General features: G+C 66.1%; 58 protein-coding genes and 3 tRNA genes (2 of these 61 running past the window's edge). 35 read left to right on the top strand and 26 right to left on the bottom strand.

The window, feature by feature from the left end:
• Positions 1–919, bottom strand: the 5' portion of a protein-coding gene (locus VEA80_RS01445) for an extracellular solute-binding protein (RefSeq protein WP_325058904.1). The gene continues 92 nt to the left of window position 1, outside the view; the window shows 919 of its 1,011 coding nt (coding positions 1–919); its start codon is at positions 917–919; the stop codon falls past the left edge of the window.
• A gap of 166 nt (positions 920–1,085) precedes the next feature.
• Here VEA80_RS01445 and VEA80_RS01450 point away from each other — a divergent pair.
• The 6 genes from VEA80_RS01450 to VEA80_RS01475 all read left to right on the top strand — a co-directional run bounded on the left by VEA80_RS01450 (position 1,086) and on the right by VEA80_RS01475 (position 5,356).
• Positions 1,086–1,160 (top strand) — tRNA-Val (locus tag VEA80_RS01450).
• Positions 1,161–1,284: 124 nt separating this feature from the next.
• Entirely contained in the window at positions 1,285–1,800 is a 516-nt protein-coding gene (locus VEA80_RS01455) for a sigma-70 family RNA polymerase sigma factor (RefSeq protein ID WP_325058905.1), read from the top strand.
• Positions 1,797–2,801, top strand: a complete 1,005-nt coding sequence (locus VEA80_RS01460) for a FecR family protein (RefSeq protein WP_325058906.1) — start codon at positions 1,797–1,799, stop codon at positions 2,799–2,801. The genes VEA80_RS01455 and VEA80_RS01460 overlap by 4 nt, the downstream gene beginning before the upstream one ends.
• A gap of 55 nt (positions 2,802–2,856) precedes the next feature.
• Entirely contained in the window at positions 2,857–4,056 is a 1,200-nt protein-coding gene (locus VEA80_RS01465; protein ID WP_325058907.1) for an STN domain-containing protein, read from the top strand.
• On the top strand, positions 4,053–5,009 hold the full coding sequence (locus VEA80_RS01470; RefSeq protein ID WP_325058908.1) for a hypothetical protein: 957 nt from the start codon (positions 4,053–4,055) through the stop codon (positions 5,007–5,009). Before VEA80_RS01465 ends, VEA80_RS01470 begins: the two co-directional genes overlap by 4 nt.
• 20 nt (positions 5,010–5,029) lie before the next feature.
• The gene (locus VEA80_RS01475) at positions 5,030–5,356 is read left to right on the top strand and encodes a hypothetical protein (RefSeq protein WP_325058909.1); all 327 of its coding nucleotides are present in this window, start codon (positions 5,030–5,032) and stop codon (positions 5,354–5,356) included.
• A 128-nt stretch (positions 5,357–5,484) separates the two neighbouring features.
• Here the strand turns inward: VEA80_RS01475 and VEA80_RS01480 are convergent, their stop codons facing one another.
• The 4 genes from VEA80_RS01480 to VEA80_RS01495 form a co-directional block, all read right to left on the bottom strand.
• Entirely contained in the window at positions 5,485–6,165 is a 681-nt protein-coding gene (locus VEA80_RS01480) for an XRE family transcriptional regulator (RefSeq protein WP_325058910.1), read from the bottom strand.
• Between the two features lie 39 nt (positions 6,166–6,204).
• Positions 6,205–8,382, bottom strand: coding sequence for a TonB-dependent receptor (locus VEA80_RS01485; RefSeq protein ID WP_325058911.1), 2,178 nt, complete (start codon positions 8,380–8,382; stop codon positions 6,205–6,207).
• Positions 8,383–8,738: 356 nt separating this feature from the next.
• On the bottom strand, positions 8,739–9,431 hold the full coding sequence (locus tag VEA80_RS01490) for an XRE family transcriptional regulator (protein WP_325058912.1): 693 nt from the start codon (positions 9,429–9,431) through the stop codon (positions 8,739–8,741).
• Positions 9,432–9,435: 4 nt separating this feature from the next.
• Positions 9,436–10,425 (bottom strand): dipeptide epimerase, encoded by a 990-nt coding sequence (locus VEA80_RS01495; protein WP_325058913.1) that lies wholly within the window; start codon positions 10,423–10,425, stop codon positions 9,436–9,438.
• 214 nt (positions 10,426–10,639) lie between these two features.
• Between VEA80_RS01495 and VEA80_RS01500 the strand changes: the two genes are divergently transcribed.
• Genes VEA80_RS01500 through VEA80_RS01515 form a run of 4 tightly spaced genes read left to right on the top strand, consistent with a single transcriptional unit; the run spans position 10,640 to position 16,724 of the window.
• Positions 10,640–12,670 (top strand): serine hydrolase domain-containing protein, encoded by a 2,031-nt coding sequence (locus VEA80_RS01500; protein ID WP_325058914.1) that lies wholly within the window; start codon positions 10,640–10,642, stop codon positions 12,668–12,670.
• Between the two features lie 11 nt (positions 12,671–12,681).
• Positions 12,682–13,980, top strand: coding sequence for a peptide MFS transporter (locus tag VEA80_RS01505; RefSeq protein WP_325058915.1), 1,299 nt, complete (start codon positions 12,682–12,684; stop codon positions 13,978–13,980).
• A 10-nt stretch (positions 13,981–13,990) separates the two neighbouring features.
• The gene (locus VEA80_RS01510; protein ID WP_325058916.1) at positions 13,991–15,112 is read left to right on the top strand and encodes a hypothetical protein; all 1,122 of its coding nucleotides are present in this window, start codon (positions 13,991–13,993) and stop codon (positions 15,110–15,112) included.
• A 22-nt stretch (positions 15,113–15,134) separates the two neighbouring features.
• Positions 15,135–16,724, top strand: coding sequence for a serine hydrolase (locus tag VEA80_RS01515; RefSeq protein WP_325058917.1), 1,590 nt, complete (start codon positions 15,135–15,137; stop codon positions 16,722–16,724).
• A gap of 131 nt (positions 16,725–16,855) precedes the next feature.
• Here the strand turns inward: VEA80_RS01515 and VEA80_RS01520 are convergent, their stop codons facing one another.
• The gene (locus VEA80_RS01520; RefSeq protein WP_325058918.1) at positions 16,856–18,991 is read right to left on the bottom strand and encodes a TonB-dependent receptor; all 2,136 of its coding nucleotides are present in this window, start codon (positions 18,989–18,991) and stop codon (positions 16,856–16,858) included.
• A gap of 167 nt (positions 18,992–19,158) precedes the next feature.
• On the opposite strand from VEA80_RS01520, the gene VEA80_RS01525 reads away from it, so the two are divergent.
• From VEA80_RS01525 to VEA80_RS01540, 4 genes are all read left to right on the top strand, one after another.
• The gene (locus VEA80_RS01525) at positions 19,159–19,839 is read left to right on the top strand and encodes an XRE family transcriptional regulator (protein ID WP_325058919.1); all 681 of its coding nucleotides are present in this window, start codon (positions 19,159–19,161) and stop codon (positions 19,837–19,839) included.
• Positions 19,840–19,842: 3 nt separating this feature from the next.
• Positions 19,843–20,880, top strand: a complete 1,038-nt coding sequence (locus tag VEA80_RS01530; RefSeq protein WP_325058920.1) for a DUF1611 domain-containing protein — start codon at positions 19,843–19,845, stop codon at positions 20,878–20,880.
• Positions 20,877–22,106 (top strand): dipeptidase, encoded by a 1,230-nt coding sequence (locus VEA80_RS01535; protein ID WP_325058921.1) that lies wholly within the window; start codon positions 20,877–20,879, stop codon positions 22,104–22,106. The genes VEA80_RS01530 and VEA80_RS01535 overlap by 4 nt, the downstream gene beginning before the upstream one ends.
• Positions 22,107–22,524: 418 nt before the next feature.
• On the top strand, positions 22,525–22,773 hold the full coding sequence (locus VEA80_RS01540; RefSeq protein ID WP_325058922.1) for a hypothetical protein: 249 nt from the start codon (positions 22,525–22,527) through the stop codon (positions 22,771–22,773).
• A gap of 3 nt (positions 22,774–22,776) precedes the next feature.
• Here the strand turns inward: VEA80_RS01540 and gph are convergent, their stop codons facing one another.
• Positions 22,777–23,469: a phosphoglycolate phosphatase gene (gene gph / locus VEA80_RS01545; protein WP_325058923.1), complete on the bottom strand. Its 693-nt coding sequence runs from the start codon at positions 23,467–23,469 to the stop codon at positions 22,777–22,779.
• A 67-nt stretch (positions 23,470–23,536) separates the two neighbouring features.
• On the opposite strand from gph, the gene glmU reads away from it, so the two are divergent.
• Genes glmU through rpiA form a run of 3 tightly spaced genes read left to right on the top strand, consistent with a single transcriptional unit; the run spans position 23,537 to position 26,114 of the window.
• On the top strand, positions 23,537–24,886 hold the full coding sequence (glmU, locus tag VEA80_RS01550; protein WP_325058924.1) for a bifunctional UDP-N-acetylglucosamine diphosphorylase/glucosamine-1-phosphate N-acetyltransferase GlmU: 1,350 nt from the start codon (positions 23,537–23,539) through the stop codon (positions 24,884–24,886).
• Positions 24,883–25,419, top strand: coding sequence for a YcxB family protein (locus tag VEA80_RS01555; protein WP_325058925.1), 537 nt, complete (start codon positions 24,883–24,885; stop codon positions 25,417–25,419). The genes glmU and VEA80_RS01555 overlap by 4 nt, the downstream gene beginning before the upstream one ends.
• Positions 25,416–26,114: a ribose-5-phosphate isomerase RpiA gene (rpiA, locus tag VEA80_RS01560; protein WP_325058926.1), complete on the top strand. Its 699-nt coding sequence runs from the start codon at positions 25,416–25,418 to the stop codon at positions 26,112–26,114. Before VEA80_RS01555 ends, rpiA begins: the two co-directional genes overlap by 4 nt.
• 146 nt (positions 26,115–26,260) lie before the next feature.
• Here rpiA and VEA80_RS01565 read toward each other — a convergent pair whose 3' ends face one another.
• Both VEA80_RS01565 and VEA80_RS01570 read right to left on the bottom strand, forming a co-directional pair.
• Entirely contained in the window at positions 26,261–26,788 is a 528-nt protein-coding gene (locus VEA80_RS01565) for an SET domain-containing protein (protein ID WP_325058927.1), read from the bottom strand.
• A 177-nt stretch (positions 26,789–26,965) separates the two neighbouring features.
• Positions 26,966–27,040 (bottom strand) — tRNA-Gln (locus VEA80_RS01570).
• Between the two features lie 138 nt (positions 27,041–27,178).
• Here VEA80_RS01570 and VEA80_RS01575 point away from each other — a divergent pair.
• From VEA80_RS01575 to VEA80_RS01585, 3 genes are all read left to right on the top strand, one after another.
• Positions 27,179–27,255, top strand: a tRNA-Pro gene (locus VEA80_RS01575).
• A gap of 20 nt (positions 27,256–27,275) precedes the next feature.
• Positions 27,276–27,653 carry a putative quinol monooxygenase gene (locus tag VEA80_RS01580; protein WP_325058928.1) on the top strand — a complete coding sequence of 126 codons (378 nt, stop codon included), beginning with the start codon at positions 27,276–27,278 and terminating at the stop codon, positions 27,651–27,653.
• The gene (locus tag VEA80_RS01585; RefSeq protein WP_325058929.1) at positions 27,650–28,642 is read left to right on the top strand and encodes a glycosyltransferase; all 993 of its coding nucleotides are present in this window, start codon (positions 27,650–27,652) and stop codon (positions 28,640–28,642) included. The genes VEA80_RS01580 and VEA80_RS01585 overlap by 4 nt, the downstream gene beginning before the upstream one ends.
• On the opposite strand, the gene VEA80_RS01590 is transcribed toward VEA80_RS01585, so the two are convergent.
• Together VEA80_RS01590 and VEA80_RS01595 are read right to left on the bottom strand one after the other, a co-directional pair.
• On the bottom strand, positions 28,608–30,092 hold the full coding sequence (locus tag VEA80_RS01590; RefSeq protein ID WP_325058930.1) for a glycosyltransferase family 39 protein: 1,485 nt from the start codon (positions 30,090–30,092) through the stop codon (positions 28,608–28,610). The genes VEA80_RS01585 and VEA80_RS01590 overlap by 35 nt on opposite strands.
• Positions 30,093–30,109: 17 nt before the next feature.
• Positions 30,110–30,529: a hypothetical protein gene (locus VEA80_RS01595; protein ID WP_325058931.1), complete on the bottom strand. Its 420-nt coding sequence runs from the start codon at positions 30,527–30,529 to the stop codon at positions 30,110–30,112.
• 211 nt (positions 30,530–30,740) lie between these two features.
• On the opposite strand from VEA80_RS01595, the gene sppA reads away from it, so the two are divergent.
• The gene (sppA, locus tag VEA80_RS01600; RefSeq protein ID WP_325058932.1) at positions 30,741–32,495 is read left to right on the top strand and encodes a signal peptide peptidase SppA; all 1,755 of its coding nucleotides are present in this window, start codon (positions 30,741–30,743) and stop codon (positions 32,493–32,495) included.
• A 75-nt stretch (positions 32,496–32,570) separates the two neighbouring features.
• Here sppA and VEA80_RS01605 read toward each other — a convergent pair whose 3' ends face one another.
• Both VEA80_RS01605 and purQ read right to left on the bottom strand, forming a co-directional pair.
• Positions 32,571–32,978, bottom strand: a complete 408-nt coding sequence (locus VEA80_RS01605; protein ID WP_325058933.1) for a hypothetical protein — start codon at positions 32,976–32,978, stop codon at positions 32,571–32,573.
• On the bottom strand, positions 32,975–33,637 hold the full coding sequence (gene purQ / locus VEA80_RS01610) for a phosphoribosylformylglycinamidine synthase subunit PurQ (RefSeq protein ID WP_325058934.1): 663 nt from the start codon (positions 33,635–33,637) through the stop codon (positions 32,975–32,977). The genes VEA80_RS01605 and purQ overlap by 4 nt, the downstream gene beginning before the upstream one ends.
• A gap of 114 nt (positions 33,638–33,751) precedes the next feature.
• Here purQ and VEA80_RS01615 point away from each other — a divergent pair, with 114 nt between their 5' ends.
• Positions 33,752–33,898 carry a hypothetical protein gene (locus VEA80_RS01615; RefSeq protein WP_325058935.1) on the top strand — a complete coding sequence of 49 codons (147 nt, stop codon included), beginning with the start codon at positions 33,752–33,754 and terminating at the stop codon, positions 33,896–33,898.
• A 64-nt stretch (positions 33,899–33,962) separates the two neighbouring features.
• On the top strand, positions 33,963–34,982 hold the full coding sequence (locus VEA80_RS01620; protein ID WP_325058936.1) for a PstS family phosphate ABC transporter substrate-binding protein: 1,020 nt from the start codon (positions 33,963–33,965) through the stop codon (positions 34,980–34,982).
• Positions 34,983–34,988: 6 nt separating this feature from the next.
• Here the strand turns inward: VEA80_RS01620 and VEA80_RS01625 are convergent, their stop codons facing one another.
• Entirely contained in the window at positions 34,989–35,507 is a 519-nt protein-coding gene (locus VEA80_RS01625; RefSeq protein ID WP_325058937.1) for a hypothetical protein, read from the bottom strand.
• A gap of 77 nt (positions 35,508–35,584) precedes the next feature.
• Between VEA80_RS01625 and VEA80_RS01630 the strand changes: the two genes are divergently transcribed.
• Positions 35,585–35,755: a hypothetical protein gene (locus VEA80_RS01630; protein WP_325058938.1), complete on the top strand. Its 171-nt coding sequence runs from the start codon at positions 35,585–35,587 to the stop codon at positions 35,753–35,755.
• A gap of 105 nt (positions 35,756–35,860) precedes the next feature.
• Here VEA80_RS01630 and VEA80_RS01635 read toward each other — a convergent pair whose 3' ends face one another.
• From VEA80_RS01635 to purC, 3 genes are all read right to left on the bottom strand, one after another.
• On the bottom strand, positions 35,861–36,268 hold the full coding sequence (locus tag VEA80_RS01635) for a hypothetical protein (RefSeq protein ID WP_325058939.1): 408 nt from the start codon (positions 36,266–36,268) through the stop codon (positions 35,861–35,863).
• Positions 36,268–36,513, bottom strand: a complete 246-nt coding sequence (gene purS, locus VEA80_RS01640; RefSeq protein WP_325058940.1) for a phosphoribosylformylglycinamidine synthase subunit PurS — start codon at positions 36,511–36,513, stop codon at positions 36,268–36,270. Before purS ends, VEA80_RS01635 begins: the two co-directional genes overlap by 1 nt.
• A gap of 111 nt (positions 36,514–36,624) precedes the next feature.
• A complete protein-coding gene (gene purC / locus VEA80_RS01645) occupies positions 36,625–37,371 on the bottom strand; it encodes a phosphoribosylaminoimidazolesuccinocarboxamide synthase (RefSeq protein WP_325058941.1) in 747 nt (248 codons plus the stop codon).
• 195 nt (positions 37,372–37,566) lie between these two features.
• Here purC and VEA80_RS01650 point away from each other — a divergent pair, with 195 nt between their 5' ends.
• Together VEA80_RS01650 and VEA80_RS01655 are read left to right on the top strand one after the other, a co-directional pair.
• On the top strand, positions 37,567–37,887 hold the full coding sequence (locus VEA80_RS01650) for a DUF1476 domain-containing protein (protein ID WP_325058942.1): 321 nt from the start codon (positions 37,567–37,569) through the stop codon (positions 37,885–37,887).
• Complete coding sequence (locus VEA80_RS01655) at positions 37,884–38,249, top strand: DUF983 domain-containing protein (protein WP_325058943.1); 366 nt, start codon at positions 37,884–37,886, stop codon at positions 38,247–38,249. Before VEA80_RS01650 ends, VEA80_RS01655 begins: the two co-directional genes overlap by 4 nt.
• A 29-nt stretch (positions 38,250–38,278) precedes the next feature.
• Here VEA80_RS01655 and VEA80_RS01660 read toward each other — a convergent pair whose 3' ends face one another.
• Positions 38,279–38,815 (bottom strand): hypothetical protein, encoded by a 537-nt coding sequence (locus VEA80_RS01660; RefSeq protein ID WP_325058944.1) that lies wholly within the window; start codon positions 38,813–38,815, stop codon positions 38,279–38,281.
• Between the two features lie 209 nt (positions 38,816–39,024).
• On the opposite strand from VEA80_RS01660, the gene VEA80_RS01665 reads away from it, so the two are divergent.
• Positions 39,025–39,627 carry a hypothetical protein gene (locus VEA80_RS01665; RefSeq protein WP_325058945.1) on the top strand — a complete coding sequence of 201 codons (603 nt, stop codon included), beginning with the start codon at positions 39,025–39,027 and terminating at the stop codon, positions 39,625–39,627.
• Here VEA80_RS01665 and purB read toward each other — a convergent pair.
• The 3 genes from purB to VEA80_RS01680 all read right to left on the bottom strand — a co-directional run bounded on the left by purB (position 39,624) and on the right by VEA80_RS01680 (position 43,090).
• A complete protein-coding gene (gene purB, locus VEA80_RS01670; RefSeq protein WP_325058946.1) occupies positions 39,624–40,931 on the bottom strand; it encodes an adenylosuccinate lyase in 1,308 nt (435 codons plus the stop codon). The genes VEA80_RS01665 and purB overlap by 4 nt on opposite strands.
• Positions 40,932–40,962: 31 nt before the next feature.
• Positions 40,963–42,306 (bottom strand): MFS transporter, encoded by a 1,344-nt coding sequence (locus tag VEA80_RS01675; protein ID WP_325058947.1) that lies wholly within the window; start codon positions 42,304–42,306, stop codon positions 40,963–40,965.
• Between the two features lie 154 nt (positions 42,307–42,460).
• Positions 42,461–43,090, bottom strand: coding sequence for a hypothetical protein (locus VEA80_RS01680; protein ID WP_325058948.1), 630 nt, complete (start codon positions 43,088–43,090; stop codon positions 42,461–42,463).
• A gap of 231 nt (positions 43,091–43,321) precedes the next feature.
• On the opposite strand from VEA80_RS01680, the gene VEA80_RS01685 reads away from it, so the two are divergent.
• A complete protein-coding gene (locus VEA80_RS01685; protein WP_325058949.1) occupies positions 43,322–44,905 on the top strand; it encodes an ABC-F family ATP-binding cassette domain-containing protein in 1,584 nt (527 codons plus the stop codon).
• A 15-nt stretch (positions 44,906–44,920) separates the two neighbouring features.
• On the opposite strand, the gene radC is transcribed toward VEA80_RS01685, so the two are convergent.
• The 3 genes from radC to VEA80_RS01700 all read right to left on the bottom strand — a co-directional run bounded on the left by radC (position 44,921) and on the right by VEA80_RS01700 (position 47,199).
• Positions 44,921–45,739, bottom strand: coding sequence for a RadC family protein (gene radC, locus VEA80_RS01690; protein WP_325058950.1), 819 nt, complete (start codon positions 45,737–45,739; stop codon positions 44,921–44,923).
• A 10-nt stretch (positions 45,740–45,749) separates the two neighbouring features.
• Complete coding sequence (map, locus tag VEA80_RS01695) at positions 45,750–46,580, bottom strand: type I methionyl aminopeptidase (protein WP_325058951.1); 831 nt, start codon at positions 46,578–46,580, stop codon at positions 45,750–45,752.
• A gap of 88 nt (positions 46,581–46,668) precedes the next feature.
• Positions 46,669–47,199 carry a hypothetical protein gene (locus tag VEA80_RS01700; protein WP_325058952.1) on the bottom strand — a complete coding sequence of 177 codons (531 nt, stop codon included), beginning with the start codon at positions 47,197–47,199 and terminating at the stop codon, positions 46,669–46,671.
• Positions 47,200–47,339: 140 nt separating this feature from the next.
• Here VEA80_RS01700 and VEA80_RS01705 point away from each other — a divergent pair, with 140 nt between their 5' ends.
• A complete protein-coding gene (locus VEA80_RS01705; protein ID WP_325058953.1) occupies positions 47,340–48,125 on the top strand; it encodes a ZIP family metal transporter in 786 nt (261 codons plus the stop codon).
• A gap of 6 nt (positions 48,126–48,131) precedes the next feature.
• On the opposite strand, the gene VEA80_RS01710 is transcribed toward VEA80_RS01705, so the two are convergent.
• Positions 48,132–49,511 carry a PleD family two-component system response regulator gene (locus tag VEA80_RS01710; protein ID WP_325058954.1) on the bottom strand — a complete coding sequence of 460 codons (1,380 nt, stop codon included), beginning with the start codon at positions 49,509–49,511 and terminating at the stop codon, positions 48,132–48,134.
• Between the two features lie 10 nt (positions 49,512–49,521).
• On the bottom strand, positions 49,522–49,887 hold the full coding sequence (locus VEA80_RS01715) for a response regulator (RefSeq protein ID WP_325058955.1): 366 nt from the start codon (positions 49,885–49,887) through the stop codon (positions 49,522–49,524).
• A 149-nt stretch (positions 49,888–50,036) separates the two neighbouring features.
• Here VEA80_RS01715 and VEA80_RS01720 point away from each other — a divergent pair, with 149 nt between their 5' ends.
• The 6 genes from VEA80_RS01720 to VEA80_RS01740 form a co-directional block, all read left to right on the top strand.
• Positions 50,037–50,939, top strand: a complete 903-nt coding sequence (locus VEA80_RS01720) for an ROK family protein (RefSeq protein WP_325058956.1) — start codon at positions 50,037–50,039, stop codon at positions 50,937–50,939.
• 58 nt (positions 50,940–50,997) lie between these two features.
• Positions 50,998–52,323 (top strand): DNA polymerase IV, encoded by a 1,326-nt coding sequence (locus VEA80_RS01725; RefSeq protein ID WP_325058957.1) that lies wholly within the window; start codon positions 50,998–51,000, stop codon positions 52,321–52,323.
• A complete protein-coding gene (locus VEA80_RS01730; protein ID WP_325058958.1) occupies positions 52,320–52,607 on the top strand; it encodes a ribbon-helix-helix domain-containing protein in 288 nt (95 codons plus the stop codon). The genes VEA80_RS01725 and VEA80_RS01730 overlap by 4 nt, the downstream gene beginning before the upstream one ends.
• Positions 52,604–52,828, top strand: a complete 225-nt coding sequence (locus VEA80_RS20510; RefSeq protein WP_414731487.1) for a type II toxin-antitoxin system RelE/ParE family toxin — start codon at positions 52,604–52,606, stop codon at positions 52,826–52,828. Before VEA80_RS01730 ends, VEA80_RS20510 begins: the two co-directional genes overlap by 4 nt.
• Positions 52,829–52,923: 95 nt before the next feature.
• A complete protein-coding gene (locus VEA80_RS01735) occupies positions 52,924–53,385 on the top strand; it encodes a RidA family protein (RefSeq protein WP_325058959.1) in 462 nt (153 codons plus the stop codon).
• A gap of 44 nt (positions 53,386–53,429) precedes the next feature.
• Positions 53,430–54,229, top strand: partial view of a GNAT family N-acetyltransferase gene (locus VEA80_RS01740; RefSeq protein WP_325058960.1) — the 5' portion only. The gene runs 355 nt beyond the window's last position; the window shows 800 of its 1,155 coding nt (coding positions 1–800); its start codon is at positions 53,430–53,432; its stop codon lies beyond the right edge, outside the window.

Below are 54,229 nucleotides of genomic sequence, written 5' to 3' on the forward strand. Positions count from 1 at the left end.
CGAGCGCGGCGAGATCGGGCGCCGGCGCGATTTCCGGACGGATCGGATATTCGACGTTCAGCGGCGCCAGCATGGTCTGCGCTTCGTCGCTGACGAGATATTCGAGCAGACGCACGGCGTTGTCGCGGCGCTTTGCGTGGGCGGTGACGCCGCCGCCGGAAATGTTCACGTGCGTGCCGGCGCCCGCCTGATCGGGAAAGATGATGCCGGTGCGCGCGACGATGTCGCGGTCGGCGGGATCGTCCGAGCGCATCAAGCGGAAATAGTAATAATGGTTGCAGAGCGTCGCCTGCGCCTCGCCGGCGGCGACCGCCTTGATTTGATCGGTGTCGCTGCCTTGGGGATCGCGCGCGAAATTGGCGCGCACGCCCGCGGCCCAGGCGCGCGCATTCTCCGCGCCGAGCCGTTCGATGCGCGAAGCGAGCGTCGACAGCATGTAGACATTGGTGGAGCTGCGAGCGACGATCTGGCCGCGGAAGCGCGGATCGGCGAGATCGTCGTACGAGGCGACCTCCTCGGGCTGCACCGCATCCTTGCGATAGATGATGACGCGCGCGCGCTTGGTGAAGCCCCAATAGGCGCCGTCAGGATCGCGCAGGCGCTGCGGCACGCCCGCTTCGAGCGCAGGCGTGGTGACGTTCTGCAGGAGGCCGGCGTCCTTGATGCGCCAGAGATTGCCGGCGTCGGCGGCGACGACGAGGTCGGCTTCGGTCGCCTCGCCCTCGGCGCGTAGCCGCTCGAGCAATTGCTCGGCGTTCGCCGGCAGCACGCGCACGGTGATGCCGCTCGCCTGTTCGAACGCCGCATAGAGCTGCCGGTCGGCGTCGTAATGGCGGGCCGAATAGACGTTGACCACGTTCTCGGCGCTCCCGCGCGGTGCGCAGGCCGCGAGGGCGGCGGCGGCGGCGCCCAGGCCCAAGGCCCGGCGGTTCAGAATGAAGGACAGGGTGGTCTCCCGCGTCAAATCTTGCGAATGGTTCGCAAATGCGCAGCAATGGCCGGGAACGTCAAGTCCGGCGCCGTGCGCCGCTTGACGCAGGCGGGGCTCCGCATCATGGTCCGCGCCCTTCGGAGCCGCTGGCTTCGGGCGCGTAGCTCAGCGGGAGAGCACTCCCTTCACACGGGAGGGGTCACAGGTTCAATCCCTGTCGCGCCCACCATTTCCTGACGCGATCCAAGAAATCGGCGCTGAGACATAGGCGAGACGCAGGGCCGCCACGCGTTACGGGTTCGCGCTCCCTGATCGTCTTGGGATAGGAACCCTAACGACGTTTGGAGGGCGCTTTGCCGGAGGGTGAACCCGAACAAGCGCGCGCGCTCCTGGAGGATTGGAGCCGCCGCCATCGGCCGGCGCTGCTGGCCTATTTCCGTCGGCGGACCCCAGCGGGCGTCGACCACGAAGATTTGGTTCAGGAGGTGTTCCAGCGCTTGGCCCGGCGGGGCGACCTGCATTCCGTGCAAGCCGTCGAGCCTTATCTTTTTCAAACGGCTTCGAGCGTTTTGGCGGACTTCCTGCGCAAGCGCCGGCTGAGCGTCTCCACCGAATTGCTTGCCGACGATCATGCAGATGAGGGCGTCTCTCCAGAAGGCGCGCTCATCGGCAAGGAGGCGCTCGAGCAGCTTATCGTGGCGCTCGATGGTCTTCCGGAACGCAGCCGCGCGATCTTCTCGCTCTATCATTTCGAAGACATGACGCACCGCGATATCGCTTCGCGACTCGGCGTGTCTGTCAGCACCATCGAGAAGGAAATGGCGAAAGTGAACCGCCATCTGCTCTCAGCCCTTCGGAGCGAACTATGACGCACGCCAGCGGACCCGAACCGCTCGACGCCGCCGCCTGGGACGCGCGTCTGCGTCGCCCGGATTGCTCGAGCGACGACCGCGCACAATTTGCCGCCTGGCTGGCGGCCGACGCGGAGCACGCCAGGTCGTTCGAGCGCCTGCAGGCGATTCTGATCGCGCTGCGCGAGAATGCGGCGCGCCCGCAGCTGCGCGCGCACAGGGATCGCGCTTTGAAGCGGTCAGCGCCGGTCTACGCGCTGGTCGCCGCTGTCATCGCGGCGCTGGCCGGATTGCTGGCGACTTCCTATTTTCTCACCCCGTGGACCCAAATGGCGCGGGCGCCGGGCGAAGTGCGCCAATACGCGACGCAACTCGGTGAGCGAAGAGAGTTCACGCTCGAGGACGGCAGCATTCTTACGCTGAACACGAACTCGATCGTCGAAGCCTCGTTGGCCGGACGCGAGCGCCAGCTGCGCCTCATCGCCGGGCAAGCCTATGTCGCGGTCGCGCACGACGAGAGCCGTCCCTTTGTCGTTGAAGCGCTCGGCCGCACCGTCACGGCGCTGGGCACCGAGTTCGATCTCAGTATTGAAAGAGGCGCGCTTCGCGTCGTTCTGGTCGAAGGGCGCGTCGCCGTGGCCGCGCATGGCGGATTGTTCGACCTCGGAGGTCGACGCACGGAAATCAGCGCCGGGCAGGCGCTGACTGTTTCCCCTGGCGGGGATATACGGGTGCTACAGGCCGATGTGGAGCGGATGACGCTCTGGCGCCACGGGCGCGTCTCGTTCGCCGATACACCGTTGCCCGAAGCGATCGCGGAGATGAACCGGTATTCGGCGGCGCAGATCGTGCTTGCAGATCCGTCCATGGCGCAGTTGCGCGTCAACGGCGTGTTTCGCACCGGGCAGCAAGCGACCTTCGTTCGCGTGCTGGAGAGCTATTATCCGATTGAAGTGCGCGAAGAGCCGGGCGGCGACCTGCTGCTGGTGTGGCGCGCCGATCGAAACGCCGCCGAGTAATTACGGGTTCGCCGGCTTTTCCCGTCTTAGCAAAAGCCACCTGCGCGAGGTGAAAATGCAAGTTGGATTGCGAGCACTGCTGATTGCCTCGGGCGCTCTCGTGCTGGCGGCCTCGAGCACGCTCGCGGTGGCGCAAGATGAGTTGCGTGCCTACAGCATTGCTCCCCAGCCCCTCGCAAGCGCACTCGACGAGTTTGGACGCCAGAGCGGTCGAGACATCCTGTTCGCGACCCACCTCAGTGTGGGACGTCAGTCCGGCGGGGTGGGCGGCAGGCTCACGGCTGATGAAGCGCTTCGCAGCCTGCTCGCTGGCACTTCGCTCAGTTTCCGAGTCGTCGACGGCGAGACCTATGTCATCGAACAGCATCGTGCGCGCGGATCGCTGGCGCCCGCGAGCGTTCGGAGCGAAGAGATCATTGTTCAAGGCAATGTCGAACGCACGGCGCGCTTGTTCGCCCGCACAATCGCATCGGCTTCATCCTCCAGCTTTGCGCGCTGGCACGCGCCAGTGTGTTTGAGCGTGGTCGGGCTTCCAGCGGGCGATGGGCAGCTCGTCGTCGATCATATCGCTCGCCGGGGGCTCGAGGCGGGCGCTGAGATCGACCGGGAAGGGTGTGCGCCGAACGTCGTTATCGTGTTCGCCGAGGACTCCGACCGCATCGCGGCCGAAGTCGCCCGCCGTCAGCGCGGCCTTCTCGATACGGGCGGCGCCGAGGCCTGGCGGCGCGGCTACCGTTCGTTCACGGCGCCCGGACAGCCGGTGCGCTGGTGGCGGACCCAGGAGCGCCGCGGCGCCGACGGCGCACGTCTGGTCGAAGGAAACGCCCGCCCTGCGCCGGCGCCCAACACCCCTCCGGCGAGAGATGCCGTCCTGAGCGACGCGATCGCAGATGCGGCGACAGTGCGTTCGTTGGGCACGCGCCTGCGCGGCGCGACGCGCCAAGAGCTGGCGTTCGCGCTGATCGTCGTGGATACGCGTAGAACGGCAGGGGCCGATCCTATCGCCGTCGCCGACTTCCTAGCGATGGCGGCGCTGGCGCCGGTGAGCGCGGACGCGGACATGGCCCGCTTCGCGACGATCCTGAATTTGTTCGCAGCGCCCGGAGAAGCGCCGCTGCGGCTCACCAGCTGGGACCTCGCCTATCTGCGCGGGCTCTACAGCGCGCCCGCAGAGGCGGCGACATCGCGCATGCACGCCCGGCAAATTGCCGACGTGATGACGCGGCAACTCACTCAAGAGGGAGGTTCGCGATGAGATTCTTGCATGTATTCGCTGCGGTCGCGGGGCTTTCGCTTGTGATCGGCGCGTCAGCGTCGGCGCAGCAAGCCGACGAAGAGATTGTCGTTACCGGTCAGCGCCTCCGCGAAGCGGCGCATCAGTATGCCGAGACTATCGCCTTGGCGCCGGCGCGCGCGGACCAGTATGCACGCTGGAGCGCGCGCCTGTGTCCGAGCATCGCCGGTCTCGCGCCCAGCGAAGCGCAGACCCTGATCGATCATATGGCTCTGCGTGCGCGCGAAGTCGGGGTCGAAGCCGAGCGCAGCGGGTGCTCGCCGAATCTCATCATCATCTTCGCGCCCGATGCTAATCGTCTCGCGCGGGAGATCGTCGACACTCGGCGTGATCTGATGGGTTATTACACCGCCGATGATGTTGTGACCGCGGGCCGCGAGGCGCTGGAGGAATTCGCCACGAGCGCGCGTCCGGTCCGCTGGTGGCACGTCTCGCGCACCGTCACCGCGGACGGACGCCAGCTCGCCGATACGGATTCGCGCGTAGGACGCGGCACGGCAGATGCGCTCGCCGCGGCGCAAGGGCGGCCTAATGAAGCTGCCGGTCTGGGCAACGGTCTAAGGGGCGTCGAAGCCACGCGCTCCCAAGGCACGCGCACGCGGCGTGCGACGCGTCAGGACTTCAGCTTTGCGCTGGTTATCGTCGACGCGCCGAGCGTCTCGCGCTTTGCGCCGGCGCAAGTCGCCGACTATCTCGCCATGGCCGCTCTGGTGCAGCTCAATCCAGACGCCGATCTCTCGGCCTTTCCGTCGATTCTGAACCTCTTCCAGTCCCCGGAAACCGCGCCTCCGGGACTGACGGAGTGGGACCGCGCCTATCTGCAAGGCCTGTACAGCGCGACGCGTGAAGCCGCGAACGCGACCCGCCATCGCGCTGATATCGCGCGGCGGATCGCTGAAAACGTCGCCCAGTGAATTCGAGCAAGGGGAACGAAATGAAGATGTCACTCATCGCAATGACCTTGAGCGCCGCTATAGCGCTGGCCGGCGCGGCGTCAGCGCAAACGCCGCCGGCGCCTCAAGCAACCGAACAGACGTCGGCCGGCGCGGGCGCGCAAGCGCCCGCCGCTGAGGAAGAGCCGGAAGCGGCGCCGCAAGAGCAGCAAACGCGCTGCCGCGCGCCGAGGCGGAGCGAAAGCCGGCTCTCGTCCCGGCGCACCTCGGCCGCGTGCCGCGCAGCGCCGGCGACCAACGGCGAGACACGGGCGGGCGACGATCCAGGACAAAGCGCTGACAACGGCTCGGCTGCAGACCCGCAATGAGGATTAGGGAACGCGCGGTCGGCGGCAAGAGGCCGACCGCGCTTGATGGCAAGCGGGGTCGCGAGCCGTGCTTGGGCGGGGGCGCGGGTCGTATCGCAAAGGCGGGAAACGTCAATCCGGCGACCGGCTCACTCCCAGCGCGGATCGGTGATGTTGAAGAGGACGCGCGCGTCTTTGTCGGCGGGGCTGTACCACGCGTGCGGCGTCGATGAATCGAACTGGAAGCAGTCGCCGGTCTTCAGAGTCAATTCGGCAAACCCCGCGGAAGCGAAGGTCACCGGGCCGTCAATGACGTACGTGAACTCTTCACCCTGATGCGAGACCATCGGGCCGTGTTCGGCAAGCGAGCGCGCGGTGACGATGGCGACTCCGGCGACCATCTTGCGATAGAGAAAATCGGCGCAGACGTATTCGTAGTCGGCGTTCTCCTGGTTCACGTGCTTGCCTTCCCCCAGAGGGGTGTAGCTGCGCCAGCCCCTGAACTGAGAAGGCGCGCCTTTGCCGGGCTCCGGCCATCCCATGTGACGGAGGAACTGAAAGAAGTCGGCGCCGAGCGCGTGCGCAAGAGCATGCGCGCGATCGAATGATAGAGCATTCTGACCCGTCTCGACCCGCGACAAGGCCGACTGAGAAATGTTCGATCGCTTGCTGAGTTCGCGCAGCGTCCAACCACGCTCCGTCCGCAAGCTCCGCACCGCAGCGCCGAAGCTCTGTTGATCGAACACGGTTTCCGGACGAGCGGGCTGACTCACTTGCCCGTCGGCCGCCATGCTCTCGGTCAGGTGATCGCGCAGCTTACGTATATCCACGTCAATCACCTCCAATGAATTGTCGCATAACCAAGCACGTCAGAATCGCGCCGAAAGTTCGAGGCCGATCGTGCGCGGGCGCGGCACGCTCGCTTGCGGCAGCGAGAAGGAGCCGCCGAACGAGATCGGGCTGTCGTCATTGGTCACGTTTCTCGCAAACAGGCCGACGCCGAACCGCTCGAAGTCGAGCCCCGCGCGCAGATCGACGATCGTATATTCCGGCAGTTCGACGCGCGAGAAAAGCCCGAACGGAGTCACTGTCGTGAAGCTGCCCACACGTTCGCCCGTATAGCGCACGTCTCCGCCGACATAGGCCTCGGCGCCGCCGAACGTGGTCCACTCATAGTCGACCGCCAGCGTGCTGGCCCATTCCGGCGCGTACGGCAGCGGCGCGCCGTCGACGCCCTGCGGTCCGAGCGTTTCCAGCCCGTTGACCAAGGGTGCGTCCGCAGTCAGCTCCGCATTGGTGTAGGCGCCGCTCCAGCGCACCGTCAGACCATCGAGCGGCGTCAGCGTCGCGTCCCATTCCACACCCTGGCTGGTCGCGGTGTCGGCGTTGCCGTTGCCGCCAAACGCGCCATTGGTGATGAAGGAGTGCATGTCTTCCCAGTCGATGCGGAAGAGCGAGACGTCGAGCCGGAGCAGGTTCTCGATGATGTCGGACTTCAAACCGATTTCGTAATTGATGAGCGTGTCGGCTTCGTATGTCGCCGGAAAGGGCGGGAACGGCAGGTTGGGCCCGCCCGCGCGCCATCCGGTGGCGACGCGTCCATACAGCATCGTCCGCTCCGACGGACGCCACCGCGCCGAGGCCGACCACGTGGTGACGCTGTCGGTGCTTTGATCCTCGCCCGAAGCGCCGGCGAAGACGCCCGTCCCCACCACCGATGCGCTTGAATCGCTGCTCGCATAGCGGACGCCGGCGGAGACATCGAACTGCGGCGAAAAATGATAAGTCAGCGTGCCGAACCCGGCGATTTCTTCGTAATCGACAAGGACGCTGACGCTGGAGCCCACAAGCGGACCAGTCGCGACCGTTTGGCTCAAGGCGCCGCTCTCATCGGTATAAAAGACGCCGGCGATCCAATCGAAGCCCTGGTCGACGCTCGGAGAGACGAGGCGCAATTCTTGTGTCGCCTTGTCCGAGTTGAAATCATCCTCGAGCAAGCCGCCCACAAATCCCGTGGCGTCCTTGAGCGAGTCGTTTTCGTACTCGGTGTAGCTCGTCGATGACAGCAAGGACGCCCAGCCCAGGTCCCAATCGACCGTGCCGTTGTGGACGCGATAAACGACTTCGGCCGGCACGGCGAGGTTGCGATCGTGTTCGAGCGCTCCCGCGATCGGCGCGGGCGCGGGGACGGATTCAGGAAGCGGAATTCCGAGGGAAGCGATAGTGGGCGGGAAATTGTAATCCACGCCGCTATCGGTATCCGCCGCGAACTCTTGCTGCGCGGTCGAGATGCGGAAGGTCAGATCGTCGGTCGCGCGCAGGATGAACTTCGCCCGAAAGCCGTCGCTCTCGTTCGCATTCGCGTTGTCTTGCGTGTAAGGGCCGGTCACGTCGTCGATGTAGCCGCCTTCTTCGCGTTGGAACCCGCTAAGGCGCAGGCCCGCTTGATCGCCGAGCGGGATGTTGAGCCCAACTCTGGCCGTGTAGCTCGGGTCGCCGTCCTCGGTGCTTTCCGCGCTAGCGCGCGCCACGCCCGAGAATTCGCCGGGGATCGGGTCTTGCGTGACAAATCGGACGACGCCGCCCATGGCGCTTGCGCCGTAGAGCGTGCCTTGAGGACCGCGCAACACTTCAAGTCGCGCGAGATCGAACGGATCCAGGTCCGGCGTCATCTGCGCGCCGCGTCCGACGAGGCCGATGCTGAAGCCGTAGGGCGTCTCGTCGACATAGGTCGCGGTCGACGAGGTGCCCCCGCCCGCGGAGATGCCCCGCAGCACGACCGTCGTCGTGCCGGGCTCGCCGATGCTGCCCACGGCCGCCATGCCGGGAATGCGGCCGACATAGTCCTGCAGATCGCTGGCTTGGGTGCGCGCAAAAGTTTCGGCTGTGATCGCCGTCACCGATTGCGGCACTTCCCGCAGCAATTCTTCGCGCTTCTGCACAGTGATGACGATCTCGTCGCTCGTGCTCTGCTCTTCTTGAGCGTGCGCGGCGACGGGCAGCATCGAAGCGGACGCCAGCAGCGCCAGGGTGAACCGACCAAACATCCTTCTCTCCCCATTTGCGTCGGCTGTTGCCCGCCGCGCTTGGCGACACCCTGCGCTCGCAATCCCGAAAACGCAACAAAATTGCGGCTGGTGGGAGTGGGGCGCAACTTAGGGTGCGCACGGCGGAGCTGTGGGGAAGAATATATTTAAAAGCAGTTGGATGTGTGGGTGCGACGAACGTCGTTAGCTGGCGTTTGAAATCGTGAAATGGCGACAGACGCTGCCCACGCCCCGATTGGCGGCGGGTGTGTCCCATATGTGCAACAGCAGCTCAAGGAGGCGACGGTGAGCGGGCAGGTGGGCTCCATCGTCGGGCCACTCTTCCGCTCCAATCGCCTGGCCATGCCGAAGCGGCGCTACTCCCAGCGCGGATCGGTGATGCTGAAGAGCACGCGAGCCGGTTCGCGGCTGGCGGTGAGGATCGCGTGCGGGGTCATCGAATCGAACTGGAGGCTGTCGCCGGCCTCCAGCGTCAGAGGAGCGTAGTATTCCGTCTCGACGATGACCGCGCCTTCCATCACATGGATGAACTCCTCACCCGGATGGGTGACGAACGGACCGTGCTCATCCAGCGTCTGCGCCGTCACGATCGCAAAACCGGTGACCATCTTGCGATAGAGAAACTCGGTGCAGAGATACTCGTACTTGCCGTTGTTCTGAGCGACTCGATGGCCTTCGCCGCGCCGGGTCACGCTGCGCCAGCCGGTGGCGTTGATCGGCGGATGCAGGCGCGGGGAGTCCGTCGTCACCATGCGGTCGACGATCTGACTGAAGTCGGTGTCGAGGGCGCGGGCGAGCGCATGGGCGCGATCGAACGAAAGCGTAATTTGCCCCGTCTCGACCCGTGACAGCGCCGACTGCGAAATCTTCGAGCGCTCGCTCAGATCCTTGAGCGTCCACCCACGTTCGGTGCGCAGGCGGCGCACGGCCGATCCGAACGACGCTTGATCGAACGGCGCGTCCTCGGCCGCCGGCTCGCGTGCCTCGGGGCGAGGCTCCGCGCCGGGCGCGCTCAAAGTCAGGTGATTTCTCAGTTCGCGCACGTCCATGCGATCAACCCCAAAGCTCGGTCGTGAACGGCGCGACCACGCCTTTGTCATATGACAAGGCGCCGATCCGATCCATTCTGAGCGCCACCGGCCCGTCGAGGTCGGCGATGCGCGCCTTCTGGGATACGACGAAGGCCGGCGCCATGGCCAGCGAAGTGCCCAACATGTTGCCGACCATAACGTCGAGACCCCGCTCCAGGATGGCGTCCGCCAGCAGCAATGCTTCGGTGAGCCCGCCGGTCTTGTCGAGCTTGATGTTGATGACGTCGTAGCGCTTGGCGGCCTGCTCGAACTCGCCGCGGTGCAGGCAGCTTTCGTCGGCGCAGATCGGCACTTCGCGCGGCATGGCTTCGAGACCGGCGTCGCCGCCACGGGGCAAGGGCTGTTCAATAAGTTCGACCTCGCACTTGGCAAACTCCGGCAGGCACTCTTGTAGGAGCGGCAGCGTCAAACCCTGGTTGGCGTCGACCACGATGCGCGCGTCCGGGCGCGCAGCCCGCACAGCGCGAACGCGGTCGATAGGGCGGTCGCCATCGAGCTTCAGCTTGAGGAGTTTGTAGCCGGCAAGGGCTGCGGCGGCCCGGCCGGTGTGCTCGGGCGACTCGAGCACGCCAATGGTTTGGCACGTCGTCAGCGCCCGATTGGCGACGCCGGCCTTGGCCCAGATCGTTTGGCCCGACAGCTTGCATTCGAGGTCCCAGAGCGCGCAGTCGACCGCATTACGCGCCCCGCCGGGCGGCAGCAGCTGTTGCAAGGCCGTGCGATCGAGTCCGCGCTCGAGCTCGGGAACGATCGCCATGATCTGCTCGAACGCTTTCGCGGCGGTGTCGCCGAGATAATAGACGCCTGCCGCCTCGCCGCGGCCCACCACGCCGCGCTCGGCGATTTCCACCATCACGCAGTCGAGCGCCGTGAAAACATGGCCCGTGATGCGGAAGGGGGCGTGCATCGGCCAGTGCTCGAGGTGGAGCGAGATCCGTCGTTTCTCAGCCAACCGCCCATTCTCCAACTGCGAGCACCAATTCTGATTTGCGCAAATGCAACTCTACACGAAAAACGGGACTGCGCCACAGGGGCAGCCGTTCCAAGTAGAGGCCTGCCGGCTCCTGAATTCAGTCAAGCGGTTGAAAATAGCGAGTAATAAGTGGCTTGGTGGGAGTTGTGCAAATATGCAAGGGCGCTTGCAAAATCTGAAATCCTAGGCAATCGTGCCGGCTCGGTCCGGCAAGGACCGCGGGGAGGCGGCCGATATGTGGGACAAGGTGAAGAGTTGGGCGGCGCCCATCCTGGCGCTGACGCTGTTGAGCGCGAGCGCTTTGCAGGCGAGCGGTCAAGTCACGCCCGAGCAGGTGCAGGAAGCGGCGGCTTCGACAAGCCCGACCCCCGCCCCGCAGCTGACCAGCGCCGACGTCAACGCCTGGCTCGACGGCTTCATGCCGTACGCGCTTTCCAACGCCGATATCGTCGGCGCTGTCGTCACGGTCGTGAAGGATGGCGAGGTGATCGCCAACCGCGGCTACGGCTTCGCCAATCTCGAAGAGCGCACGCCGGTCGATGCGGAGACGACGTTGTTCCGTCCGGGCTCGATCTCGAAGCTGTTCACCTGGACCGCGGTGATGCAGCAGGTCGAGGCTGGCAAGATCGATCTCGACGCCGACATCAACACTTATATTGATTTCGAAATTCCGGATTACGAAGGCCAGCCGATCACCATGCGTCACATCATGACGCATACGACTGGCTTTCAGGAGGTCATCCGCGACCTCATCTCCTCGGATCCGGCGTCGGGCGAGACGAGCCTTGGCGACTATCTGAAGACGCACATTCCCGCCCGCATCTATCCGCCGGGCACGATGCCGGCCTATTCGAACTACGCCACCGCGCTGGCCGGCTACGTCGTCGAGCGCGTCTCGGGCGAGCCATTCGCCGACTACGTCCGGGCGCACATTTTCGAGCCGCTCGGCATGCGCAATTCGACCTTCGCTCAGCCGCTGCCCGAGGCGATGAGCGCGGCCATGTCCGGCGGCTACAAGAGCATCGCCGACGGCGAACCTGGCTTCTTCGAGATCATTCCCGCCGCGCCCGCAGGCTCGATGACGACGACTGCCGCGGACATGGCGCTCTTCATGAATGCGCATCTCAACGATGGCGCCGGTCTGATGCGCCCCGAAACGGCGCGGCAGATGCATGAGACGGCCGATCAACAGTTTCCGGGCGTCAACAGCATGCTGCTCGGCTTCTATCAGGAGAATTATGGCGGCCAGCGCATCATCGCGCACGGCGGCGATACGACGTTCTTCCACTCCAATCTCTCGCTGTTGATGGATCAGAATGTCGGCGTCTACATCTCGCTGAACTCCGGCGGCGCCGGCACGCCGGCGGCGTCGCTGCTGCGCTGGAGCTTCATGGAGCAGTTCGTCAATCGCTACTTCCCGCGCGCGGACGCGGGCGAGCAAGTCGCGCAGCCGACAGCGCGTGAACATGGCGCCGCGATCGCGGGCGATTACGAGAGCGCGCGCCGCGCGGCGACGAGCCCGCTGCTGGTGGCTTACTTCCTCGGCCAGACCACGGTGTCGATGCTTCCGAACGGCGACCTTGTCGGCCCCGGCCTGCCGGACATCAACGGCCAGCCTAAGCATTGGCGCGAAGTCGAGCCGTGGATTTGGCAAGCCGTTGGCGGTGAAGAGCGTCTTTCCGCACGCGTCGATGAAAGCGGCCGCGTGACGGCGATCGCGTTCGAGCCGCTCTCGTTCGCGATCCCGTCGACGCGCGCGCCCTGGTATCGCTCCAAGTCGCTGCTGCTGCCGCTGTTTGGCGCCGCGATGGGCATTCTGGTGCTCACGCTGCTGAGTTGGCCGGTGCGCGCACTGGCGCGCTGGGCGCACAAGAAGCCGTTCCCGTACGAAGGCGCACGCGCCTTGGCGCACCGCTTGGCGCCCGCCGCCTCGCTCATGGTGGTGGCATACATCGCCGGTTGGGTGGGCTTCGTGCTGTGGCTGATGGAATCGCTCACCAGCAATAGCGGGAGAACGGCGCCGACCTTGCTGACTGTGCTCTACGTCGCAGGCCTGCTGCCGGTGGCTGCGCTGGCCGGCGGCGCCTTCGCGAACTTCTCGCTGTGGCGTGCGCCTTCGGCCTGGTTCGCGAAGATCTGGGGCCTGCTCGTGCTGCTGTCGCTGATCGTGATCGTCTGGTTCGCCGTGGCGATGAACTTCTTCAGCTTCGAGTACAATTACTAGGCGCGCGGACAGTGTCAGTCAGCCAAAGCGCCAGCGTACCGGTGAGTTCGGGCAAGGGCCTGTTCGGCCATCCGCCCGGACTCACCGTCCTCTTCCTGACGCAGACCTGGGCCGAATTTTCGTATTTCGGCTTGCAGGCGATGCTGGTTCTCTACATGACCCAGCAGCTCGCGCTGCCGCAGGCGCAATCCTCGGTCATCTACGGGCTCTACACGGGCTGCGCCTTCTTCAGCCCGTTCATCGGCGGCATCATCGCCGATCGATGGCTGGGCAAGACGACAAGCGTCGTCATCGGCGGCAGCCTGATGATGCTCGGCCATTTCGCAATGGCGTTCGAGACATTGTTGTTTCCGGCGTTGGCGCTGGTGGCGATCGGCAATGGCCTTTTCATTCCCCCGCTCGCTGTGCAGGTCGGCGGGCTTTATCACGAAGGCGACGCGCGCCGCGACCAGGCATTCAGCGCCTACTACATGGGCATTAATCTCGGCGCCTTCACCGCGATCATCCTGTGTCCGCTCCTCGCGCAGCTCTACGGCTGGCACTGGGGCTTCGCCGCGGCCGGCTTCGGCATGGCGTTGGGGCTCATTCTCTATCTCTGCTTCAGGAAGCATCTGCCATCGGAGCCGAGCCGCGCCAGCGTCGAGGCGCGGCAACGCGCGCCGCTCTCGAAAGCGGACTGGAAGGCGCTGAGCACGCTGGTCGGCGTCGTCGCCGTGGTCATTCTTTTCCGCATCGCCTACGAGCAGAGCGGCAACACGATCACGCTATGGCTGAGCGAACGCACAGAGCGTTCGCTCAGCGGCTTCGAAATCCCGGCGCCGTGGTTCACCTCGCTCAACCCGTTGCTGATCATCGTGCTGACGCCGTTCCTGATGGCGTACTGGCGCAAGCGCAAGGAGTCGGGGCGCGAACCCAACCTGTTTCGCCGCATGGCGCTCGGATGCGCGCTCGCGGGGATGGCGTGCCTGGTGATGGTGGCGGCGGCGTATGCGTATGCAGCGAGCGGCGCGCCCGTGAGTGCGCTGTGGGTGATCTTCTACTTCGTGTTGCTGACCGTGGGCGAGTTGCTGGTGCTGCCGGTCGGACTTGCGCTGTTCGGCACGCTGTCGCCGGTGCAGGTCGCCTCGATGATGATGGGCGCGTGGTACATCGCCAAGTTCGCCGGCAGCTTGTCGGCCGGCTTTATCGGCACGTTGTGGCAGGTCATCCCGACAGAACTCTTCTTCGCCATCGGCGCCGGCGCGACCTTCCTTGCCGCGCTGATCCTTTTCTGGATGGGCCGTCAGCGCACCGTCGTGGCTGCTAGCTAGGAGCGGGGCAATGGCGGAGGAGCAACGGCCGTCGTGGTTCCAACGCTTCCTGTTGCCGGGTTTCGCCTTCAAAGGCGTCGTGATCGGCGGCGGCTATGCTACGGGCCGCGAACTCGCTGAGTTCTTCCTGCCGCACGGCCCCGCCGGTGGTCTGCTCGCGATCCTTGTGGCGATGATCGTCTGGAGCATCATCTGCGTGCTCACATTCTTGTTGGCGCGAGCGCTGCGTGCGTTCGACTATCGCAGCTTCTTCCGAGGCCTGCTCGGCCCGCTCTGGTTCTTGTTCGAGATTGCCTATCTGCCGTTTCTTGTTCTGCTGCTCGCCGTGTTCGGCGCGGCGGCGGGAGAGATTGGCGCGGCAACGTTCGGATTGCCGATGGCGATGGGCGCCCTTGCGTTCGTGGCGGCCGTGGCGGCGGTGACGACGTTCGGTGACGCCTCCGTTGAACGCCTTTTCAAATGGATGACGCCGTTCCTCTACGGCGTCTATGTGCTGTTCGCAGTTTTGGCGTTGAGCCGGTTCGGCGGCGAAGCCGTCGCAGCTGTAGGCGCCAGTGCGCCGGGCGGCGGCTGGGTTCTGAGCGGGGTGACCTATGGCGGTTACAATCTGGTCGGCGCGATCGCCATTCTGCCGATGTTGCGTCACCTGACGAGCGCGAAAGACGCAGTCGTCGCGGGCGCGCTGGCTGGGCCGCTCGCGATTTGGCCAGCGTTCGTGTTTTTCTTCTGCATGGTCGCGTTCTATCCGGCGATCGGCGCTGAAACGCTGCCGTCGGAATTCCTGCTGCGCGAACTCGATCTGCCGCTGTTCCACGTGCTGTTTCAGCTGATGATCCTTGTCGCGTTGCTCGAGAGCGGCGTGGGCGTCGTCCATGGACTGAACGAGCGCATCGCGGGCGCGTATCAGGCGCGGCGGGGCAAGGAGCTTTCGCCCCGCGCGCGTCTGATCATCGGCGCTGTCGTGCTGCTCTGCTCGGTGTTCATCGCCGATCGCATCGGCCTCGTGCGTCTGATTGCGGACGGCTACCGCGCCTTGGCCTTGATGCTGCTCGTCCTGTTCGTCGCGCCGTTGCTGACCATCGGCGTCTGGCGGCTGAGCGCGCGGCGCGCGCCCATCACACAACAAGCATGAAGGGGAGACGATGAGCCGGTGTATGAAAGCAAGCGCGCTCGCGGCGCTGGCGCTTTGCGTATCGAGCGCGGCCTGGGCCGATCCGCCCGCCAATATCGACGCGCGCATCGAAGAGATCCGCACGCAGGTCGGCGTGCCGGGCATGTCGGTGACCATCGTCGAGAACGGCGAAGTCACGCTCGCCCGCGGCTACGGCGTGCGCCGGCTCGGCACGAACGAGCGCGTCGACGCCGACACGCTCTTTCAGCTCGGCTCGGTCGGCAAAGCCTTCACGGCCGCCGCGCTCGCGGTGCTGGTCGATCGCGGCGAGATCGCGTGGGACGATCCCGTCACCGACCACATTCCGTATTTCCAGATGCACGATCCCTGGGTTACGCGCGAGATGACGGTGCGCGATCTGCTGGTACATCGCAGCGGTCTTGGTCTCGGCGCCGGCGATCTGATGTTCGTGCCGCGCTCTTCGCGCTCGCGCGAAGACACAGTGCGCGCGCTGCGGCACATCCCGCCAGCGACCAGCTTTCGCAGCGGCTATGCCTATGACAACGTCCTCTACGCGGTGGCGGGGCAACTGATCGAGGAAGTCACCGGCAAGACGTGGGAGCGTTTCATGCGCGAGGACGTGCTCGTCCCCGCCGGCATGCGCACAGCTACCTCCGATCGTGTCGAGCGGCGCCGCACGCGCAATCGCGCCTGGCCGCACGGGCGTCGCGACGGGCCGATGCACGGCATGGGCACGCAGGAAATGCTCGACGACAGCGGCCGCGCCGAGTTTGATCCGGAATTGGGCGCGAACGCCGCGCCGGCCGGCGGCGTCGCCGCCAGCGCCAATGATATGGGCCGCTGGATTCGCATCCAGCTTGCGCGCGGCGCGCTGCCGGAAGGCGGGCGCCTGTTCAGCGAAGCGCAATCGCGCGAAATGTGGCGCCCGCAAATCCATGTGCCCTTCGGGCAGGCGCCGGAGCCGGTCGCCGCGTCGACGCCGCAGTTCAACAGCTATGCGCTCGGCTGGATGGAGCGCGACTATCAGGGCCATCGGCTGATCATGCACACGGGCGCGGTTTTCGGCGCGCAGTCGGTGCTGATGCTGATTCCGGAGCGCAATGTCGGGTTTGCCATCTCGATCAATAGCGAAGACGGTGAGGCGGCGCTCGGCGTCGCCTACGAGCTGCTCGATCACTATCTCGGCCGGCCGTACTACGACTGGGGCGCAGCCTGGCAGACCTTCGTGCAGCAGCGCGATCAGCGTGCTGTGGCGGCTCTGCAGCAGCAAGCGTCGACGCCGGCGCCCTCGCAGCCTTCCTTGCCGCTCGCACGCTATGCCGGGCGCTATCAAGACGCCTGGTACGGGCCGATGACCATCACACAAGCCGCCGACGGCAAGCTCGTGATGGATTTCACGCTGACGCCGGGCATGACAGGCGAGCTCACGCACTTCCAGTACGATACGTTCCGCGTCGCCTGGCGCGATCGGCTGATCGAGCCGGCTTATGTGACGTTCGCGCTCAACGCCGACGGCCAGATCGACCGCATCAGCATGCGGCCGGTGTCGCCGCTGGCGGATTTTAGCTTCGATTACCAGGACCTCAACTTCCGGCCAGCGCCGGCGCAATGAGGCTCCCGAACGATGGACGAAAAAGAATGGAGCGGCTGAGAGGCCGCTCCATTTGCATGTGGGGGTTCTGCGTTGAAGGTGCAGACGGGACGACGCGTGAGCTGATCGCCCCGTCTGCCTAGCCGCCCCAGCTAGAAATTTGCCGTCAGCGAGACGCCGATCGTGCGCGGCCGCACCAAGACGGCGGCGCCGTTGGGCAGACCAACATTGTCCGGCAGCGTTTCGCCGAAGCCGCCGAACTGCGTCACCGCGCGTTCGTCGGTGACGTTCTTGGCGAACAGTTCGAGCGAGAAGGTCTCGAAATCGACGCCAGCCCGGAGATCGAGGAGATTGTAGCTTGGCAGTTCGATCTGTTCGGCGCCATAGAGGAAGCCGCCAACGCCCGGGAAGCCGGTCGATTGTTCGCCGACATAGCGCCACGCGCCGCCGAGATGAGCATCAGCGTTGCCGAACACGGTCCACTCGTAGGAAACGTCAACCGTGCTGGCCCATTCCGGAGCGTAGGGCAGCGGATCGCCGTCCTGGCCGCCGACGACGATCGGGTCGGTGTCGTCGGTGAGCTGCGTGTTCGTATAAGCGCCGGACCACACGACGGTCAGCGCGTCCGATGGCGTCAGCGTTGTGGTCCACTCGACGCCTTGGCTTTCGGCGCCGCCGCCATTGGCGTTGCCTGACACCGCGCCGTCGAACACGAGCAGCTGGATGTCGCTCCATTCGATGTGGAACGCAGCGGCGTCCACGCGCAGCAGGCCGTCGACCAGATCGGTTTTCACGCCGATCTCGTAATTGATCGTCTGATCGGGATCGAACGTCGTCGGAATGACGCTCGGCGCGCCCAAAATGTTCGGACCGCCGGGACGATAGCCCGTCGCGACGCGCGCATAGAGCATGGTGCGATCGTTCAGCCGCCAACGCGGCGCGACCGAATAGGTGATCGCGTCGTCGCTGGATTCTTCGCTGCCGGTGGAGACGGCCGTGCCGCCCTGGTTCATGCTTTGCTCGTTCTCGGCGTAGCGTGCGCCGACGGCGACATCGAACTGCGGCGAGAAGTGATAGGTGACGCCGCCGAAAATCGCCCGCTCTTCATACTCGGAGTCGATGCTGGCGGTGAGACCGCTCACGGCGCCGGGCGGCGTGCCGAAGAAGATTTCCTGATCGAGCAGGCCGTTCTCGCGCGTATAGAACGCGCCGACCAACCATTCCAGCGGTCCATCGCCGTTCGAGGCGAGCCGCACTTCCTGCGTGGTCTTATCTTGCGGAATGTCTTCGACCAGGAAGGAGGGCAGGCCGAACGCAAGCGTGCCGTCTTCGAGGTGATGCTGCTCGAGTTCGCTGTAGCTCGTCGATGAGATCAGCGACGCCCAGCCGAGGTCCCAATCGATCGTGCCGTTCAGAATGCGGTAGCTCACGTCCGACGACACCGCGAATGGGCTGAACTGATCCGTCTCGCCGGCGACGGGTTCGAGCGGATCTTGGAAATAGGCGACCGCCTCGGTGGCGTCGCTGTCGATATCCTGAGATTGAGCCGACAAGCGAATGGTGAGGTTGTCCGTCGCATTGAGTAGGAACGCCGCGCGCCAGCCCGTCGTCTCGACGCCGTTGACGTCTTCGACGCCGCGCGACGGATCGTCGATATAGCCGCCCTCCGATCGCCGCAGCCCGCTGACGCGCAGCGCCGCCTGATCGCCGAGCGGCACATTCACCATCGCCCGCGTCGACCAGCTTGATTCGCCGCCTTCGGTCGTTTCAACGGCGCCGCTGGCGCGTCCGAAGAACTCGCCCGGCGCCGGCGCTGTGGTGACGAACTTGATGAGACCGCCCAGCGTGTTGGCGCCGTAAAGCGTGCCTTGCGGGCCGCGCAGAACTTCGATGCGCTGTACGTCGAAGGGATCGAGGTCGAGCGCCAGAGCGGCGGCGTTGACCAGCGAGGTGCTCGATCCGAATGGCGTTTCATCGACATAGATGCCGACAGTGGAGGCGACGCCGCCGGTGTTGAGGCCGCGCAAGGTGACGCGCGAGTTGCCCGGCTGCCCCCCCGTCACGGCAAGACCTGGGACATGACCCGCATAATCGCTGAAGTCGTTGGCCTGAAGCCGCTCTAAGGTTTCGTCGGTGATCGCGGTTACGGATTGCGGGACATCGCGCAGCCGCTCCTCGCGCTTCTGTGCGGTGACGACGATCTCTTCGGAGTCGGCAACCTCCTGGGCGTGAGCTGTAAGCGGCAAAGCCGACGCCGACGCCAACAGTGCGAGCGCAAACCGGAACATGAACCTTCCCCCTCATTTTGGCGCGAAGGCGACGCCTCCCGCCATTTTGCCGCATCTGATACTCTAAATTCCGATTACGCAAGAGACTTGCGGCGGCGGCGAAAAGTTGCGAAACGCCGTGGTCTTTTTGCCCAGGGCCGAGTAGGCTGAGGTCTCTCGAGGGGAACATGGCCGAAAGCGGCGGGATCATGCAGGCGCGCCCAGGCGCGGTGGTCAGGGAAGAGCGGTTGCGCCGCGGCTGGACCCTTGCTGACGCCAGCGCGCGCACCGGGCTGCCGATCTCTACCCTGTCCAAAGTGGAAAACGACAAAATATCATTGAGTTATGACAAACTGGTCAGGCTGAGCCAAGGGCTCGAGATCGACATCTCGCGCCTGTTCGGCGGCGGCGACGCTCCCCAACAGCGCAGCGTCATCGGCCGCCGCAGCGTGACCCGCCAGCACGAAGGCCGGTCGATCGAAACGCCGAACTACAACCACCGCTACGTCGCCGCCGATCTGCTGAGCAAGGCCTTCATCCCGGTCGTGGCGGAGATCCGCGCCCGTAGCCTCGCGGAGTTTGGCGAACTCGTTGCTCATCCGGGCGAGGAGTTCGCCTACGTGCTCGAAGGAACGGTCGACCTCCATACTGCGCTTTATGCGCCGGTTCGGCTGAACCCGGGAGACTCGATCTATTTCGACAGCGGCATGGGCCACGCCTACATCGCCGTCAGCGAGGGCGTTTGCCGTGTGCTCTCCATCTGCACCGGCGCCGAAGCGCAGCTTGTCGCCGCCACTGAAGGTCGGAGCGAGAAAGCTGAAGTCGCTGAGCCGATCATGGTTGGCCCGCGTCGCGCCGGGGCCGGCTGAGGAATGCTCGATCTTCCCCAGCCCTATCTTCTTTTCTTAGCGGACGTCGCCGAGCGCGGTTACGCCAAGACCGCCTTTGGTCTTCGCGACTGGGCGGCGGAACGCTGTATTGGCGAATATGCGCTGCCCGGCGGCCTGAGCCTCGACTTGCCGCGCTTCAGCCCGCGTGAAGCCTACGCGGCCGGCGCGCGCGCGCTCGTCATCGGCGTCGCCAATCCCGGCGGCGTTATTTCTCCTGCGTGGCTGCCCGCCTTGCTCGACGCGCTCGAAGCGGGGCTCGACCTCATCGGCGGCATGCACGCCAAGCTGAACGAGATTCCCGATCTCGCCGCCGCCGCGGCAAGGCTTGGCCGGCGCCTGATCGACGTCCGCACGCCGCCGCCGGACATTCCAATCGCGTCAGGAAAGAAGCGCGCTGGCAAGCGTTTGCTCACCGTCGGCACCGATTGCGCTCTCGGCAAGAAGTATACGGCGCTGGCGCTCGTCCGTGCGTTCGCAGCGCGCGGCGTCGACGCGACGTTCCGCGCCAGCGGCCAGACCGGCATCATGATCGCCGGCGGCGGCATGCCGATGGACGCAGTCGTCGCCGACTTCGCCGCCGGCGCCGCCGAGATGCTCAGCCCAGACAACGATCCCGATCATTGGGACGTCATCGAAGGTCAGGGTTCGTTGTTTCACCCCGCGTACGCCGGCGTCTCGCTCGCGTTGCTGCACGGCAGTCAGCCGGACGTGATCGTTCTCTGTCACGATCCTTCGCGCGCTGTGACGCTGGGCTTTCCCGGCTATCCTCTGCCGGACCTGCATGAAGCCATCGACCTCACGCTGCGACTCGGCGCGCGCACCAACGCCGCCATTCGCTGCGCCGGCGTCAGCTTGAACACCTCGCAACTCTCCGAAGCGGAGGCGGCCCGCGCGATCGCGCGCGTGTCCGCGACACTCGGTCTTCCGGTCGCGGATCCGATCCGCGGCGGGCCCGTGTTCGAGGCGCTGGTCGACGCCTGCCTCACGGCCGAGAGCAGCTACGAGAGGGCGGCTTCGTGAGGTTGCGTTTTGCGTTCGCGTTGGCCGCGCTCGCGCTGGCCTATGCGCCGATCGCCGCCGCGCAGACCGCGCCGACGCCGCAACAGCGTGCGCGTATCGAACGCATCCTCACGCGCACGCCGCTCATCGACGGCCACAATGATCTGCCAGACCAAATCCGCGAGCATTATGGCGGCGACCTCGACCGCGTCGACCTGACCACGGACACGCGCCTCTTGCCCACACCGCTCCACACGGACATTCCGCGGCTGCGCCAAGGTCGTGTCGGCGCACAGTTCTGGTCCGTGTATGTCCCCGCCGATCTGCAAGGCGCAGCGTCGGCCGAAGCGGTGAGCGTGCAGATCGACCTCGTGCGCCAGATCATCGCCCGCCACCCGACCGTGTTCGAGTTTGCGAACAGCGCCGACGACATCGTCCGCATCCATCGCCGTGGGCGGATCGCTTCAATGCTCGGCATGGAGGGCGGCGAGGCGATCAACGACAATCTGGCGATCCTGCGCTCATTCCGCAGGCAGGGCGTTCTTTATATGACGCTCTGCCACGGACGGACGACATCGTGGGTCGACAGCGCAACCGACGCGCCGCGTCATGGCGGTTTGAGTCCCTTCGGCGAGGAGGTCGTGCGCGAGATGAATCGCATCGGCATGCTCGTCGACCTTTCCCACGTGTCGGCCGACGCAATGCGTGACGCGCTTTCCGTCTCCCGTGCGCCCGTGATTTTCTCACATTCGTCCGCGTTCGCGCTCGTGCCGCATCCGCGCAATGTTCCCGACGACGTGCTGCGCCTCGTTCATGAGAATGGCGGCGTCGTGATGGTCAATTTCTATCCCGGCTTCATTTCCGAAGGCGTTCGCCAGTGGGCGGCAGCGCAGGCTGGAGAGGCGGCGCGCCAAAAGGCGCTTCATCCCGACGATCCCGCCGCCGCAAGCGCCGCATTGGAGGCCTGGGCGACCGCGCATCCGCGTCCCGCCGCCAGCGTCGCGCAAATTGCGGATCACATCGAACACATTCGCGATGTCGCCGGTGTCGAGAATGTCGGCATCGGCGGCGATTTCGACGGCGTTCCTTACCTTCCGGCCGATCTAGAGGGGGTCGACGCCTATCCAGAGATTTTCGCCGAACTGATGCGCCGCGGCTGGAGCGACGCCGATCTCAGCCTATTGGCCGGCGGCAATCTGTTGCGAGCGCTTCGAGCGGCCGAGCGCATCTCGGCGCGCGAGCGGTAATAGAAACTCGCTCAGCTTTGTATCGCCCAACGGCCGCGCCGATCCCTTCGCGGGGCCTCCATCGTTAACGTCATACCGGCGCCTCACGGCCTAGGCCCTCCGCACGAGCTCGATGGCGCTTGCCACGACTCGTCCGCGCCAGGGCACGGATGGTCACGTTCATTGCGCCGCGGCCTGATTTGGGGGCACATCCTTGCGCATGCGGCGATAAATGCCGCGTCCGGCGATCAGCTGTTCGTGATTTCGTCTTTTGGGGATGTCGTTTCCTCGCCACATCCCTGCCTCCGTTAACAGTGATGATCGCCATCGCTGCGAAGCGATCAGGGGGCTGACGCAAAGCGCGGAGCGATATCCCGCGCGCACGGCTCCGGGCCACGAGCCCAACCCGGCGCCCAACAGAATGTAGTGGTGAAGCGGTATGGATCACGATTTCTGCAACAATGACGGCGCACGCCGCCTGAAGCAGCGGATCGAGGAGTATTGGCGGGAACGCGGCTACCAGGTCGATGTGAAGCTGGTCGAAGCGGGCTTCGTTGCGGCGATGCGCTCGGCGCGCACCGATGTCCGCAGCGATATGGTCAACGGTTTCCCGACCAAACGGGCGAGCAACGAGCGCGAGCAGCGCTCCGCGCCGCCGGTGACGCGCGGTCCGCTCGAGATCGCGTAAACGCTAGGCCCGCGCCGCCAGAAGGCGGCGGCACGCCGGCGCAACTTCCGAAAAGCTGCGAAGAACGACGTCGGCGCCGAGTTTCTCGGCGCCGTCGTCACAATAGCCGAACGCGACCGCCGCGACCGGCGCGCCAGCGCCGCGCGCGGCGGCGATGTCGGCGATGGTGTCGCCGATCATCACCGAACGGCGCACCGTGCCGCCCGCGCGCGCAACGGCGGCGCGATAGTGATCCGGATGCGGCTTTCGGTCTGCGACGGCGTCGGCGCCCACGATCGTAGCGAACCAATCGCTCATGCCGAGCGCCTGCAGCAAGGCGTGCGACAGGTCGGTGCGCTTGTTGGTGCAAACCGCGAACTTCGCGCCAGATGCGGCGAGGTCTTCCAAGGCGGCTGCTACGCCTGGAAACGCTCTCGAGTCGCGCGCGATGTCGGTTCGGTAGAACGAAACGAACGTCTCCGTGAGCTGATCCAGGCGCTCGTCGCGAAAGCTGACGCCGGCCCGCGCTGCGGCCCGTTCGATCAGCGCCCGCGCGCCCTGGCCAACCATGGTCCGCGCCGCCTCCAGCTTGACCCTCGGCAGGCCCTCCAGCGCCAAGGTCTCGTTGAGCGCGCGCACGATATCGGGCGCGGTGTCCACCAGCGTGCCGTCGAGGTCGAAGACGATCGTGGCGTCCGCCAATTCGCCCGTTGTCATGGGATGCCCCTTGCGCCGCATTTGAGCTAGAACGGCGCTCGGATTCGGACAAGGCGGACGAAAGCACATGAGCCGTGCGCGAGCAGCGATCATCCTGGCCGCCGGGCAAGGCACGCGGATGAAGTCCGAGTTGCCGAAGGTGCTGCACGAAGTCGGCGGCCGCGCGATGCTGGATTGGGCGATCGCCGCCGCCGCGAGCACCGGCGCGGCGCGCACTATCGTCGTCACGGGCGCACACTCTCCTGCCGTGGGCGAGCATGTGGCGAGGCTGTTCGGCCCTGGCGCTTCGGCGATCCAGGATCCCCCGCTCGGCACTGCGCACGCCGTGAGGGCCGCCGAGCCGGCGATGCAGAACTTCGAAGGCGACGTCGCGATCCTCTACGGCGACGCTCCATTCGTGCCGCCGGAACGCATCGAGCAGATGTTCGCGTTGCGGACCGAGAAAGGCGGCTTGGTCGTGCTCGGCTTCGAAGCGCGCGATCCGACCGGCTACGGGCGCCTGCTGCTGGCCGCGGACGGCACGGTCGAGCGTATCGTCGAGCACAAGGACGCGACCGGCGAAGAGCGCGCCGTGCGCATGTGCAATTCCGGCGTGCTCTGCGCCGATGCGCGGACATTGTTCGAGCTGCTGGCGCAGGTGAAGAACGAGAACGCCAAGGGCGAATACTATCTCACCGATGTCGTCGCACTTGCCCGCGCCGGCGGCGTGCCGACGTACGTAGTCATAGGCGTAGAGTCCGACACGCTCGGCGTCAACTCGAAGGTGGAACTGGCCGCCGCCGAGGCGGCGTTCCAGCAGCGCATGCGCATCGCCGCAATGGAGGCGGGCGTGACGCTGATCGATCCGGGAAGCGTCTTCTTCTCCTACGACACCCAGATCGCGCCGGACGTGGTCATTGAACCCAACGTGTTCTTCGGCAAGGGCGTGAAGATCGCCAAGGGCGCGCGGATCAAGGCGTTCTGCCACATCGAAGGCGCGGAGATCGGCGAGGGCGCGAACGTGGGGCCGTCGGCGCGCCTGCGTCCGGGCACGAAACTTGGACCGAAGGTGAAAATCGGCAATTTCGTCGAGATCAAGAACGCGAGCTTCGGCGAGAAGGCGCAAGCGAGCCACCTCGCTTACATCGGCGACGCCGACATCGGCGCACGCGCCAATCTCGGCTGCGGCGCGATCACCTGTAATTACGACGGCTTCGACAAATATCGCACCACGATCGGCGAAGACGCCTTCATCGGCTCCGACACCGCGCTCGTCGCCCCAGTCACGGTCGGCAAAGGCGCCTACACCGGCACCGGTAGTGTCATCACTAAAGACGTGCCCGACGGCGCGCTTGCGGTCGCCCGCGCGCGCCAACACAACATCGAAGGCTGGGCCGACAAGAACCGCGCCAAGAAGCGCAAGGATAAGGCGACGTGAGCGCTGTCAGCTTCGAGGTCACTCGAACGCGAGGCGATATCCTGAAGGGGATCGCCGCGAATACGCTTCGTTCACCGGGAACGCTCGCTTGGTATGTCGGCGGTTCGGCGGTCGTGGCGGGAATAGCGGTTTGGGTGAACCGCTACGAGTCTGCTCAAGCGCTTGTTTTGATCGGGCTGCTCGCATTTGCCGCGATGCTCGCCCTGTACACCCTCATCTTGGCCTTCTGCGTCTTGCTTGCTGCTCGCAAGACCTGGGCTCTGCCAGGGGCATCTGATCCCGTCACCTACACGTTGTCTAAGGAAGGCTTGGGTGTTTTGGCGTCAACCGGCCATGGATTGACCGCTTGGGCCACCTGGAAGGCCGCGTTTGAATCAGCCTCGCTCATTGTGATCCGGCATCAGCTGAATTTAATTCACATCATCCCCAAGCGCGGCATGACCGATGATACTTTGCACAAGGTTCGGTCCGTTCTGCGTGCCAACGTAAAGAATGTGCGATTGCAGCCGGCCGCTGTGGAGCCAGCCCCGTGAGCGATGATCCGAAGTACAACGCAGCCCGCGCCGCGCTCGATTTCATCGCGGACGGCATGATCGTCGGTCTCGGCACTGGCTCAACGTCGGCGCATTTTGTGCGCCTGCTGGGCGAACGTGTGAAGCAGGGGCTCAAAGTCAAAGGCGTGCCGACCTCGGAAGCGACGCGCAACCTGGCCGAGCAGGTGGGCGTGCCGCTGCTGGAGATCAGCCAGATCACGTCGATCGACGTCGACGTCGACGGCGCCGACGAGGTCGATCCCGCGTTCCGTTTGATCAAAGGCGGCGGCGGCGCGCTGCTGCGCGAAAAAATCGTTGCGGCCGCTTCGAAGCGCATGGTGGTGATCGCCGATACGTCGAAATGGGTCGAGACGCTGGGCGCTTTTCCGCTGCCCATCGAAGTCACGCGTTTCGGTTTTGCGCTGACGGCGCAGCGCATTCACGCGGCGCTGCGTGAGACCGGCTGCGTGGGCGACGAGGTCGTCCTGCGCGTCGCCGGCAAGGCCAACGAACCGGTCATCACCGATGGCGGCAATTACATCATCGACGCGCACGCCAAGAGCATCCGCGATCCCGACGCGCTAGGCGCGGCGCTCTCGCGCATCGCCGGCGTCGTGGAGCACGGCCTTTTCCTCGGCCTCGCGCAGACGGTGATCTTGGGGAATGCGAGCGGCGCGGAGGTGAAGTCGCTCTGATCGAAGCGCCGCCCTCGCGTCTCCTTCGACAAGCTCAGGAGGACGCTGCTGATGCGATGCCGCTTGGATTGGCGTCACCGTGAGCTTGTCGAAGGTCGACGCTGCGCTCGGACACTGATTGCCGGCGGGAGGCCAATGGCTCCGGGCTATTTTCTGCTGACGCCGGCGCTCTTGGCGCTGCTCTTCGCGGCTTTCTTTTTCCTTGCCGCCGTAACCCTGTTCGAAGCCGCTTTGACGGCCGTTTTCTTCACGCCGCTCTTCGCCGCCGCGCGCTTCTCTTCGCACTTCGGGCAGGCGCAGATGTCCTTCAGGTACTCGTTGAAGTAGGCCTTGCCGTAATCGTAGTTCAGCTCCTCGCCCGGCTTGATGCGGCGCTTGGCGTGGATGAAGACGCGGCCCTTGTGGATGTTGGGCTCGCAATTCGGCCGGCAGGAATGGTTGATGTAGCGCGCGGTGTTCCAGCGCGGCGCGCCATCGATCGTCTTGCGGGAATGAATCTCGAACAGGTATTTCGAGTTGGCCTTCTCTTCCTGCTCCTTGCTGAGTTCGACCCCGACATACTCGATGACGCATGCGCCCTTCGGGATCTCGCTCTCGGCGTAGAGTCCAAGGCCTGTCGCCGACCGGCCGACCCGCAGGTCGAAATCGCCCGGGATGTAGCTCTTACGCGTCATCGTCGCTCCGTTCTGAAACGCTGGGAGGGCGTTGCTCTTAGCAGGTGTTCGCGTCAGCGAAAGCCTTGCCAGGGTCGGAGGGGCGTAAGCCAGCTGAAGCTAAGCGCGGGTTGACTCCGGCCGTCCTCCGCTAAAGCTACGGACGACAGCCTCCGCTCCGATCCACGTAGCGTAGGCTGGCTGGGGTGCTAGGATTCGAACCTAGGAATGGCGGTACCAAAAACCGCTGCCTTACCGCTTGGCGACACCCCAACAGCGGCGAAGCGCGTACTTAGAGGCGCCCGTGTTCGGATGCAACTGCGCCCGTGGACGCGAAGACCCTGCGCCGCAGTTTCGCCCGAAGCTGGTCCGTTGCATCCCGATTTGGCCCGGTCTATAAGCCCGCCTCCTCGGAGCATAGCTCAGCCTGGTAGAGCACCACGTTCGGGACGTGGGGGTCGTAAGTTCGAATCTTGCTGCTCCGACCACTCATTCGGCCGTCTTCCCGATGATTTCGGACCGCCGCACGATCCTGGGCGCCGGCCTTGGCCTTTGCGTCGGGGCCACCGCCTGCCGTAATGAAGACGGCATGTACGGCCTGATCGGCAAGATGATCGCCAAGCCCGGCCAGCGCGACGCGCTGATCGCCATCCTGCTCGACGGGACGGGGGCGATGCCCGGCTGCCGCTCCTACATCGTCGCCGCCGACCCAGCCGACGCGAACGCCATCTGGATCACCGAGGTATGGGAGCGTGAGGCCGACCACGACGCCTCTCTCCAACTGCCGGCGGTGCAAGAGGCTATCGGCCGGGCCCGGCCGATGATCGAAGGCTTCGGCGAGCGCTTCGTAACCGAGCCCATCGGCGGCGTCGGCCTCAGCTCGTGACCGTCGCCATCGTCACCCCAGTCTTCGAGGATCAGCAGAGCTTCGCGGAGCTCTGCCAACGCCTGGCGGAGATCGGCCGCGCCGCTTCGATAAGGTTCCACATCATCGCCGTCGACGACGGCTCGCTCGGCGCGCCGCCGCGCATCGAAGCGCTGCGCGAGGCCGGCGTGTCGGGCGAGATCTTGCGGCTTGCCCGCAATGTCGGTCACCAGATGGCGATCGCGATCGGCTTGGCCCATGCGCACGCGCTGCCGAACTTGACCGCCTGCATCGTCATGGATTCCGATGGCGAGGACACGCCCGAGAGCATCCCGCGCCTGCTCGCGGCGGTGCAGGGAGGCGCGGTCGATGTCGCCACCGCGCAGCGGGCGAAACGCTCGGAGACGCTGACCTTCCAGACGTTCTACGCCGTCTACAAGCGGCTGTTCAAAGTGCTGACCGGCCAGCGCCTGCGCTTCGGAAATTTCATGGCGCTGACCCCGCGCGCGCTCGAGCGCATGTCGGGCATGCACGAAACCTCGACCCATGTCGCCGCCGCCGTGGTGAAGGCGCGGCTGCGCCGCGCCGACGTGCCGACTGATCGCGGCAGGCGCTATGCCGGCCAGTCGCGGATGAACTTCCCGAGCCTCGTGCTGCACGGCATGCGCGCGGTGATGGTGTTTGCCGATCTGGTGCTGACGCGGATGGCGCTGGCGCTGGTGGCGATGGCGGCGATCGTCGTGCTTGTGGTGATCGCGGCGCTAGCCGCCAAGTTGTTGGGCGCGACCACGCCCGGCTGGGTCACGCTGGTGACGGGCTTTGCGCTGACCCTGTTCGTGCAAACCGGTCTCTTCACCATGATCACGCTGATCGTCTCCAGCCTCGGCCGCGTCGACACGCCACCGCGCGTGCGCGAGCGGGCGCTCGAATACGTCGCCGAGATCGAGCGCACCGACGCGAGCGCTGCGATCGGCTTCACTGGCGCGGGCGTTCGCCGGCCGGCGGAATGATCGCGTAGTACATCGTCACAGGTCGCGTCTTCGCGTTCGGGCGATTGGGCAGGAAGCTCATTTCGTTGCGCGGCCTGTCGCCGAGCAGGCTATCGAGTCCCCACGGCTCGGCCCCGCTCCAGACCACGAGCGCCCCGTCGCGCGCCACGTCCTCCGGCGTGAGCCAGGGCGAGATTTCGTAATCGGCGTTGATGAGCACGCTGGGCGGATTGCGCTCGTTGAGGCCGACGAGGCCGGTGCTCCAAATGTCGCCGGCGACGATGCGGAGCGGCGCGCCGCCGGTGGCCGTGCGCCATTGCTCCTGCATCGCGGCGTCGATCTCGGCCTGCGGCCAGTTTCCGCGCAGCGGCTTGCCGGTGAGCTGATAGCCGTATCGCATATGGCCGAAATAAAGCCCTGACGTGAACAGGATCACCACGAGCGCCCCGATCAGCGTCCCGCGCGCGCGGCGCGCATCGATGCGTTGCGTGAGCAACGCCGCCGCGAGCAGGCCCGACAGGTTGAACATCGGCGCGCCCCAAGCGGTGCGCAGGCCGCTGACGCTGACGAGGCCGATCAGCGTGAGCACGACCGGCGGTCCGAGGCCCATGATCAGCAAATAGCGGAGCGCGCGCTTGTCCGGCACCTGCGGTGCATCCTCGGCGCGTTTGCCGAACAGACCCGCGCACAGCATCAGCACGAACATCGGAATGTGGTGCGCAAGTTGGATCGGCAGGAAGCCGAGCGTGTCGACGAACTCGACGCTGGTCGAGCGGCGCGCGGCGTAAGCGAACGGCTGAAAATCGTGTTCGAACAGCCAGAGAACCTGCGGCGCGAACACCGCCGCCGTCACGAGCGCGGTGATCCAGGGGCCGGGCGTCAGCAATTTTCGTCGCGCCTGACGATCGTGGAGCATCCATACGCCGGCCATCAGCAACAGGATCGCGCTCGAATATTTGGCCCAGAGGCTGAGGCCGGCGGCGAGGCCGAGCAATATCCACCAGCCCAGCCCGCCACGCGTCGTCGCCTTCCAGAGCGCCAGCGCCGTCAGCGCCCAGAACGGCATCTGCGCGACGTTGTGGTTGAACTCGGGACTGGGCCAGGAAAAGAAATAGACCCCCGTCAGCAACGCCGTGCCGATCAGCGCGCGCCGCGCATCCATCAAATCGCGGCCGAGCGCGTAGACGGCGGCGAACGTCACGACAATGAAAACCTGCGAGACGAAATAGGCCGGCCAGCCGGCCGCCCCGGTGATCAGCCGCACCCCTTCGAGCACGAGCCCGGGTAGATTCGGATGCTTGAAGATGGCGACGACGCCTTCGCGGCCGGTCGCGTATTCGTCGACGACATCGAGCGGCGGCGCCGAGTGCGAGAGCAGCGGCGCGAGCGACCAGAAGGCGAACTGGGCGGCGATCAGCATCCAGAGCGCGCGCTCCGGGCGCTCGAGCGTCCGCGCGAGGAATGACGTCATCTCGCCGGTCTGCCCGCTCAGCCTTGGCCTTGCAACAGCAGCCAGAGCCCGGCGAAGCCGGCGCCGGCGAGGATCACCCAGCGCGCCGTCTCGGCCAGAGCGTGGACCAGCCCGCGGGCGGGGCCAAGCAGGCTGAGCGCCAGCGTCAGCGTGAACCCGGCGCCGACGGCGAGCCAGACCTCGAATTCCCCCAGCCGCGAATCCATCGCCGCGATCCAGGCGAGATAGGCGCCGATGGCGGCGAGCGCGAACCGGACCAGCGCCTTGAGGATGGCGCTGCCGCTGCGGTGATAATCCGGCGCCGGTTCATCGACGGCGACCGGAGCTGGCGCTGCGAGTTCGTGGCGCAGCCGCTTCCAGGCTTCCGCCTCCATCTCTGCCCGGACCTGCTGCTCGAGCATCCAGTCGTCGCTGGCGATGGCGGGCCTGCGGGTCATGCGGCGGGGTCCTCCGCGCCCACTATGCCCGAGGCCAGCCGCCGCGGAAATCCCAAGCCGCAGCAACCCGTTGCCGCCTCGGGACTGCGGTTCAGACGCCGGTAGCCAGTCCGATTTATCATTTTTCGATAAAATCGTGCTTGCCTTCGCGGGCTCTTCATATCATTTATCGATAAACCCGGCGGAAGGTCCGGGGCGCGGAGTAGTTCTCGTGAAGCAATTCCTCATCACGGTGGGCGGTGTGCTGGTGGGCCTGGTGCTCTTCCTGTTCATCGGCCCGATCCTGCTGTTCTCCATGCTGGCCGCCATGGCCGCCCCGCCGGCTCAGCCCTCGCAGATGGTGCTGGCGCTCGACCTTCGGGAAGAGATGACCGACCAGCGCCCGTCCAATCCGTTCGCCGCCCTGGGCGGCAGCCCCGCGCTGCTGGAGGTGCTGACCAAGCTCGACGCCGCGCGAACCGACGACCGGGTCAAGGGGCTCTACATTCGCGCCAACACCGGCGGCATGCCGGCGGCCCAGGCTGAAGAGTTGCGTGCGGCGCTGGCGGCGTTCCGTCAGTCGGGCAAGTTCGTCGTCGCGCACCTGCAGAACGACAACGTCCGCATGGGCATGCCGGGCTACATGGCGATCGCCGACGCCGATGAAGTTTGGCTGCAGGACGCCAGCGAGTTCATGCCGATGGGCCTCTCGGCCGAGGTGACGTTCCTCGCCGGCACGCTGCAGCGCTATCACATGCAGGCGCAGTTCGAACGCCGCGAAGACTACAAGACCGCCGCGCACACATTGACGCAGCGCACGTTCACGCCGGAGCACCGCGAGTCGATGCTCTCGCTGATGACCGGGCTCTACGACACGATGCTGGCGAATATCGCCGCGGACCGCGGCATCACGCCGGCGGCGGCGCGGACGGCGATCGAATCGACGCCGTTCACGGCGGCGCGCGCGCGTGAGCTCAGCCTCGTCGACCAGATCGGCCGGCCGGAAGAAGCCGAACGTGCGGCTCTGGCGCGCGCTGAGAACGCCGAGATCGTCGACTTCGCCGAGTATCGGGCGCCGACCCACAATCGCGGCCGCGTCATCGCCGTGGTGCAAGGCGAGGGCGCGATCGTCTCGGGCGTGCCGGAAGACGGCTTCTTCGGTGAAGACTCGGTGATGAACAGCGACCGCATTGCCGAAGCGCTGCTCGAAGCGTCGGAGGACGAAGACGTCGCGGCGATCGTGTTCCGCGTCTCGAGCCCGGGCGGTTCGGTGGTGGCGTCCGACCAGATTCTGGCGGCGCTGCGCACGGCCCAGGAGCGCGGCAAGAAGATCGTCGTGTCGATGGGCGATGTCGCGGCTTCCGGGGGCTACTACGTCTCCGCCTACGCCGACGAGATCGTCGCCAATTCCGGCACGATCACCGGCTCGATCGGGGTGATCGGCGGCAAGCTGATCATCGGCCCGGCCTTCGATCACTATCTGTCGACCAACACCGAGACGATCACGGTGGGCTCGCCGATGGTGGAGATGTTCACCACAGAGCGTCCGTTCAATCAGGCCGAACAAGCGGCGTTCGCCGGCTTCATCGACCGCGCCTACGCGCAGTTCGTCGGCCTGGTCGCCGAAGGCCGCGAGATGGCGCCGGACCGCGTGCGCGCGCTCGCCGGTGGGCGGGTCTGGACCGGCCAGCAAGCGCTGGAGCGCGGTCTGGTCGATCGTATCGGCGGCTTCCATGTCGCCGTAGCCCGCGCCCGCGAACTGGCCGGCATCGGGGCCGACGACCGCGTGCAGCTGCGCTTCTATCCGGCGCAGGAGAACCCGTTCGAGGCGCTGGGCGCTCTGTTCGGCGCATCGAGCGAGAGCGCCGAAGCGCTGGTGCGTCTCAACGCGGTTCTCTCCGATCCGCGCACCCAGCGCGCGCTCGCCGCCCTGCGTGAGGAGGACGGCAGCGTCCGCGCCGAAAGCGAGGCGCCCCGCATCCGCTAAATCGAGTTGAACTCCACAGCCTGAGCCCTCCGCGCTGACGCGCGGAGGGCTTTTTCTTTGGCCGCGCCGCTCGCGTCAGCCCTTGTTTTCGACTTCGTACTTCGGCAAGTCCGCGCGCAGCGTCTCGTAGAGGCGCTCGACGAAACGCTCCGGATTATCGTCGACGAAATCGTCGAAATAAGCCTCTAGGTTGGACTCGAACACGTACTCGCCGTCCTCGGCGAAGATGAAGCCGAGCTCCTCGTCGGTGCCGACGTGAATGACGGCGATCTGCGTCTCGTCTTCGTCTTCTTCGTCGGCGAGCGCGAAGCTCAGCCGGCGCGAGCGGATTTTCTCTTCCAGGATCGGCGCGAGCGCCTGCAGCGCGGCGAGGTCGTCGAATCCGGTGTCGTCGCTCATCGCCGCCTCGAGGCGTTTGCGCGCGTTGTCGACCTCCGAGTCGAAATCGGACGCCGGGGCGTTTTGCGGCTTCTTCGCGTTCATGCCGCGTCCATCAGGCTTTGGAACACCGCCGCGCCGCCGGTGCGGCCGAGCACAGGATCACTGGCGCGCTCCGGGTGGGGCATCATGCCCATGACGTTGCCGCGGGCGTTGACGATGCCGGCGATGTCGCGCGCCGAGCCGTTCGGGTTAGCGAGATAGCGGAACACGACCTGACCCTCGCCTTCGATCCGGTTCAGCGTCTCTTCGTCGGCGACATAGCGGCCGTCGCCGTGGGCGATGGGGATGTCGGTTTCGCGCTGGTCGCGATAGGCGCTGGTGAAGGAGGTGTTGGCGTTGGCGATGGCGAGCGGGACTTCCTTGCAGGCGAACTTGAGGCCCGCATTGCGGGCGAGCGCCCCAGGCAGGAGCCGGGTTTCGGTCAGCACCTGGAAGCCGTTGCAGATGCCGAGCACGAGGCCGCCGCGCTCGGCGTGGGCGATGACGTCGCGCACGATCGGGCTTTTCGCCGCCATCGCGCCGGAGCGGAGATAGTCGCCATAGGAGAAGCCGCCCGGCAGCACGACCAGATCGGTGCCTTCGGGCAGCGTCGGGTCCTTGTGCCAGACCATGGCGGCAGGCTTGCCGGTGATGCGCTCGAGGGCGCGTGCGGCGTCACGGTCGCAATTGGACCCGGGGAACACGACGACTGCGGATTTCATGGCCCTTCAATAGGGTGCGTCGGGGCGGATTCAAAGACCGAACGCGCTGACCGGGGCGCGGCGCCGCAGCGGTTTTGGGTGCAATCGGCGGCAAGCGCCGGTATAGGCGCCCGCATGGCGACTTGGGTGCTCATTGTGGCGATCGCGTCGATCGCGCTGACCGGCGGGCTGGCGTTCTTGCTTTACCGGATGAATGCGCCGGCGGAACAAGCGCACAAGGAGTCGCGCGATGGGGAGCGTCCCGGCGGCGGCGACGTTTGAGACGCAAGTGTCACAATCGCGTGGCAAACGGCCGGCGGGATTCGCAACAAGACGAGGGATGACGATGCAGAATTCATTGCGTGCGACCTTCGCGGCGGCGGCGCTGGTCGCGCTCGCCGCGTGCGGCGACAATGCGCAGCGGCAGAGCGCCGGCGCAGGCGCCGAGGCGATCCAGATCGACGGCTCCTCGACCGTGTTTCCGCTTTCGGAAGCTGTGGCGGAGGCATTCAGCGCTGCGGCCACGGGCGGCGCGCGCGTGACGGTTGGCGAAAGCGGCACCGGCGGCGGCTTCCGCAAGTTCTGCCGCGGCGAGACGCAGGTGCAGGGCGCCTCGCGTCCGATCACGGCCGAAGAGATGGCCGCGTGCGCGGCGGCGAACGTCACCTATGTCGAGCTGCCGATTGCATTCGACGGCATCAGCGTCGTCGTCAACAACGCGAACCCGGCCACCGCAATCACGCTGGCTGAGCTGCGCCGCGCCTGGGAGCCGGCGGCCGAGCGCACGGTGACGACGTGGCGTCAGATCAATCCGAGCTGGCCGGCGACGCCGCTGCTGCTGTTCGGCCCGGGTACGGCGTCGGGCACGTTCGATTACTTCACGCAAGCCGTGAACGGCGACGAGGGCGCCTCGCGGACCGATTACACGCCGAGCGAAGACGACAACGTCATCGTTCAAGGCGTCACCACCAATCCTGGCGCGATGGGCTATTTCGGCTACGCCTATTACGACCAGAATCGTGAGCGGCTGAAGGCGCTGAGCGTCGACGGCGTGGCGCCTTCGCCCGAGACCATCGCCAACGGCACGTATCCGCTGGCGCGCCCGATCTTCATCTACGTGAACGCCGAGGCGCTGCAGCGGCCGCAAGTGCAGCGGTTCGCGCAATATTATGTCGCGAACGCTGGTCGGCTGGCGCAGCAGGTCGGCTATGTGGGCCTGAGCGAGAGCGCCTATCAGACGCTGGCGACGCGCGTGCGCGAGCGGCAGGCGGGCACGGCCTTTGGCGGCGAGAACGAGGTCGGCGTCAATCTCGCTGAGGTGCTGGCGCGCCCGCTCAGCACCGCGGCGCCTGCTGCGGCGGAATAATCAGCCTCAGGGCTGCGCGATGCGGGAGAAGCTGGCGGTCTCGCTGCCGGCTTCTCCGTTTTCGATGTAGGTTTCGTTGCGCACGAAGGCGCCGCCGGCATTGATGCGAACCCAGAAGGCGTGCTGGTGCGCGGCGCTGGCGTCCTGCAGATTGGTAGCGTCGCGGAAGCTGAACTCGAGCCGTTCGCCGGAGAGATCGGGGCGATAGCGGAGGCGCGGCTGATTGCCGATCGGGCAGTAGTGCGTCGCCAGCAGGTCTCCGCCGTCCATGTGATAGACCGTCATTGACTGACGCGTCGGCGACATCGTCCAGGTTTCGATCAGAACCGTCTCGTTGGCGATCAGCCGATAATTGACGAGAAACGTGCGCCCGCTTTCGGTGCGGCCCTGCCAATCGCCCGCCAGCGCCTTCAAGTCCGCGAACGCCTGCGCCGCGCTGCGCGCGTTGGACTGGGCGCCGGCGCGCGCGGGCAAGGCGGCTGCGGCAAGAGCGGCGGCGAAGGCGCGGCGGCTCGGTCTCTTCATCACAGGCGCTCCCGTCGCCGGCCTTGCTCGACCGTCAGGCGCTTATAAGGCCGGCGCGCGCTTCCTACATCCTGAATATGACCACTGCCGTAATTGCCTTCGCGGTCGGCGTCGTCTTCCTGCTGGCGCTCGCCGCGATTTCGCTGCGCAGCGTCGGCCGCCGGCGCAGACGCGTTCCCACGGACAGCGGGCCGATCATTCCAATCGAAACGCCGCACGACGGCGACGCGGGCGGCGGCGACGGCTAGTTCTTGCGGCCAGCGGTTTTCGGTGTTGCGCCAAGCGAGCCAGGCCGTAGCGCTTCGGTTTGAATCAGGCTTGCGACATGGCGCGAGCGTGGATCAAGCGCCGCGTCAGCGGCTCTCGAGCCGGCGGCGGCGCGCGATGACGCTCTCTTGGCGCGGAATGAACACGTCGCCGTCCGGCGTTGGGCGGAGGTGGCCGACGATCAGCCCTTCCGTGCCGAACCGAAACGGCGAACTGCAGGTGCGGCCGCCGATCTCGACGCGCACCGCCTCGCCGGCGAAGTCGCCCCGCACGACGCGGCGGACATTAGCGGTGACGATGCGGCGGAGCCGCGACGGGCCTTGCGTCTCGCTCCCAGGGAAGGTGACGTCGAGCACGAACGTTTCCCGGCTCAAGTGCGCCGGCGCCGGCTCTTCGAAGACGATGCCGAGGGCGTAGTCTGCGCTGCGGCAGGCGAGTGCGGGTGTGGCCGAGGCGAACAGCAATGCGCTAACCAGCAGCGTCGCGCGCAGCATCAGCTCGCGATCTCGACGCGGTAGCTTTCGATCACGGTGTTGGCGAGCAGCTTCTCGCACATGTCTTTGACTTGCGCTTCGGCGGTGGCGCGATCCACGGCGCCGTCGAGTTCGATCTCGATGCGCTTGCCGACGCGCGCGTCCTGTACGCCGCCGAAGCCCAGCTCTTTCAGCGCTCCGGCGACGGCCTTGCCTTGCACATCCAGCACGCCCGGTTTCAGCCCGACAGTCACGATCGCTTTCATAAGTGCTCCCCTGCGGGGAGAGGAAATAGAGAGTTGGGAGTGGGAGTAGGGCGCACTGGGCGCTGCACACTCCGATCCCTATTCCCTATTCGCTACTCCCAATTCCCTCGTTTAACCCGCTTCGCCGCCGGCGGCCTGCTTTACGATGCCCAAGCGGCGCGCGACTTCCACGTAGGCTTCGGTGACGTTGCCGAGATCGCGGCGGAAGCGGTCCTTGTCCATCTTCTCGTTTGTCTGAACGTCCCAGAGGCGCGCGCTGTCGGGGCTGATCTCGTCGGCGATGACGGTGCGGACCATGTCGCCTTCGTAGAGGCGGCCGAACTCGAGTTTGAAGTCGACGAGCTTGATGCCGACCGCGCCGAACATGCCGAACAGATAATCGTTCACGCGCAGCGTCAGCGCCATGACGTCGTCGATTTCTTGCGTCGAGGCCCAGTTGAACGCCGTGATGTGCTCTTCGGCGACCATCGGATCGCCGAGTTCGTCCTTCTTGTAATAGAACTCGATGATCGAGCGCGGCAGCGGCGTGCCTTCTTCGATGCCGAGCCGCGTCGACAGCGAACCAGCGGCCACGTTGCGGCAGACGACTTCGAGCGGGATGATCTCGACTTCGCGAACAAGTTGTTCGCGCATGTTCATCGTCTTGATGTAGTGCGTCGGCACACCGATCGCGTTCAGGTTCGTCATGATGAACCCGGAGATCTGGTTGTTGATCACGCCCTTGCCTTCGAGGATCGCCTTCTTCTGCGCGTTGAAGGCGGTGGCGTCGTCCTTGAAGTATTGGATCAGCGTGCCGGGCTCGGGACCCTCATACAGGATCTTGGCCTTGCCTTCGTAGATCTTCTTGCGACGCGACATGGGAGCCCTCCTTGGGGGGCGGCGGCGTTGGGCGCCGTGGCGTGAGCGGAATCGCCGCTACACAACAAGGTATGAACTTAGGAGAGATGGGCCAGGGCGCCAATTGGCGCGGCGGCAGGTCTGGCGCCCGGCGGTGGTTGATCCGGGGCGGGCGCACCCCTATTCAGACAAGGAACTGAGGAGGCCTGAAAGGCGATGAGTTTCGACGACCGGCAACGCGGCGAAGAGAAGAAGTTCCAATTGGATCAAGAGCTTGAGTTCAAGGCGCAGGCGCGCCGGGCCAAGCTCGTCGGGCTTTGGGCGGCTGGACTCATGGGCCTCGCGGACCAAGCGGCCGAGGATTACGCCAAGTCCGTGGTCGTGGCCGACCTGGAGGAAGCCGGCACGGAAGATCTCTTCCGCAAAATCCGGACCGACCTCGACCTTCACGCCGTCCAGCTCTCGGACCACCAAATCCGCGCCAAGATGGACGAGGCTCTGGCCGAGGCGCGGATGTCGGTCAAAGCCGGCTCGTGACAGCGACCCCGGAGCGGGCCCGGCTGACGCAGATCATCTGGCGGGGCGCGCGCCTGTGTTGCCCGAGGTGCGGCGAGCGCACACTCTTCGGCGCCTATCTCAAGCTGAACCAAAGCTGCCGCGCGTGCAGGGCTGACTTCTCGCGCTCGGAAACGGCGGATGTCGCCCCTTACGTCACAGTGATGCTGATGGGCCTTGTGGTCATGCCGCTGACACTGGTGCTGGTTCTCAACGTGGGCGCAGACGCCGAGCTGATGCTGGCGCCGTCGCTGCTGGTTGCGGTGGCGGCCGCGCTTTTCTTGCTGCCGCGCGTGAAGGGCGTGCTCGCGGCGCTGCTCTGGCGCGCGCGCCGCGAGATTTAGGTCCGCCTCTGGAACGCGATGAAGCTTGATCATTCGATGCGGTGCAGATTGAGTTCGATGTTCTGCGTCCAGGTCGCGCCGCCGTCGCGGCTGATTTCGCCGATCTCGCGCCAGGTGTTTTCAGTCAGCCAGATCGTGTAGCGCGACTGCACCGGGCCGGCCGGCGTGCTCCAGCGGAAAGCGCCATCGGGCAGGAATTCCGCTGTCGCCGTGGTGGCGTGGCCGAACGCGTAAGTGCGGAATTCGTAGGCCTGCGTGCGGGGCGCGTAGGAGAGCACGGCGAACGCCTCGAACACGGGGGCGCCGGTCCGCTCGGGCGTGCTGAAGCCGCGGCCGTGGACGATCAGAATCGTGCCGTCGAGCCCGGCGCGGACCTCTTCGCGCTGATGCACGAGCATCGGATGCGGCCCGCTCACGCGCGCTTCGCCCTCCCACACGCCGACCAGGCCTGAGAGACGCTCCAAAGCGGCGCGGTGGGGCGCAAGGTCCACTTGGTATTGCCCCAGCGCCGGCTGGGGGACGGCGAGGGCGGCGAACGCGAGGAGAGCGGCGAAGAGAGTGCGCATGTTTGCCTCCGACAAAGGACTTTATAACACAAAGTACCGAAGCCCTCAGAAGTCAAGGGGCTTCGAAAACGGACCGGGGCGGGAGCTTGGCGGCTCTCGCCGACGCCGGGTCGGCCGCCGCAGGTTTGCTAACGGGCGTTCACCGCATTTCTGAACGCTTCGTCCACCGCGCGCGCGCGATGATCACGCCGGGTAAGGCGGGAATTTCGATGCTGCGCAAGCTTGTCCTGGGCTTGGCTCTTGCCGCGAGCGCTTGTGCGCCCGCGCCGCCGAGCATGCCGGCCACCGATGCGATCGAGTTGCTGGAGCGCTTCGCCGCGGGCGCAGCCGGGATCGACGTCTGTTCGCCGCAGGGACGCGCGACGCTGCGCGGGGCGGTGCGGTCCTACAGCGCCGAGATGGAGGCGGCCGGCGTCGCTTGGCCGACGCTGCCGGACGAAGGCGCGCTCAAGGCGGTCGACGTCACCGTGGTGATGGCGCTGGTTTCCGGGTTCGTGGAGCCGTCCGATCTCGACGGCCGCGCACGCGCGCTCGCGGGCGGACTGATGGTCGCCAACTTTCCGCAGGTGCGCGACTTCCATCGCGCCGCGCGCGTCGCCTGCGCCGAGCTGGTGGAATTGCAGCAGACCGCCTCGCGCTACGCAATCGAACGCCAACGGCTCGAGCGGCTGATGGCGCGCGCCGACGAAGGCGCGCGCGCCGCCGAGCGCGTGCGCCGCCAAAGCGAGCGGCTGCGGACGACGCTCGCGGACATGCATGCGTTGGCCGAACGCGTGGAGCGCCGTGTCGCCGAGAGCCGTCACGCCAGCTAACCGAACACGCGCTTGAAGATATCGTCGACGCGGGCGAAGTGGTGGGCGTCGTCGAAGCAGTTCGCGAGCGTTTTGGCGTCGAGCTTGGCGGTGACGTCCGCATCCGCCTTCAAGCGATCGATCAGAGCGGTCGCCGGCCGCGGCGGCGGCGATTGCCAGACGGCCATGGCGTTGCGCTGCACCAGGCGATAGGCGTCCTCGCGCGTCACGCCCGCTTGGGTCAGCGCCAGCATCACGCGCTGCGAATTGTGCAGGCCGCCGAGCAGCGCGAGGTTGCGCGCCATGTTTTCGGGATAGACGACCAGTTTTTCGATCACCATCGCCATGCGGTGGAGCGCGAAATCCAGATGGATGGTGGCGTCGGGGCCGATGCCGCGCTCGACGCTCGAATGGCTGATGTCGCGCTCGTGCCAGAGCGCGACGTTTTCCATCGCCGGCGTCACCGCGCTGCGCACGAGACGGGCGAGGCCGCAGAGATTTTCAGTGAGCACCGGATTGCGCTTGTGCGGCATGGCGCTGGAGCCCTTCTGGCCCGGCTCGAAGAATTCCTCCGCTTCGAGCACTTCGGTGCGCTGCAGGTGGCGCACTTCGGTGGCGAGGCGCTCGATGCCGCTGGCGACGACGCCGAGCGTTGCGAAGAAAGCGGCGTGGCGATCGCGCGGGATGACTTGGGTGGAGACGGGCTCGACTTCGAGTCCGAGCCTATCCGCCACATACGCCTCAACCCGCGGATCGATCTGCGCGAACGTGCCGACCGCGCCGGAGATCGCGCAGGTGGCGATTTCCTTCCGCGCAAACATGAGCCGATAGAGGTTGCGCTCGAATTCGGCGTAGTGGCCCGCAAGCTTCAGGCCGAACGTGGTCGGCTCGGCGTGGATGCCGTGGCTGCGGCCAATCGTGGGCGTGAACTTGTGTTCGATGGCGCGCTTTTTCAGCGCCGCCATCACGCGTTCGCAGCCGGCTATGAGCAGGTCGCTCGCGCGCGCGAGCTGCACTGCGAGGCAGGTGTCGAGCACGTCGCTCGACGTCATGCCCTGGTGCGCAAAGCGGCTCTCCGGCCCAACGTGCTCGGCGACGCTGGTGAGGAAGGCGATGACGTCGTGCTTCACCTCGCGCTCGATCTCGTCGATGCGGGCGACGTCGAACTTGCCCTTGGCGCGGTATTCCTCCGCCGCACTTTTCGGAATCGTGCCGAACTCGGCCATGGCTTCCATGGCCAGAGTTTCGATCTCGAGCCAAATGCCGTAACGGCTCTCAGGCTCCCAAATCGCCACCATCTCGGGGCGCGCGTAACGTGGAATCATGGGCGCCTTCTAGCCCGCACAACGCTCGAGGTCACGCCACCCAATCGCGGCGCAAAGTCCGAGCTGAAATGAGGAAATGGAGCCCGGCCCAGAGATAGCCGAGCACGCCGATCATCATGGCGTAGCGCAGGCCTGATTCTTTGCCAGAGGCGCACTGTGAGTCGGACAGGCGGGACGGATCCGCACAGATTTCAGTGCTGAGGCCGAGCGGTATGAGCTGGGAGTTCGCGAGAAAGTCGCTAAGCGCTCCGATAGCCGGTGGGCCGAGCCCCAGGCCGATCAGGTTGACGATGAAGAGCAGCACCGCGACCGCCGTTGCACGCATGCGCGGAGCAACAACCCCCTGAGTTACCGCATACATCGGGCCAAGATAGAAATAGTGCGTGATGGCGCCGAGCATCAGAGCGGGCATCGCGAGCCAAATATTTGTTAGGTTGAAGGCGAGGACGTACATCGGCGTTGCGACGACGAAGCCGAGCGCCGGCAGCCAAGCGAGGGCGTTGGGATGGCGCTTGGAGATGCGATCGGCAAGGAATCCCGACGTGAATGTGCCGATTGCGGCGCAGAGACCAAGCACGACACCGACAAGGGTTGCGCCCTCGAAAAGCGAAAATCCGTGCGTGCGGATCATGAAGTTCGTCAGATATTGACCGACGCCATAGCCTACGAAGCTCGCCAGCGCTGAGCCTAGTGCGATGTGCCAAAATGTTGATTTTCGAGCCAACGCAGTGAAGGCGGCGACGAAGCCAGGCGCTTCGGCGGCTGGCGCGCTACGTGGCGGCTCTCTCACTGTGAGTTTGACGATGATGGCCAGCAGGACGCCCGGAACACCCAGCCAGATGAAGGCTTCGCGCCAGCCCACGTTGGTCGCGATCCAGCCGCCGCCGACCGCTGCGATCATCGAGCCGATGGGTATGCCGAGCGCGTAGATCGACAAGGCGGAGGCGCGGCGATCCGCAGGGAAGTAGTCCGAAATAATCGAGTTTGCAGGCGGGGTGCAGCCGGCCTCCCCGATTGAAACACCAACGCGCGCGGCGAACAGTGTTGCATAGTTCACGGCGAAACCGCAGGCGGCGGTCATAACGCTCCAGATGGCGACGCAGACTGATAGGATCGTCATGCGGTTCATACGCTCAGCCAGTCGCGCGATCGGAATGCCGAGCAAGGTGTAGAGAATTGCGAATGCCGTTCCGCCGAGCAGACCCAATTCTGTGTCGCTGAGGCCAAACTCGTTTTTGATGGGCTCACTCAGGATCCCCACCACAATCCGATCGATGAAGTTGAAGGTGTAGACGACGAGGAGGGCGCCGAGGACGTAGGCGCGATAATTCTTGGTGCCGAAGCCCTGAAAGGCCGGCGCGGCTGCGTCGGTCATGCGTCCTCCCGCTTATCGTTGGCGCGACTGTGGCGGGCGCAGGCGCGGCGGTCAAACGATCTGAGACGCTTCGCCTCGCGGGCGCGCAGGCATGGGTCGCGTTCCGGAGCGCGGGCTGCGCATCCGGGCGTCGCGGCGCGGCTTGTTCGAGCGCTCAACTGGAATCGTCCTTGGGAAGCGCGGCTTCGGCGGCGGCTGTGAGGCGTTCGGCCTGGTCGACTCGGTGCGCGTACGTCGGCGGCGCGCGCAGGATGCGGCCGGCGCAGCCGGGATCGGCGCGGAGGCGACGGGCGAGGCGCCTGGCGTAAGCCTGCGGCGCGTTGAAGACGCGGATCATGGCTTCGAAGCGCTCGGCCAACGGCCAGGCGGAAGCGAAACCGCCAAGGCGCGCGGGCGCCTCTCCGCCCTGCCCAGTCATTTCGCGCCCCGACGCAGGCCGGCGCGACGCCGACGGCCCATAGAAGGCGGCGAAGCTCACGCGCCACTCTTCCGGTTTGTCGGGGGTGAAGCTCATGAGTTTGCGGACGCGTTTGTGCCCCCTTCGTGTGCGCGGCGATGCGGGCGAGGGATAGGCGGCGGCTTCGATCAGCAGCAAGCGGCGCAGCATGGCTTCGCCGGCGCTGAGCCAGGAGCTGAGCAACGTGTGCGCGGCGCGCGTCAGCGTGTGCTGGGCGGCGATGTCTTCGGGCGCGCCGAAGAGATTGTGCAGCAGCTGCAGGAAGGCTTCGGCGATGCGCCAGAACTCGAGCGGCGCGTGGCGAAGGGCGGGTGATGATGTGGACATTTGCGGCGCATTATACGGCCGTTTTCCCGCGGTCGGATTGATTGGTCCTCGTGCGCCGAAAAACGCATGTGGCGCAGCAGGTTGACGTTTCGAGACGCGGGGATAGAAGGCCTGCCTATCCCCGATTCAGAAAGCTGCTGCGCGCCGCGCCGCAGTGCGGAAAGAGGCGCCACGATGTGATCCGTACTGGCCCATTCGAGCGTTGAGCTTTGCTTTCGGGACCGCGGATCCATGCCTGCTTCAATCACCATCGCCAATGTGTCTTGGGCGACGCCTGACGGGCGCCAGCTCTTTTCCGGGCTCGATCTCAGTTTCGGCCCGGAGCGCGCCGGCCTGGTCGGCCGCAACGGCGTCGGCAAGACGACGCTGTTGAAGCTGATCGCCGGCGAGCTCGCGCCGCAGAGTGGAACGATCTCTGTCAGCGGCCAACTCGGCGTGCTGCGCCAGATCGTGCAGCTCAGCACTGAAGAGACGATCGCGGATCTGTTCGGCGTGCGCGCTGCCTTGGCGACGCTGCGGCGGGCCGAAAGCGGCGAGGCGAGCGCGCACGATCTCGACGAGGCGGACTGGACGCTCGAAGCGCGGATGGAGGCGGCGCTGGCGCGCGTGGGCTTGGCCGCGGGCCCGGAAACGCCTTTGACGGCGCTCTCCGGCGGGCAGCGCACGCGCGCCAGCCTTGCGGCGCTGGTGTTCGCTGAGCCCGATTTCCTGCTGCTGGACGAGCCGACCAACAATCTCGACCGCGACGGCCGTGCGGCAGTGATCGATCTGCTCAGCGGCTGGCGCGCGGGCGCGATCGTGATCAGCCATGACCGCGAGCTGCTGGAGAGGATGGACGCGATCGTCGAGCTGACGTCGCTGGGCGCCACGCGCTATGGCGGCGGCTGGAGTCAGTATCGCGCACGCAAGGCGCTCGAATTGGCGGCGGCCGAGCGCGATCTTGCCGATGCGGAGAAGCGCGTGACGGAGGTGGCGCGCAGCGCACAGGCGACGCGCGAGCGGCAGGAGCGCCGCGACGCCGGCGGCAAACGCAAGGGCGCGAAAGGCGACATGCCGCGCATCCTCGCCGGCGCGCTCAAGCGCGCGGCCGAGAATACGACCGGCGCCAACGCACGGTTGGCGGAACGGCGGCGAACAGAGGCCGACGCGGATGCCGCGGATGCGCGGGCGCGGATCGAAGTCTTGCAGCCGCTTGCGGTGACAATTCCGTCGACGGAGCTGGCCGCGGGCAAGGTGGTGCTGCGCTTGGAGCATGTGAGCGCCGGCTACGCGCCGGGCGAGGCGGTCCTTCGCGATCTGTCGTTTGCCATGACCGGCCCGGAGCGCGTCGCCGTGGTGGGCCCCAACGGCTCGGGCAAGACGACGCTGCTTGCGCTCGTCATCGGCGCGCTGGCGCCTTGGCGCGGGACGGTGCGGGTGGTTACGCCCTTCGCGCTGCTCGACCAGCGCGTGAGCCTGCTCGATCCGGCGCTGACGGTCCGGGAGAATTTCCTGCGCATCAATCCCGAGGCTGACGAGAACGCCTGCCGCGCCGCGCTTGCGCGCTTCATGTTTCGCGCCGATGCGGCGTTGCAGATCGCCGGCACGTTGAGCGGCGGACAATTGCTGCGCGCGGGGCTCGCCTGCGTGCTCGGCGTGCAGCCGCCGCAGCTGCTGATGCTGGACGAGCCGACCAACCATCTGGACATCGATTCGATCGAGGCCGTCGAAGCGGGGCTGCGCGCCTACGACGGCGCGCTGCTCGTAGTGAGCCACGACGAAGCGTTTCTGAGGAATATCGTCGTGACGCGGCGGCTGGAGTTGGGTTCGCCCTAGGATTGATTGGCAGCGCTACAGCAGCCCCAAGGTCTTGAAGCTCTCGACGCCGTTACGGCCGATGACGAGGTGATCATGCACCTTCACGCCCACCGCGCTCGCGGCGGCGACGATGTCGCGGGTGACGGCGATGTCGGCGGCGCTGGGCTTGGGATCGCCCGAGGGGTGGTTGTGCACCAGGATCATCGAAGCGGCCGACAGTTCGAGCGCGCGACGGGCGACTTCGCGCGGATAAACCGGCGCGTGATCGACGGTGCCGAAGTTCTGCGGCTCGTCTCGGATCAGCTGGTTCTTGCTGTCGAGGAACAGCACGCGAAACTGCTCGCGCGGCTCGTGCGCCAGCGCCATGCGGCAATAGCTGACGAGCTGCGACCAGGAGGAGATCGCGGTGCGCTGCTTCAGTTCGCTGATCGCCGCGCGTTCACGCAGCGCTTGCGCGATCTTCAGCTCCTGCGCCACCGCGGCGCCTGCGCCGTCGACTTCCGCGATCAGATGGACGGGCGCGGAGAGCGCCGCATCCAGCGTGCCGAAGCGATTGATCAGCGCCTTGGCGAGCGGCTTGGTGTCCTGACGCGGGATGACGCGAAAGAGGAAGAGTTCGAGCAGCTCATAGTCTTGAAGTGCGGCGGGGCCCGCTTCGTCGAAGCGTTGGCGTAGGCGCTGGCGATGTTCGTGGTAGTGAGGCTTTGCTTTCGGCGCCGCCGGCGCTTTGGTTTTGGCGCGGCGCTGCGCCGGCGGGTCGATCTCGATGCCGTCGAGCGCGAACGGGAAGAGTTCGGAATCTTCGACGCGCGGCGCCGGCCGGTCACTCTGTTTGCCGGAGCGCCCCGCCACCGCCGCCGCCTCAGCCGGCGAGCGCGTGGGGCTGATCGAGCCCCGCCGGCGACTTGGTGAAGATTTCGCAGCTGTCGGCGGTGACGCCCACCGAATGCTCGTACTGTGCCGAGAGCGATTTGTCTTTCGTTACCGCCGTCCAGCCGTCGTTCAGCACTTTGACCGCCGGCGAGCCAAGATTGAGCATCGGCTCGATCGTGAACATCATGCCGGGTTTCAGCTCCTCCAGTTGGCCTGGCTTGCCGAAGTGGAGAATATTCGGAGCGTCATGAAAGACGCGGCCGAGACCGTGGCCGCAGAATTCGCGCACCACCGAGGTCCGCTCGGCCTCCGCGTAGCTTTGGATGGCGTGGCCGATGTCGCCAACCGTGGCGCCGGGCTTCACCGCGGCGATGCCGCGCATCAAAGCTTCGTAAGTGATGTCCATCAGCCGCTGCGCTTTGCGCGGCGCTTCGCCGACGGCGTACATGCGGCTGGTGTCGCCGTGCCAGCCATCGAAAACGCAGGTGACGTCGATGTTGAGCACGTCGCCGCCGCGCAGCACGCGCTCGCCGGGGATGCCGTGGCAGACGACGTGATTGATCGAGGTGCAGACGGTGTGGCGATAGCCGCGGTAGAATACGCAGGCGGGCAGCGCGCCGTGGTCGAACAGATATTGCCGCGACAGATCGTCGATGCGCCCGGTCGTGACGCCCTCGCGCACTTCGGCGACCAGCATGTCGAGACAGCCGGCGGCGATTTTGCCGGCCGCGCGCATGCCGGCGAACGCTTCGGCGCTGTCGTACAGCTTGATCTGGCCGATATTGCGCTCCGGCGCTTCCACGGCCTGGACGTAACTCATTCTTCGCTCCGCTCGCGGGAGCTATAACATATAGGCGCCCGCCGCGCATCCGTAGGGGACGCCGCGCCGGAACCGCAGATTTGCGTCCCTATTCGGGCCGCCGCCGATAGGTAATGTCGTAGCGGCGGGTCCAGGTCTGTCCGTCCCCTGATGTCTCGCCGACTTGGCGAACCGTGCCGTCCGGCTGCGCCGTCAGCGTCACCCGGGACTGGAAAACGGCGCCCGGCGCGATGGCGCTGCGGTCGCCGACGGCGGTGAGCTGCAGGCCATTCTCGATCGGTCCGCCGATATAATGGGTGATCTCACCGTTGGAGGAGACCCAATATTGCTCCCACTGGCCGCTCATGCGCTCGAAAATGTTGAAGCTTTGGCCCGTCACACCGCCATTGGCCGCGGTCCAGTGCTCGTGGATGACGCAGCCCGCTTCTTCGCGCGTGACCGAACTGCGCCCGACCTGTGCGTTCGTGTCTGAGCGAAACGCGTCCCATTCGCCGATCCAGAAATCGAGCTGGCGATGCTCGGCCGCTTCGCATGTGGGCGGCGGCGGCTGGCTGGTTTGGGCGTGCGCGAGCGGCGCCAGAAAAAGCGCGGCGGCGAAGGCGGTGAGACGTGTACGCATGGCGATCCTCCCGCCGGCGAGCATCGCGCGCGTGTCCGCAGCCGGCCAGCGCGCAGCGACGATGCGGGAGAAGCCCGCGATGGACGCCGTTCGTCGCCAGCCTAGATGGCGCCCAGCGGGCGTCAGGATTGACGGAACCAGTGGATCAGCCACCCCAGTATGTGCTCTTGCTGGCGATGGCCGGCGCGGCGCTCGCCTCTCCCGCGGGCGGATTCGTGACGCTGTGGGTGCGGCCGAGCACGCTGTTTTTGTCGTGCGTGCTGGGCTTCGCGAGCGGCGTGCTTATGGGCGCCATCGCCTTCGAGATGCTGCCGAGCGCGTTCGAGCACGCTGGGCTCGCGCTCGCCGTCGCCGGGTTCGGCGCCGGCCTCGCTGCGATCTACGCGCTCGATCTCTTCGTGCATCGCGGCTTCCTCGTGGGCGAGGCGTCGGAGCAGCGCTTGCGGCTCCGCGGCGGGCGGCGTGCGCGCGGCGATGAAATCACGGTGCTCGCGGGCGGAACCAGCATCGAAGAGCTGGTCGAGGGCTTGACCATCGGTGTGGCGCTGGCTGTCGAGCCGGAGCTCGGCCTGCTGGTGGCGCTCGCGGTCGGCATCGACAATCTGGCGGAAGGGCTCAGCATCGGCGAGCTGATCCGCAACGCAAAGAATGGGGACGGCCGCCGCGCCGCTTGGCGGATCATCTTGTGGACCAGCACGATCGCGCTTGCGCTGATCGTCTCGTCGCTGGTGGGCTGGTTCCTCTTGCGCGACCTGCCGGGCGGAATGCTCGGGCTGCTGTTCGGCGTGAGCGCCGGCGGCATTTTTTATCTCACCGTCACCGATCTCGTGCCGGAGGCCGAGAAGCATCAATTCCAGCAGGCGCCGGCGATCGCCATGGGCGCTGGCCTGATGCTGATGTTCGCGCTGTCGAGTTTCGGCCGGTGATGCGCCTCAGGCGGCGCGGCCGGCGCTGCGGCCGATGACGCGGTTGCGGCCCGAGCGTTTGGCTTCGTAGAGCGCTTCGTCGGCGCGCTTCAGCAGCGTCTCCGGCGTATCTTCGGCCGCCGTGCAGGCGACGCCGATCGAAACGGTGACGTCGATCGGATGCGGCGCGCCCGGCGCGTTGAACGGCGCGGCGCAGATATGGCGGCGGAGGCGTTCGGCGGCGAGACAGGCGATGTCGCCGCTCGTGCGCGGCATCAGCACGACGAACTCTTCGCCGCCGAGACGGCAGGCGAAGTCGGACGGACGCACGTTGGAGGCGAGGCGCACCGCGAACTCGCGCAGCACGGCGTCGCCAACATCGTGCCCGTAGGTATCGTTGCAGCGCTTGAAGTGGTCGATGTCGACCGCCATCAGCGACACCGGCTCGCCGCCGCACTGCGCGCGCTGCACCAGCGGGCCGAGCTGCGCGTCGAGGAAGCGGCGATTGTAGAGATTGGTGAGCTGGTCGGTGATGGCGAGTTCGATGCCCTGGTCGAGCCGAGTGCGCAGCGCGTCGATGTAGCGCTTGCGGCGCATCAGGGTGCGGGCGCGGGCGACGATCTCGTCTTCGTCGACGGGGCGGACGATGATGTCGTGGGCGCCGAGTTCGAGCGCGCGCAGCGCGCGCTTCTTGTCGTCGGGCTCGACGATGGCGAGAACCGGCAAATGCCGCGTCGGTTCGCCCGAGCGCATGCGGGCGATGACGCGGAAGCCGTCGAAGCTCTTGGCGGTGACGGAAACGACGGCGAGATCGGGCCGGCCGTGCGAAGCGTCGGCGTTTCCCAGCAACGAGACGCGATGCTCCACGCCGAGCGCGGCCTGCAGCCGTTTGATCTGGTTGGCGTTGTCGTCGACGAGGAGCACGTTGCCGGAGACCACGCGGTGCTGGTCGAGCGGATCTGGGCGCAGCTCTTCACCGATGACGCCGAGGCGGCGGCCGTTCGCTTCGCGCGCGCGCAACTCGTCGATCACGACCTTGAGCGCGAGGAGGCTCTTCACCCGGGCCAAAAGCTGCACGTCGTCGATCGGCTTGGTCAGAAATTCTTCGGCCCCCGCCTGCAGCCCGCGCAGCTTCTCGCTGCGGTCGTCGAGCGTGGTGAGGATGATGATCGGGATATGACGCGTCTCCGGCTGCGCCTTTAGCCGCCGGCAGGCTTCGTAGCCGTCGATGCCGCCGGGCATCATGACGTCGAGCAGGATGAGGTCCGGCTTTTCGCGCTTGGCGGTCTGCACGGCTTCTTCGCCGCGCTGGGCCATCAACACGTCGTAATACTCGGCCGTGAGCTTCGCTTCGAGCAAGCGGCGGTTGGCTTCGAGATCGTCGACAACGAGGATGCGCGCGCTCAAGCGTGGCTCCTCATCCGATAAATTTGCGGATTGTTTCCAGGAACGTCGTCACAGAGATCGGCTTCGACAGATAGGCGTCGCAGCCGGCCGCCATGATCTTCTGTTCGTCGCCGCGCATGGCGAAGGCGGTGACGGCGACGACCGGAATGCTCTTCAGCGCGTCGTCCTTCTTCAGCCGGTCGGTGATCTCGAGGCCCGAAATTTCCGGCAGCTGGATGTCCATGACGATGAGGTCGGGCTTGTGCTCCCGCGCCAACGGCAACGCCTGGCGGCCGTCGCGCGTTTTCACCGTGCGGTAGCCGAAGGCTTCCAGCAGGTCGTTGAACAGCCTCATATTGAGTTCGCTGTCTTCGACGATGAGAACGGTCTTGGCCATGAACCCGCTTCGCTTACGCGGCCCCCGAGAGCGCTTTCCGGCGCGTTGATGCGCTGCGTTCCTCGCCCTTATAGCGCCGAGGCCTTAACAACCCATCGCAATGCCAGCAATCTAGTCACCTGCGTTAATAACGTCTTAAGGATTGAAGGATGCGCCTCGGCGTCGATTTCGGCGGCACCAAGATCGAAGGGGCGCTGCTTGATTCCAAGGGAGAAATCCTGGTGCGCCGGCGCGTGCCCAACCCTGGGGATTATCTGAGCGCCGTCCGCGCGGTGGCCGATCTGACGGCGCGAATCGAACAGGAGGCGGGCGCGCGGGCGGTGTCTGTCGGGGTCGGGATTCCGGGTTCGCTCTCGCCGGCGACCGGTTTGGTCCGCAACGCCAACTCGACTTGGCTCAACGGCAAACCGTTCCTGGAGGATTTGAAGGCTGCGCTGGCGCGCCCCGTGCGGGTGGAGAACGACGCCAATTGCTTTGCGCTGTCGGAAGCGGTGGACGGCGCCGCCGCGCACGGGCGGGTCGTGTTCGGCGTCATCGTTGGCACCGGCTGCGGCGGCGGCGTGGTGGTCGAGCGCAAGGTGGTGGAGGGACGCAACGGCATCGGCGGCGAATGGGGCCACACGCCGCTCCCGTGGGCGCGCGCTGATGAAACGACCGAGCGGCATTGGTGCGGCCGCTATGGCTGCCTCGAACAATGGATCTCCGGCTCCGGCTTCAAACGCTGGGCCGGCATGGGCGCGCACGAAGCCGACGAAGCCGCGCGCGCCGGCGACCCCAAAGCGCGCGTGCTGCTCGACCTGCTCGCGGACCGGATCGCGCGCGGCCTCGCCGTGGTGATGGATATTCTCGATCCCGACGTGATCGTGTTCGGCGGCGGCGTCTCCAACATCGAGAGCTTGTACCCGAGCGTCCGCGGCAAGCTGTTGGCGCACGTCTTCTCCGACGTGGTGACGACGGATCTGGTGAAGAACATGCACGGCGATTCCAGCGGCGTGCGCGGCGCGGCCTGGCTGTTCGATGCGGGCGGGGATGTTTCGGAATATATGGCATGAGCGTCGTGATTACGCCCGGACCGCCGGCGCCTTCGCCGGCATCATCGCTTAGGCGATCTTGGACGCCATCGAGATTGGCTCAAAATTTCATGCCGGCGAGGGCGCCGGCGGTCCGAGTGCGATGATCCTCTGTCGCGCCTGTGCGCGTGAGATCGCCGGCTCTCGCTGCGTCTGCGGGGAAGAGCAGCCGCTGGAGCACGCGGAGCTGACGACGCTGTCCATCGCCCACCTCGACTGCGACGCCTTCTACGCCTCGATCGAAAAACGCGACGATCCGAGTTTGATGCCGCATCCGGTCATCGTCGGCGGCGGCAAGAGGGGTGTCGTGTCGACCTGCTGCTATGTCGCCCGCGCCTATGGCGTGCGCAGCGCTATGCCGATGTTCAAGGCGCTGAAGCTTTGCCCGCAGGCGAAGGTGGTGCGCGGCGACATGCACAAATATGTCGAAGAGGGCCGCATTATCCGTCGCATGATGGAGGACCTGACGCCCCAGGTGCAGCCGCTCTCGATCGACGAAGCGTTCATGGACCTGACCGGCACCGAGGCGCTGCATGGCGGCCTGCCGGCGCAATCCCTGATCAAGCTGCAGAATCGCATCTGGGAGGAACGCCAGCTCACGGTTTCGATCGGGCTCAGCTTCAACAAGTTTCTGGCTAAGACGGCGAGCGATCTCGACAAGCCGCGCGGCTTCTCGGTGATCGGCCGCGCCGAGGCGCTGACCTTTCTGGAATCGCGCTCGGTCGGCACGCTGCCGGGCGTCGGCCCGGCCGGCGCCGCGGCGCTGGAGCGCAACGGGCTGAAGAAGATCGGCGACATCCGCACCGTCGGCCCGCAGCGCATGCGCGCGCTCTACGGCGACTGGGGCGCGCACCTGTTTGCGCTGTCGATGGCGGACGATCCGCGCAAGGTCGATCCGCACGGCGAGCGCAAGAGCATCTCGGCGGAGACGACGTTCTTCGAAGATGTGTCCGAGATCGAAGCGCTGGAGGACATCCTCTGGCCGCTTTGTGAGAAGGTGGCCGCGCGCTGCCGCGCCAGCGATACGGCGGGGCTCACGCTGACGCTCAAACTGAAAGACACACGCTTCAAAATCATCACCCGCCGTCGCCAGCTCCCCGAGCCGACATTGCTGGCGTCGCGCATCTTCGGACACGCGCGCGAGCTGCTGGCGGGCGATGCCGACGGCAAGACCAAGTATCGGCTGATCGGCGTTGGGCTCTCGGACTTCAGCGACGCTGCGGCGGCCGACAAAGGCGACATGCTCGACACGCGGACCCCCAAGCGCGCCGCGGCGGAGGCGGCGGTGGCGAAAGCGCGCGGCAAGTTCGGCCGGGATGCGGTGCAGACGGGGCGCGCGCTGAAGGCGGAGCGGGATGACGAATGAGCCGGATGTTGCTCGGATCGGCGCATGAGCAAGTTCGAAATCGACCTGCCGCCGGCGTTGCGGAGTTCGTGCAGGGACAGGTGGATGCCGGTCTCTACAACAGCGCCGCAGATGTGATTGAAGACGCAGTGCGTCGGGCATCGGAGGAGATTTGGCCGAATGCTGAGGCTATCCGGGCCGCGTTGGCCCCGGGGGTGGCGGAGGCGGACGCCGGCGTGTTCTATGAAGGAACTATCGAGGACATACTGGCTGAGGCTCGCGCGACACGCGCCAAACAGAGATGACGGGCTTCCGTCTTACGCCGCACGCCAGGCGGCACGTGATTGAGATTCTAGAATTCTCCATCGCGCAATGGGGCGAGCGTCGCGCTGATCGGTACATCCAGGCGATTGACGCCGCCATTGCCGCCGTCGCTCGCGGGGAGATCAAAGCGCGAGATTGCGAACAATATGGCGCCGGCTTGCGCTTTGTTCGCTCTGGCTCTCACAACATCTATCTGCGATAGATGCCGGCCGCGATCTGTATGTGGTCATCGGCGTGCTTCATCAAAGCATGTACCCGCCACGCCATCTGATCATACCGGAGGGGGAGGAATAGCTCATGGCCCGCATTGAAGCACGTTTGCAGGAACTGGGGATCACTCTGCCGACGCCGCCGGCGCCGGTGGCGTCTTATGTGCCGTTCGTCATCGTCGGCAATCTGGTGCATGTCTCCGGGCAGGTCTCGGTCGACGCCTCCGGCGGCATCAAGGGCAAGCTCGGCGACGCGATCGAGGTGGAAGAGGGCCAAGCGGCGGCGCGGCTGTGTGGGCTCAATCTGCTGGCGCAAGTGAAGGCCGCATGCGGCGGCGATCTGGATCGGGTCAAGCGCGTGGTGAAGCTCAACGGCTTCGTCAACGTGACGCCGGAGTTCAGCCCGATCCCGCAAGTCATGAACGGGTGTTCGGACCTCATGGTCCAGGTGCTGGGCGAGGCCGGCAAGCACGCGCGGTCCGCCGTCGGCATGGCCAATTTGCCGATGGATTTTGCGGTGGAAGTCGACGGCCTGTTCGAGATCGGCTGAGCCGCGTCTTTGTCTTGCCGCACCCGCGCGCCTAGATTGGCGCCATGGACGGAACGGACGCGCTCTCAATCGCGGTGATTGGCGATCTCGCCAATATTGATCGCGCGCAATGGGATGCGCTGGCGAACCCGGCCGGGCAGCCATACGATCCATTCCTCTGCTGGGATTTCCTGCAGGCGCTGGAAGAGAGCGGCTGCGCCAGCGCCGCGCGCGGATGGCAGCCGGCGCACCTGCTGGCGCGCGACGCTTCGGGCGCCGCGGTCGGGGCGATGCCGCTCTACGCCAAGGATCACTCCTACGGCGAATACGTGTTCGATCATGGCTGGGCCGACGCGATGCAGCGCGCCGGCGGGCGCTATTATCCGAAGCTGCAATGCGCCGTGCCGTTCACGCCCGTGCCGGGGCGGCGGATCTTCGCGCGCGACGCCGCCGTGGAAAGCGCCTTGGCGCAGGCGGCGATCGGCTTGGCGCAGCGGGCGGGCGCTTCGTCCGTGCATGCTACGTTCGCCAGCGCCGAACAGTGCGCGCGGATGGCGTCCCTCGGCTACATGACGCGCGTCGGGCTGCAATATCACTGGTTCAACCGCGGCTATGCGAGTTTCGCCGACTTTCTCGCCGATCTCTCCTCGCAGAAGCGCAAGACCATCCGCCGCGAACGCGCCCGCGCCTGCGAAGGCGTTTCGATCCGCCGTCTGCGCGGCGACGAGATCGAGTCCGCCGACTGGGACTTCTTCTTCGACTGCTACATGGATACGGGCTCGCGCAAATGGGGCTCGCCCTATCTCAACCGGAAATTCTTCGCGCTGCTCGCCGAGCGCATGGCCGACACATGCGTGCTGTTCGT

This window comes from Vitreimonas sp., assembly GCF_035627415.1.
In the GTDB taxonomy this organism is placed as follows: Bacteria; Pseudomonadota; Alphaproteobacteria; order Caulobacterales; family Aquidulcibacteraceae; genus Vitreimonas.

Excerpts from the sequence above, each read along its gene's own strand:
- VEA80_RS01460 (WP_325058906.1), top strand. The coding sequence starts at position 1,797 with ATGACGCACGCCAGCGGACCCGAACCGCTCGACGCCGCCGCCTGGGAC.
- VEA80_RS01465 (WP_325058907.1), top strand. The coding sequence starts at position 2,857 with ATGCAAGTTGGATTGCGAGCACTGCTGATTGCCTCGGGCGCTCTCGTG.
- VEA80_RS01470 (WP_325058908.1), top strand. The coding sequence starts at position 4,053 with ATGAGATTCTTGCATGTATTCGCTGCGGTCGCGGGGCTTTCGCTTGTG.
- VEA80_RS01475 (WP_325058909.1), top strand. The coding sequence starts at position 5,030 with ATGAAGATGTCACTCATCGCAATGACCTTGAGCGCCGCTATAGCGCTG.
- VEA80_RS01485 (WP_325058911.1), bottom strand. The coding sequence starts at position 8,382 with ATGTTTGGTCGGTTCACCCTGGCGCTGCTGGCGTCCGCTTCGATGCTG.
- VEA80_RS01490 (WP_325058912.1), bottom strand. The coding sequence starts at position 9,431 with ATGGACGTGCGCGAACTGAGAAATCACCTGACTTTGAGCGCGCCCGGC.
- VEA80_RS01510 (WP_325058916.1), top strand. The coding sequence starts at position 13,991 with ATGGCGGAGGAGCAACGGCCGTCGTGGTTCCAACGCTTCCTGTTGCCG.
- VEA80_RS01515 (WP_325058917.1), top strand. The coding sequence starts at position 15,135 with ATGAAAGCAAGCGCGCTCGCGGCGCTGGCGCTTTGCGTATCGAGCGCG.
- VEA80_RS01520 (WP_325058918.1), bottom strand. The coding sequence starts at position 18,991 with ATGTTCCGGTTTGCGCTCGCACTGTTGGCGTCGGCGTCGGCTTTGCCG.
- VEA80_RS01525 (WP_325058919.1), top strand. The coding sequence starts at position 19,159 with ATGGCCGAAAGCGGCGGGATCATGCAGGCGCGCCCAGGCGCGGTGGTC.
- VEA80_RS01530 (WP_325058920.1), top strand. The coding sequence starts at position 19,843 with ATGCTCGATCTTCCCCAGCCCTATCTTCTTTTCTTAGCGGACGTCGCC.
- VEA80_RS01540 (WP_325058922.1), top strand. The coding sequence starts at position 22,525 with ATGGATCACGATTTCTGCAACAATGACGGCGCACGCCGCCTGAAGCAG.
- gph (WP_325058923.1), bottom strand. The coding sequence starts at position 23,469 with ATGACAACGGGCGAATTGGCGGACGCCACGATCGTCTTCGACCTCGAC.
- glmU (WP_325058924.1), top strand. The coding sequence starts at position 23,537 with ATGAGCCGTGCGCGAGCAGCGATCATCCTGGCCGCCGGGCAAGGCACG.
- VEA80_RS01565 (WP_325058927.1), bottom strand. The coding sequence starts at position 26,788 with ATGACGCGTAAGAGCTACATCCCGGGCGATTTCGACCTGCGGGTCGGC.
- VEA80_RS01580 (WP_325058928.1), top strand. The coding sequence starts at position 27,276 with ATGATTTCGGACCGCCGCACGATCCTGGGCGCCGGCCTTGGCCTTTGC.
- VEA80_RS01590 (WP_325058930.1), bottom strand. The coding sequence starts at position 30,092 with ATGACGTCATTCCTCGCGCGGACGCTCGAGCGCCCGGAGCGCGCGCTC.
- VEA80_RS01595 (WP_325058931.1), bottom strand. The coding sequence starts at position 30,529 with ATGACCCGCAGGCCCGCCATCGCCAGCGACGACTGGATGCTCGAGCAG.
- VEA80_RS01605 (WP_325058933.1), bottom strand. The coding sequence starts at position 32,978 with ATGAACGCGAAGAAGCCGCAAAACGCCCCGGCGTCCGATTTCGACTCG.
- purQ (WP_325058934.1), bottom strand. The coding sequence starts at position 33,637 with ATGAAATCCGCAGTCGTCGTGTTCCCCGGGTCCAATTGCGACCGTGAC.
- VEA80_RS01615 (WP_325058935.1), top strand. The coding sequence starts at position 33,752 with ATGGCGACTTGGGTGCTCATTGTGGCGATCGCGTCGATCGCGCTGACC.
- VEA80_RS01620 (WP_325058936.1), top strand. The coding sequence starts at position 33,963 with ATGCAGAATTCATTGCGTGCGACCTTCGCGGCGGCGGCGCTGGTCGCG.
- VEA80_RS01625 (WP_325058937.1), bottom strand. The coding sequence starts at position 35,507 with ATGAAGAGACCGAGCCGCCGCGCCTTCGCCGCCGCTCTTGCCGCAGCC.
- VEA80_RS01630 (WP_325058938.1), top strand. The coding sequence starts at position 35,585 with ATGACCACTGCCGTAATTGCCTTCGCGGTCGGCGTCGTCTTCCTGCTG.
- VEA80_RS01635 (WP_325058939.1), bottom strand. The coding sequence starts at position 36,268 with ATGCTGCGCGCGACGCTGCTGGTTAGCGCATTGCTGTTCGCCTCGGCC.
- purS (WP_325058940.1), bottom strand. The coding sequence starts at position 36,513 with ATGAAAGCGATCGTGACTGTCGGGCTGAAACCGGGCGTGCTGGATGTG.
- purC (WP_325058941.1), bottom strand. The coding sequence starts at position 37,371 with ATGTCGCGTCGCAAGAAGATCTACGAAGGCAAGGCCAAGATCCTGTAT.
- VEA80_RS01650 (WP_325058942.1), top strand. The coding sequence starts at position 37,567 with ATGAGTTTCGACGACCGGCAACGCGGCGAAGAGAAGAAGTTCCAATTG.
- VEA80_RS01660 (WP_325058944.1), bottom strand. The coding sequence starts at position 38,815 with ATGCGCACTCTCTTCGCCGCTCTCCTCGCGTTCGCCGCCCTCGCCGTC.
- VEA80_RS01665 (WP_325058945.1), top strand. The coding sequence starts at position 39,025 with ATGCTGCGCAAGCTTGTCCTGGGCTTGGCTCTTGCCGCGAGCGCTTGT.
- purB (WP_325058946.1), bottom strand. The coding sequence starts at position 40,931 with ATGATTCCACGTTACGCGCGCCCCGAGATGGTGGCGATTTGGGAGCCT.
- VEA80_RS01675 (WP_325058947.1), bottom strand. The coding sequence starts at position 42,306 with ATGACCGACGCAGCCGCGCCGGCCTTTCAGGGCTTCGGCACCAAGAAT.
- VEA80_RS01680 (WP_325058948.1), bottom strand. The coding sequence starts at position 43,090 with ATGTCCACATCATCACCCGCCCTTCGCCACGCGCCGCTCGAGTTCTGG.
- VEA80_RS01685 (WP_325058949.1), top strand. The coding sequence starts at position 43,322 with ATGCCTGCTTCAATCACCATCGCCAATGTGTCTTGGGCGACGCCTGAC.
- map (WP_325058951.1), bottom strand. The coding sequence starts at position 46,580 with ATGAGTTACGTCCAGGCCGTGGAAGCGCCGGAGCGCAATATCGGCCAG.
- VEA80_RS01700 (WP_325058952.1), bottom strand. The coding sequence starts at position 47,199 with ATGCGTACACGTCTCACCGCCTTCGCCGCCGCGCTTTTTCTGGCGCCG.
- VEA80_RS01715 (WP_325058955.1), bottom strand. The coding sequence starts at position 49,887 with ATGGCCAAGACCGTTCTCATCGTCGAAGACAGCGAACTCAATATGAGG.
- VEA80_RS01720 (WP_325058956.1), top strand. The coding sequence starts at position 50,037 with ATGCGCCTCGGCGTCGATTTCGGCGGCACCAAGATCGAAGGGGCGCTG.
- VEA80_RS01730 (WP_325058958.1), top strand. The coding sequence starts at position 52,320 with ATGAGCCGGATGTTGCTCGGATCGGCGCATGAGCAAGTTCGAAATCGA.
- VEA80_RS20510 (WP_414731487.1), top strand. The coding sequence starts at position 52,604 with ATGACGGGCTTCCGTCTTACGCCGCACGCCAGGCGGCACGTGATTGAG.
- VEA80_RS01735 (WP_325058959.1), top strand. The coding sequence starts at position 52,924 with ATGGCCCGCATTGAAGCACGTTTGCAGGAACTGGGGATCACTCTGCCG.